This is a genomic window from Streptomyces sp. NPDC030809 (genome assembly GCF_055572195.1).
This window is the reverse complement of record NZ_JBVIDV010000036.1, coordinates 1-55973: the sequence shown is the minus strand read 5'-3', so window position 1 is coordinate 55973 and position 55973 is coordinate 1. Positions and strand designations below refer to the sequence as shown.

48 protein-coding genes, 10 tRNA genes, 1 other RNA gene, 2 pseudogenes and 1 riboswitch are annotated in these 55973 nt (G+C 72.3%); of the genes and pseudogenes, 27 read left to right on the top strand and 34 right to left on the bottom strand.

The window, feature by feature from the left end; genetic code table 11:
* The first annotated feature begins 531 nt into the window (after positions 1–531).
* The 4 genes and pseudogenes from ACZ407_RS32985 to ACZ407_RS32970 form a co-directional block, all read left to right on the top strand.
* Positions 532–2076, top strand: a complete 1545-nt coding sequence (locus ACZ407_RS32985) for a sporulation protein (protein WP_468134839.1) — start codon at positions 532–534, stop codon at positions 2074–2076.
* 118 nt (positions 2077–2194) lie between these two features.
* The gene (gene lhgO, locus ACZ407_RS32980) at positions 2195–3382 is read left to right on the top strand and encodes an L-2-hydroxyglutarate oxidase (RefSeq protein WP_468134837.1); all 1188 of its coding nucleotides are present in this window, start codon (positions 2195–2197) and stop codon (positions 3380–3382) included.
* A gap of 59 nt (positions 3383–3441) precedes the next feature.
* Entirely contained in the window at positions 3442–4227 is a 786-nt protein-coding gene (trmB, locus tag ACZ407_RS32975; RefSeq protein ID WP_468134835.1) for a tRNA (guanosine(46)-N7)-methyltransferase TrmB, read from the top strand.
* A gap of 43 nt (positions 4228–4270) precedes the next feature.
* A pseudogene (locus ACZ407_RS32970) lies at positions 4271–5209 on the top strand (PrsW family intramembrane metalloprotease); the annotation flags it as partial.
* A gap of 22 nt (positions 5210–5231) precedes the next feature.
* On the opposite strand, the gene ACZ407_RS32965 reads toward ACZ407_RS32970, so the two are convergent.
* The 3 genes from ACZ407_RS32965 to ACZ407_RS32955 form a co-directional block, all read right to left on the bottom strand.
* Entirely contained in the window at positions 5232–6272 is a 1041-nt protein-coding gene (locus tag ACZ407_RS32965) for a M23 family metallopeptidase (protein ID WP_468134833.1), read from the bottom strand.
* Between the two features lie 9 nt (positions 6273–6281).
* Positions 6282–6415: riboswitch (cyclic di-AMP (ydaO/yuaA leader) on the bottom strand.
* Positions 6416–6759: 344 nt separating this feature from the next.
* A tRNA-Met gene (locus ACZ407_RS32960) sits at positions 6760–6833 on the bottom strand.
* 61 nt (positions 6834–6894) lie between these two features.
* Complete coding sequence (locus ACZ407_RS32955; protein WP_468134831.1) at positions 6895–7383, bottom strand: FBP domain-containing protein; 489 nt, start codon at positions 7381–7383, stop codon at positions 6895–6897.
* A gap of 74 nt (positions 7384–7457) precedes the next feature.
* Here ACZ407_RS32955 and ACZ407_RS32950 point away from each other — a divergent pair, with 74 nt between their 5' ends.
* Both ACZ407_RS32950 and ACZ407_RS32945 read left to right on the top strand, forming a co-directional pair.
* Positions 7458–8051 (top strand): TetR/AcrR family transcriptional regulator, encoded by a 594-nt coding sequence (locus ACZ407_RS32950; protein WP_468134829.1) that lies wholly within the window; start codon positions 7458–7460, stop codon positions 8049–8051.
* Positions 8048–8410 carry a DUF488 domain-containing protein gene (locus tag ACZ407_RS32945; protein WP_468134827.1) on the top strand — a complete coding sequence of 121 codons (363 nt, stop codon included), beginning with the start codon at positions 8048–8050 and terminating at the stop codon, positions 8408–8410. The genes ACZ407_RS32950 and ACZ407_RS32945 overlap by 4 nt, the downstream gene beginning before the upstream one ends.
* Before the next feature lie 65 nt (positions 8411–8475).
* Here the strand turns inward: ACZ407_RS32945 and ACZ407_RS32940 are convergent.
* From ACZ407_RS32940 to ACZ407_RS32915, 6 genes are all read right to left on the bottom strand, one after another.
* Positions 8476–8548, bottom strand: a tRNA-Lys gene (locus ACZ407_RS32940).
* Between the two features lie 147 nt (positions 8549–8695).
* Positions 8696–10945, bottom strand: a complete 2250-nt coding sequence (locus ACZ407_RS32935) for a DEAD/DEAH box helicase (protein ID WP_468134825.1) — start codon at positions 10943–10945, stop codon at positions 8696–8698.
* A gap of 297 nt (positions 10946–11242) precedes the next feature.
* On the bottom strand, positions 11243–11890 hold the full coding sequence (locus ACZ407_RS32930) for a hypothetical protein (protein WP_468134823.1): 648 nt from the start codon (positions 11888–11890) through the stop codon (positions 11243–11245).
* 205 nt (positions 11891–12095) lie between these two features.
* Positions 12096–12473, bottom strand: a complete 378-nt coding sequence (gene crcB, locus ACZ407_RS32925) for a fluoride efflux transporter CrcB (RefSeq protein WP_468134821.1) — start codon at positions 12471–12473, stop codon at positions 12096–12098.
* Positions 12470–12979 carry a fluoride efflux transporter FluC gene (locus tag ACZ407_RS32920; RefSeq protein ID WP_468134819.1) on the bottom strand — a complete coding sequence of 170 codons (510 nt, stop codon included), beginning with the start codon at positions 12977–12979 and terminating at the stop codon, positions 12470–12472. Before ACZ407_RS32920 ends, crcB begins: the two co-directional genes overlap by 4 nt.
* Complete coding sequence (locus tag ACZ407_RS32915) at positions 12976–13326, bottom strand: metallopeptidase family protein (protein WP_468134817.1); 351 nt, start codon at positions 13324–13326, stop codon at positions 12976–12978. The genes ACZ407_RS32920 and ACZ407_RS32915 overlap by 4 nt, the downstream gene beginning before the upstream one ends.
* Positions 13327–13430: 104 nt before the next feature.
* Here ACZ407_RS32915 and ACZ407_RS32910 point away from each other — a divergent pair.
* The 3 genes from ACZ407_RS32910 (at position 13431) to ACZ407_RS32900 (ending at position 13711) form a co-directional block, all read left to right on the top strand.
* Positions 13431–13503: transfer RNA gene (locus ACZ407_RS32910), tRNA-Glu, on the top strand.
* Positions 13504–13541: 38 nt separating this feature from the next.
* Positions 13542–13615, top strand: a tRNA-Asp gene (locus tag ACZ407_RS32905).
* 22 nt (positions 13616–13637) lie between these two features.
* Positions 13638–13711 (top strand) — tRNA-Phe (locus tag ACZ407_RS32900).
* Positions 13712–13754: 43 nt separating this feature from the next.
* Here the strand turns inward: ACZ407_RS32900 and ACZ407_RS32895 are convergent.
* From ACZ407_RS32895 to ACZ407_RS32885, 3 genes are read right to left on the bottom strand one after another with little or no spacing between them, the layout of a single operon-like run.
* Positions 13755–14585 carry a cytochrome c biogenesis CcdA family protein gene (locus ACZ407_RS32895; protein WP_468134815.1) on the bottom strand — a complete coding sequence of 277 codons (831 nt, stop codon included), beginning with the start codon at positions 14583–14585 and terminating at the stop codon, positions 13755–13757.
* Positions 14585–15349: a DsbA family protein gene (locus ACZ407_RS32890; RefSeq protein WP_468134813.1), complete on the bottom strand. Its 765-nt coding sequence runs from the start codon at positions 15347–15349 to the stop codon at positions 14585–14587. The genes ACZ407_RS32895 and ACZ407_RS32890 overlap by 1 nt, the downstream gene beginning before the upstream one ends.
* Positions 15350–15403: 54 nt before the next feature.
* A complete protein-coding gene (locus tag ACZ407_RS32885; RefSeq protein WP_468134811.1) occupies positions 15404–15889 on the bottom strand; it encodes a hypothetical protein in 486 nt (161 codons plus the stop codon).
* A 123-nt stretch (positions 15890–16012) separates the two neighbouring features.
* On the opposite strand from ACZ407_RS32885, the gene hrpA reads away from it, so the two are divergent.
* Entirely contained in the window at positions 16013–19939 is a 3927-nt protein-coding gene (hrpA, locus tag ACZ407_RS32880) for an ATP-dependent RNA helicase HrpA (RefSeq protein WP_468134809.1), read from the top strand.
* A 72-nt stretch (positions 19940–20011) separates the two neighbouring features.
* A tRNA-Asp gene (locus ACZ407_RS32875) sits at positions 20012–20085 on the top strand.
* A 495-nt stretch (positions 20086–20580) separates the two neighbouring features.
* Here the strand turns inward: ACZ407_RS32875 and bldC are convergent.
* Both bldC and ACZ407_RS32865 read right to left on the bottom strand, forming a co-directional pair.
* Positions 20581–20787 (bottom strand): developmental transcriptional regulator BldC, encoded by a 207-nt coding sequence (bldC, locus tag ACZ407_RS32870; protein ID WP_003949541.1) that lies wholly within the window; start codon positions 20785–20787, stop codon positions 20581–20583.
* A gap of 494 nt (positions 20788–21281) precedes the next feature.
* Positions 21282–22121 carry a DUF8083 family protein gene (locus ACZ407_RS32865; protein ID WP_468134859.1) on the bottom strand — a complete coding sequence of 280 codons (840 nt, stop codon included), beginning with the start codon at positions 22119–22121 and terminating at the stop codon, positions 21282–21284.
* Between the two features lie 141 nt (positions 22122–22262).
* On the opposite strand from ACZ407_RS32865, the gene ACZ407_RS32860 reads away from it, so the two are divergent.
* On the top strand, positions 22263–23369 hold the full coding sequence (locus ACZ407_RS32860; protein WP_468134807.1) for a Leu/Phe/Val dehydrogenase: 1107 nt from the start codon (positions 22263–22265) through the stop codon (positions 23367–23369).
* Between the two features lie 282 nt (positions 23370–23651).
* The gene (locus ACZ407_RS32855) at positions 23652–23909 is read left to right on the top strand and encodes a DUF3073 domain-containing protein (protein WP_468134805.1); all 258 of its coding nucleotides are present in this window, start codon (positions 23652–23654) and stop codon (positions 23907–23909) included.
* Positions 23910–24117: 208 nt separating this feature from the next.
* On the opposite strand, the gene purM is transcribed toward ACZ407_RS32855, so the two are convergent.
* A complete protein-coding gene (purM, locus tag ACZ407_RS32850) occupies positions 24118–25188 on the bottom strand; it encodes a phosphoribosylformylglycinamidine cyclo-ligase (RefSeq protein ID WP_468134803.1) in 1071 nt (356 codons plus the stop codon).
* Between the two features lie 37 nt (positions 25189–25225).
* Positions 25226–26743: an amidophosphoribosyltransferase gene (gene purF / locus ACZ407_RS32845; protein WP_468134801.1), complete on the bottom strand. Its 1518-nt coding sequence runs from the start codon at positions 26741–26743 to the stop codon at positions 25226–25228.
* A gap of 147 nt (positions 26744–26890) precedes the next feature.
* On the opposite strand from purF, the gene ACZ407_RS32840 reads away from it, so the two are divergent.
* Both ACZ407_RS32840 and ACZ407_RS32835 read left to right on the top strand, forming a co-directional pair.
* Positions 26891–26986 (top strand): putative leader peptide, encoded by a 96-nt coding sequence (locus ACZ407_RS32840; protein ID WP_468134799.1) that lies wholly within the window; start codon positions 26891–26893, stop codon positions 26984–26986.
* A gap of 125 nt (positions 26987–27111) precedes the next feature.
* Positions 27112–28545, top strand: coding sequence for a sulfatase-like hydrolase/transferase (locus ACZ407_RS32835; protein ID WP_468134797.1), 1434 nt, complete (start codon positions 27112–27114; stop codon positions 28543–28545).
* A gap of 7 nt (positions 28546–28552) precedes the next feature.
* Here the strand turns inward: ACZ407_RS32835 and ACZ407_RS32830 are convergent, their stop codons facing one another.
* The 5 genes from ACZ407_RS32830 to purS form a co-directional block, all read right to left on the bottom strand.
* Positions 28553–29368, bottom strand: a complete 816-nt coding sequence (locus tag ACZ407_RS32830) for an META domain-containing protein (protein WP_468134795.1) — start codon at positions 29366–29368, stop codon at positions 28553–28555.
* Positions 29369–29451: 83 nt separating this feature from the next.
* The gene (locus ACZ407_RS32825; protein ID WP_468134793.1) at positions 29452–30246 is read right to left on the bottom strand and encodes a maleylpyruvate isomerase family mycothiol-dependent enzyme; all 795 of its coding nucleotides are present in this window, start codon (positions 30244–30246) and stop codon (positions 29452–29454) included.
* A gap of 114 nt (positions 30247–30360) precedes the next feature.
* Entirely contained in the window at positions 30361–32634 is a 2274-nt protein-coding gene (purL, locus tag ACZ407_RS32820; RefSeq protein ID WP_468134791.1) for a phosphoribosylformylglycinamidine synthase subunit PurL, read from the bottom strand.
* Complete coding sequence (gene purQ / locus ACZ407_RS32815) at positions 32631–33311, bottom strand: phosphoribosylformylglycinamidine synthase subunit PurQ (protein ID WP_468134789.1); 681 nt, start codon at positions 33309–33311, stop codon at positions 32631–32633. Before purQ ends, purL begins: the two co-directional genes overlap by 4 nt.
* Positions 33312–33313: 2 nt before the next feature.
* Positions 33314–33565, bottom strand: coding sequence for a phosphoribosylformylglycinamidine synthase subunit PurS (gene purS, locus ACZ407_RS32810; RefSeq protein ID WP_008740952.1), 252 nt, complete (start codon positions 33563–33565; stop codon positions 33314–33316).
* Positions 33566–33891: 326 nt separating this feature from the next.
* Between purS and ACZ407_RS32805 the strand changes: the two genes are divergently transcribed.
* The 4 genes from ACZ407_RS32805 to ACZ407_RS32790 all read left to right on the top strand — a co-directional run bounded on the left by ACZ407_RS32805 (position 33892) and on the right by ACZ407_RS32790 (position 34724).
* On the top strand, positions 33892–34209 hold the full coding sequence (locus ACZ407_RS32805) for a histone-like nucleoid-structuring protein Lsr2 (RefSeq protein ID WP_468134787.1): 318 nt from the start codon (positions 33892–33894) through the stop codon (positions 34207–34209).
* A gap of 88 nt (positions 34210–34297) precedes the next feature.
* Positions 34298–34369: transfer RNA gene (locus tag ACZ407_RS32800), tRNA-Gly, on the top strand.
* A gap of 79 nt (positions 34370–34448) precedes the next feature.
* Positions 34449–34521: transfer RNA gene (locus tag ACZ407_RS32795), tRNA-Gly, on the top strand.
* A gap of 130 nt (positions 34522–34651) precedes the next feature.
* Positions 34652–34724: transfer RNA gene (locus ACZ407_RS32790), tRNA-Gly, on the top strand.
* 46 nt (positions 34725–34770) lie between these two features.
* Here ACZ407_RS32790 and ACZ407_RS32785 read toward each other — a convergent pair.
* The 6 genes from ACZ407_RS32785 to ffs all read right to left on the bottom strand — a co-directional run bounded on the left by ACZ407_RS32785 (position 34771) and on the right by ffs (position 43341).
* Positions 34771–35673, bottom strand: coding sequence for a phosphoribosylaminoimidazolesuccinocarboxamide synthase (locus ACZ407_RS32785; RefSeq protein WP_468134785.1), 903 nt, complete (start codon positions 35671–35673; stop codon positions 34771–34773).
* Between the two features lie 73 nt (positions 35674–35746).
* Complete coding sequence (locus tag ACZ407_RS32780) at positions 35747–37249, bottom strand: N,N-dimethylformamidase beta subunit family domain-containing protein (RefSeq protein WP_468134783.1); 1503 nt, start codon at positions 37247–37249, stop codon at positions 35747–35749.
* 199 nt (positions 37250–37448) lie between these two features.
* The gene (locus tag ACZ407_RS32775) at positions 37449–39113 is read right to left on the bottom strand and encodes a M48 family metalloprotease (protein ID WP_468134781.1); all 1665 of its coding nucleotides are present in this window, start codon (positions 39111–39113) and stop codon (positions 37449–37451) included.
* A gap of 310 nt (positions 39114–39423) precedes the next feature.
* Positions 39424–40677 (bottom strand): phosphoribosylamine--glycine ligase, encoded by a 1254-nt coding sequence (gene purD / locus ACZ407_RS32770; protein WP_468134779.1) that lies wholly within the window; start codon positions 40675–40677, stop codon positions 39424–39426.
* Positions 40678–40738: 61 nt separating this feature from the next.
* Positions 40739–43198 (bottom strand): DNA polymerase III subunit gamma and tau, encoded by a 2460-nt coding sequence (locus tag ACZ407_RS32765; protein ID WP_468134777.1) that lies wholly within the window; start codon positions 43196–43198, stop codon positions 40739–40741.
* Positions 43199–43242: 44 nt separating this feature from the next.
* Positions 43243–43341: signal recognition particle sRNA small type (gene ffs, locus ACZ407_RS32760), an RNA gene on the bottom strand.
* 119 nt (positions 43342–43460) lie between these two features.
* On the opposite strand from ffs, the gene ACZ407_RS32755 reads away from it, so the two are divergent.
* Positions 43461–43545: transfer RNA gene (locus ACZ407_RS32755), tRNA-Ser, on the top strand.
* Between the two features lie 173 nt (positions 43546–43718).
* On the top strand, positions 43719–44357 hold the full coding sequence (locus tag ACZ407_RS32750; protein ID WP_468134775.1) for a hypothetical protein: 639 nt from the start codon (positions 43719–43721) through the stop codon (positions 44355–44357).
* A gap of 74 nt (positions 44358–44431) precedes the next feature.
* Here ACZ407_RS32750 and ACZ407_RS32745 read toward each other — a convergent pair whose 3' ends face one another.
* The 5 genes and pseudogenes from ACZ407_RS32745 to ACZ407_RS32725 form a co-directional block, all read right to left on the bottom strand.
* Positions 44432–44725 carry an HNH endonuclease gene (locus ACZ407_RS32745; protein WP_468134773.1) on the bottom strand — a complete coding sequence of 98 codons (294 nt, stop codon included), beginning with the start codon at positions 44723–44725 and terminating at the stop codon, positions 44432–44434.
* Positions 44726–45714: 989 nt separating this feature from the next.
* Positions 45715–46035 (bottom strand): hypothetical protein, encoded by a 321-nt coding sequence (locus tag ACZ407_RS32740; RefSeq protein ID WP_468134771.1) that lies wholly within the window; start codon positions 46033–46035, stop codon positions 45715–45717.
* A 229-nt stretch (positions 46036–46264) separates the two neighbouring features.
* Positions 46265–47483, bottom strand: a pseudogene (locus ACZ407_RS32735) (tyrosine-type recombinase/integrase); the annotation flags it as partial.
* On the bottom strand, positions 47480–48310 hold the full coding sequence (locus ACZ407_RS32730; protein ID WP_468134857.1) for a phosphotransferase: 831 nt from the start codon (positions 48308–48310) through the stop codon (positions 47480–47482). The gene ACZ407_RS32730 and the pseudogene ACZ407_RS32735, both read right to left, overlap by 4 nt.
* A 96-nt stretch (positions 48311–48406) precedes the next feature.
* Entirely contained in the window at positions 48407–49207 is an 801-nt protein-coding gene (locus ACZ407_RS32725; protein ID WP_468134855.1) for a VOC family protein, read from the bottom strand.
* Positions 49208–49323: 116 nt separating this feature from the next.
* Here ACZ407_RS32725 and ACZ407_RS32720 point away from each other — a divergent pair, with 116 nt between their 5' ends.
* Positions 49324–49977 (top strand): HhH-GPD-type base excision DNA repair protein, encoded by a 654-nt coding sequence (locus ACZ407_RS32720; RefSeq protein WP_468134769.1) that lies wholly within the window; start codon positions 49324–49326, stop codon positions 49975–49977.
* 109 nt (positions 49978–50086) lie between these two features.
* Entirely contained in the window at positions 50087–51031 is a 945-nt protein-coding gene (opcA, locus tag ACZ407_RS32715; protein WP_468134767.1) for a glucose-6-phosphate dehydrogenase assembly protein OpcA, read from the top strand.
* A gap of 156 nt (positions 51032–51187) precedes the next feature.
* On the opposite strand, the gene ACZ407_RS32710 is transcribed toward opcA, so the two are convergent.
* A complete protein-coding gene (locus ACZ407_RS32710; RefSeq protein WP_468134765.1) occupies positions 51188–52831 on the bottom strand; it encodes a helicase HerA-like domain-containing protein in 1644 nt (547 codons plus the stop codon).
* 87 nt (positions 52832–52918) lie between these two features.
* Here ACZ407_RS32710 and ACZ407_RS32705 point away from each other — a divergent pair, with 87 nt between their 5' ends.
* A complete protein-coding gene (locus ACZ407_RS32705) occupies positions 52919–53215 on the top strand; it encodes a type II toxin-antitoxin system VapB family antitoxin (RefSeq protein ID WP_226738062.1) in 297 nt (98 codons plus the stop codon).
* Between the two features lie 124 nt (positions 53216–53339).
* A complete protein-coding gene (locus ACZ407_RS32700) occupies positions 53340–53978 on the top strand; it encodes a LytR C-terminal domain-containing protein (protein ID WP_468134763.1) in 639 nt (212 codons plus the stop codon).
* A 66-nt stretch (positions 53979–54044) separates the two neighbouring features.
* Here ACZ407_RS32700 and upp read toward each other — a convergent pair whose 3' ends face one another.
* Complete coding sequence (upp, locus tag ACZ407_RS32695; protein ID WP_468134761.1) at positions 54045–54680, bottom strand: uracil phosphoribosyltransferase; 636 nt, start codon at positions 54678–54680, stop codon at positions 54045–54047.
* Between the two features lie 141 nt (positions 54681–54821).
* Here upp and ACZ407_RS32690 point away from each other — a divergent pair, with 141 nt between their 5' ends.
* Positions 54822–55037: a hypothetical protein gene (locus ACZ407_RS32690; RefSeq protein ID WP_468134759.1), complete on the top strand. Its 216-nt coding sequence runs from the start codon at positions 54822–54824 to the stop codon at positions 55035–55037.
* A 241-nt stretch (positions 55038–55278) separates the two neighbouring features.
* Positions 55279–55842: a tRNA adenosine deaminase-associated protein gene (locus ACZ407_RS32685; RefSeq protein ID WP_468134853.1), complete on the top strand. Its 564-nt coding sequence runs from the start codon at positions 55279–55281 to the stop codon at positions 55840–55842.
* The last annotated feature ends 131 nt before the right edge of the window (positions 55843–55973 follow it).

Genomic DNA, 55973 nt, shown 5'->3' with positions numbered 1-55973 from the left:
GTGAAGGGGGGCGCACAAGCAAACGAACGCGCCCCTGTGATGCGGTATTTGACGTTCCGTTACCGCATTCCCATAGGTCGGATTCAGCCATTCTTTCCGGCGTCCGACGGCGCGCGCGGGGGCGCGGTCCGGGAGGCGCGGCCCGCCTCCCGGACCGGTCCGCCACCCGCGGGGATTGAGGCGGCGGCATCCCCCGGCCCGCCGGAACCATGCAGCGGGCCGACCCACGCACCACCCATCGAATCGCCGCCCGCGAGCACGCGGCCAGAGCGCACGCGCAGGCGCACGGCCACACGGGCGGAGCACGCGGGCACGGATGCGCCCCGGCCAGGGCCGCGGCCACGGACAACAATCCCGCCATACGGAAGGCTGCCCCTTAACGCTTGGGATGCGGCGAACTACGCTGGGTTTACGAAATGCCGGGTGCCTATGCCCGGCGGCCGTATGTGTACCGCACCGCCGTTCCACCGCCGTACTGCCGTTTCAATCCGTACCGCTGCGTGCTGCGTTCCGCGTGACGAGGGGTGGCGCATGTCCAGGGAGCTCCGCGAGCCGAACGAGAAGCTCGGCACCGTTCTCGCCCTCGCGGGAATCAGCAATGCCGGCCTCGCCCGGCGCGTCAACGACCTCGGCGCCCAGCGCGGACTGACGCTGCGCTACGACAAGACCTCCGTGGCCCGCTGGGTCTCCAAGGGCATGGTCCCCCAGGGTGCGGCACCCCACCTCATCGCCGCGGCGATCGGCGCCAAGCTCGGCCGCCCCGTCCCCCTCCACGAGATCGGACTCGCGGACGCCGACCCGGCCCCCGAGGTCGGCCTCGGCTTCCCGCGGGACGTGGAAGGGGCCGTGCGCTCGGCCACCGACCTCTACCGGCTCGACCTCGCGGGACGGCGGGGCGGCGGCGGGATCTGGCAGTCCCTGGCCGGTTCCTTCTCCGTGGCGGCGTACGCGACCCCCGCCTCGCGGTGGCTGATATCGCCCGCCGACAGCTCGGTGGCACGGGAGGCCGCACCCTTACGGCCGTCCGGCCCCGGCGCTCCCGGCGGCACCGGGGCCGGCGCCCCCGCCTCCGGCGGACCCGCCGCGCCCGCCGGCCCCCCCGGCCCGGCAGGCCCCCCGAGCCCGCTCTCCGAGCAGCTCGCGGACCACCCCGCCGCCCTGCGCGTGGGCCACAGCGACGTGGCCAAGCTGCGCGAGGCCGCCGAGGACGCCCGCCGCTGGGACTCCAAGTACGGGGGCGGGGACTGGCGTTCGTCGATGGTCCCGGAATGCCTGCGCGTGGACGCGGCCCCGCTGCTGCTCGGCTCGTACTCCGACGAGGTGGGCCGGGCCCTGTTCGGCGCCACCGCCGAACTCACCCGGCTCGCCGGGTGGATGGCCTTCGACACCGGCCAGCAGGAGGCCGCCCAGCGGTACTACATCCAGGCCCTGCGGCTGGCCCGCGCCGCCGCGGACGTACCGCTCGGCGGGTACGTGCTCGCCTCCATGTCCCTCCAGGCCACCTACCGGGACTTCCCCGACGAGGGGGTGGACCTCGCCCAGGCCGCCGCCGAGCGCAACCGCGGGCTGGCCACCGCCCGCACCATGAGCTTCTTCCGGCTGGTGGAGGCCCGGGCGCACGCCAAGGCCGGCGACTCCCAGGCCGCCGGGGCCGCGCTGCGCGCCGCCGAAAGCTGGCTGGAGCGCTCCCGGCAGGGCGACAACGACCCCGGCTGGCTCGGCTTCTACTCGTACGACCGCTTCGCGGCGGACGCGGCGGAGTGCTACCGGGACCTCAAACTCCCGCGCCAGGTACGCCGGTTCACCGAGCAGGCGCTCTCCCGGCCGACCGAGGAGTACGTACGCTCCCACGGGCTGCGACTGGTCGTCAGCGCGGTCGCCGAGCTGGAGTCGGGCAACCTCGACGCGGCCTGCGCCCAGGGCACCCGAGCGGTCGAGGTGGCGGGCCGGATCTCCTCGGCGCGCACCACCGAATACGTACGGGACCTCCTGCACCGGCTGGAGCCGTACGGGGACGAGCCGCGCGTGGCCGAGCTGCGCGAACGGGCCCGCCCGCTGCTGGTGACCCCGGCCTAGCGGCCGGACCCGCGGGAGGGCCCCGGCCGGGCTCTTCCGCGGGTCCGGCACGTTCCACAGGACACCCCCGTCACGGGACTGTCAGTGCCGGGGTGCAGACTCGGACCCGGGAGGTGGCATGGACTGCGACGTAGTGGTGATCGGCGGCGGGATCGTGGGCCTTTCGACCGCGTACGCCCTGTCGAGCCTGGCTCCGGGGACGCGCGTGGTCGTGCTGGAGAAGGAGCAGGGCCCGGCCCGGCACCAGACCGGGCGGAACAGCGGAGTGATCCACAGCGGGATCTACTACCGGCCCGGCTCGCTCAAGGCGCGGTTCGCGGTGCAGGGCGCGGCGGAGATGGTCGAGTTCTGCGCCAAGCACGGGGTACCGCACGAGGTGACCGGCAAGCTGATCGTGGCGACCGACCGGGCCGAGCTGCCGCGGCTGCACGCCCTGGTCCAGCGCGGCCGGGAGAACGGCATCCCGGTCCGCGAGCTCGGCCCGGCGCAGATCACCGAGTACGAGCCCGAGGTCACCGGACTCGCGGCGATCCACGTGGGCACGACCGGGATCGCGGACTACGGACAGGTCGCCGCCCGGCTGGCGGAGGCCTCCGGGGCGGAGATCGTCTACGGGGCGGAGGCCGACCTGATCTCGCGGCGCCCGTCGGCGGTGGCCGTGCGCACCGCGTCCGGGCTGGTCGTGAAGGCCCGGGCGCTGGTCAACTGCGCCGGGCTCCAGTGCGACCGGGTGGCCCGGCTGGCCGGGGACGACCCCGGCATAAGGATCATGCCGTTCCGCGGCGAGTACCACGACCTGGCCCGGCCGGAGCTGGTGCGCGGCCTGGTCTACCCGGTGCCGGACCCGGCCTTCCCCTTCCTCGGCGTCCACCTGACCCGCGGCATCGACGGCTCGGTCCACGTGGGCCCGAACGCGGTGCCGGCCCTCGCGCGCGAGGGGTACGACTGGGGCACCGTCCGGCCCCGCGACCTGGCCTCGCAGGCGGCCTGGCCGGGCACCTGGCGGGTGGCCGGACGGCACTGGCGGTACGGGGCGGGGGAGATCCGGCGCTCCCTGTCGAAGCAGGCGTTCACGCAGGCGGTGCAGCGGCTGCTCCCGGCGGTGACCGCGGCGGACCTGCGGCCGGCGGCGGCCGGGGTGCGGGCGCAGGCGGTGCTGCGGGACGGGACGCTGGTGGACGACTTCCTCATCCGGGAGGCGCCGCGGACGGTGCACGTCCTGAACGCGCCCTCGCCTGCGGCGACGGCCTCGCTCCCGATCGGCCGGGAGATCGCCGAGCGCGCCCTGCGCGCGCTCCGCGCCTGACCCTGCGGGGCGCAGCGGACGGGCCGGGGCACGGCCGCGGCCGTAGAATCGGACGCACTGTGTCTGAGTCCCTGAACCCCCAGCCCGACGCCGCCCACACCGCCCCCCGCTGGCGCACGGAGCCGCGTTTCCCCGACGGGCCGTCGCCCGACCCCGCCGGCTCGCACCACGAGCGCCGGATCCGCAGCTTCCAGCCGCGGCGGAGCCGGGTGACCACGAGCCAGGAGGACGCCCTCCGCCGCCTGTGGGGCACCTGGGGCCTCGACATCGACGGGCACGAGGTCCTCGACCTCGGCAAGCTCTTCGACGGCCGCCCGGTGGTGCTGGAGATCGGCTTCGGCATGGGCGAGGCCACCGCCCAGATGGCCGCCGAGGACCCGGACACCGGCATCCTCGCCGCCGACGTGCACACCCCGGGCCAGGGCAACCTGCTCGCGCTCGCCGAGCGCAACGGGCTCACCAACATCCGCGTGGCCAACGGCGACGCGATCATCCTGCTCCGCGAGATGCTGCCGCCCGCCTCCCTCGCGGGCCTGCGCGTGTACTTCCCGGACCCCTGGCCCAAGAAGCGCCACCACAAGCGCCGCCTGATCCAGCCGGAGTTCCTCAGCCTGGCCGCCACCCGCCTCGCGCCCGGCGCCCTGCTGCACTGCGCGACCGACTGGGAGCCGTACGCCGAGCAGATGCTCGAAGTCCTCACCGCACACCCGGACTTCGAGAACACCCAGGCCGACGGCGGGTACGCGCCGCGCCCCGCGTTCCGGCCGCTGACCCGCTTCGAGGGCCAGGGCCTGGACAAGGGGCACGTCGTACACGACCTGCTCTTCCTGCGTACGCAGAACTGAAAAGCCCGGCTCCGCAACACGCCCCGGCCGTTACGGTCGTGGCGTGTTTCGGGCGTTCCCTCGTGATTCGCGCGCTTCGGCCCGGGTCCGCACCCTCGTACCGGTCTGTGTGCTCGCCGCCGCCGGAGTGCTGATCCTCGGGATGGTGCGGGAGCAGACCGGCACCCCGGGCTTCCTCGTGGGGCTCGGGTTGGCGGCCTCGCCGGTCCCGCTGCTGATGGCGGTGTTCCGCTGGCTAGGCCCGCCCGGCCGCACCTGGTCCCAGCTGCTGTTCTGCTGCGCGTGGGGGGCCTGCGCGGCGGCGCTCGTCGCCATAGTGGCCAACAGCTTCGCGACCCGCTGGATAGCCGGGGCCACCGCCGACCCGTACGACGCCGACCAGTTGGGCTCCATCGCGATCGCCCCGGTGGTCGAGGAGTCCGCCAAGGCGGCGGCCCTGCTGCTGGTGCACCTCTTCCGGCGGGGCCGGCCGGGCACCGGGTTCACGGACGGGCTGGCCGTCGCCGGGTTCACCGCGACCGGGTTCGCGTTCACCGAGAACATCCTCTACCTCGGCAGCGCCTTCGGGGAGGACCTGGACAGCGGGCTCGGCTTCCCCGGCGGGGTGCCGGACTCGCTCACGGCGGCGACCTTCTTCGTGCGGATCGTCATGTCCCCGTTCGCGCACCCGCTGTTCACCGCGCTGACCGGCATCGGCTTCGGGCTGGCGGCCGCAGCGCGCAGCGGCCGCGGCCGCTGCGCGTTCCCCCTGCTGGGCCTCGCCTGCGCGATGGCCGCCCACGCCCTGTGGAACAGCTCGTCGGAACTCGGCGAGCACGGCTTCCACCTGGTCTACGGGACCGTGATGGTCCCGGTGTTCGCCCTGCTCACCTGGCTGGCCGTACGGGCCCGCCGGGCGGCCGCCCGTACGGACATCCCCCCGGATGCCGGTACGGAGGCCCCGGCCGGTGCCGGTACGGAGAGCGCCGCGGAGCCCGCTGCGGAAGCCCCGGACCCCGCTCCGGTCAGACGCTCAGCCCCTTGCCCCGGAGCCAGGCCAGCGGGTCCTGGGTCGCCCCGCCGGTGCGCACCTCCAGGTGCAGGTGCGCTCCCGTGACGTTGCCGGTGGCGCCGACCCGGCCGATGGTCTCGCCGGTGCCCACGGCGCCCGAGGTCACGGACATCGAGGAGAGGTGGCAGTACCAGACCTCCGTGCCGTCCTCCAGTTCCAGCACGATCCGGTAGCCGTACGCCCCGGACCAGCCGGCGGAGACGACCTTGCCGGCGCCGACGGCCTTGACCGGGGTGCCGGTCGGGGCGGCGAAGTCGAGGCCGGTGTGGTGTCCGGAGGACCACATGGAGCCGGCGTCGCCGTAGTGCGAGGTGAGGGTGTACGAGGAGGTGGGCAGGGCCCAGCTGCCGGCGGGCTTCGCCGTGCGCGCCTGCTCGGCCCGCTCCGCCTGCCGGGCCTGCTCCGCGGCCTTGGCGGCGGCCGCCGCCTTCGCCTCGGCGGCTGCCTTCGCGGCTTCCTCGGCGGCCTTGCGGGCGTCCTCCCGGGCCTGCGCGGCCTCCTTGGCGGCGGCCTGCTCGGCCGCCCGCGCGGCCTCCTCCTTGGCCCGGGCCGCGGCGGCGTCCGACTGGGACTCGGCCTGCTGGAGGATCCGGTTGCGCAGGGCCTCGCCCGCGGTGGCGCCCGCATCGGCCTGCTGCGCGGTGAGGCCGGCGGTGGTCAGCGGCCCGGCGGTGTCCGCGGCGGGGGCGTGCTCGGGTGCCCCGTCCTGGCCGCGCTGGTCCGCGGACGGACCGCCGACCAGGAGCGAGGGTATGGATATGGAGACCTGCGGGCGGTCCTGGGCGGTGGCGATGCCGGTCGCGCCGACGGCCGCGATGACGCCCACGCCGAGCACCGTGGAGCTGCGGGCGAGGCCGCCGCGCTGCTTGGCCACGCGGTGCCGGCCGCGGGCGGGCCGGACGGAGTCCTCGGTGGGGTTCCACTCGCCCCACGCACCGGCGTTGGCACCGTCGAACGCCCGGGAGGCTTCGGGGGTGGGGCTGTTGGACGCCACGGGGGCGCTCCTTTCCTTCCTTCTCGCCTACCGGGTTAGCTGACGGGTTCGGAGCAGGAAGGTCTCCTACGGGCCCAAAGCGGCCCGATTCACCCCAAGTTGTGGTTCCCCGGTTCCCTCGCGGAATTCGGCGCGCACGCGCACGGTGCCGTCTCTTGCGACGGCTGGGACAGCCGCGCCGCGTTATCGAACGGTAATAGACGGAGGCGAGTGATTCCAAGCTGTCGCGACCGTTCCTTCGCGTGTATCGGCCACGCTCTGACCGGCTCTGGCCTGGACTTTTGGGGACAAGGCATGATCAACCCGGGCGGTTCGCCGGGCGTTTGGGCATGTCTCCGGCCACCCAAGGGAACTGACACCGCGTCAACAGGGCTGCGCAACGCGGCCGTTCGGTTACGGTCCGCAATCGTGGCGGTCCGGGGCCGAGGAGCGGCCGCCGGGAAACGACGAGAGCCCGGATCCAATGGATCCGGGCTCTCGTGCTGAGTAGCGGGGACAGGATTTGAACCTGCGACCTCTGGGTTATGAGCCCAGCGAGCTACCGAGCTGCTCCACCCCGCGTCGGTAGACACAACAATACGCCATCCGGGAGGCTCCCGTCGCCACGCTTTTCCCAGGGGCCTCAGAGCGAGCCGAGGAACCCCTCCAGGTTCCGCCGCATCCGCTCCACCTGCTCCTCCACGGTCAGGGACTCCTCGATCCGCAGACCGCCCTCCGGCTGCTTCCGCCCCCGCACGTACAGCGAGCAGGCCAGGTCGGTGCACACGTACAGGCCCACCGAGTTCCCCTCGCGGCCCTCCCGGCCCCGCTTGCGGGCGGTCATCAGCGACACCCCGCCGCCCGGGTGGGTGGTCAGGCACAGCGAGCACATGCTGCGGTACAGCGCCCCGCGCCGCACCGTCGGGAAGCGCAGGGCGATCCCGGCGGTCCGGCCCCCGTGCTCGGCCACGAGGTAGCTGCGGTCCGGGGCGGACAGGTCCCGCCAGCCGAGGAAGTCGAGGTCCTCCCAGGGGCGCTCCCCCAGGTCGCGCGGCAGCGGCAGCCGCTGCGCCTCGCCCTTGGAGCAGTTCACGAACGAGCCGCGGATGTCCTTCTCGGTCAGTGCCTTCATGCCCCGCACGCTAATGTTCCTAGGACCCCTAGGCAATTGATTAACAGGAATCGGACGACGGAAGGACCCGGAGCATGCCCCGAGCCGGACTGACCCCCGAGCGGGTGGTCGAGGCCGCCGCCGCACTGGCCGACGAGAAGGGGCTGGACCAGGTCAGCGTCTCCGCCCTCGCCCGTGGGTTCGGCGTGAAGGACGCCAGCCTGTACGCGCACGTCCGGAGCCTGGCCGACCTGCGCACCCGCCTGGCCCTGGCCTCGGCCACCGCCTTCGCCGACCGGCTGAACGCGGCCCTGGCCGGCCGCTCCGGCCACGAGGCCCTGGCTGCCTTCGCCCGGGCCTACCGCGAGTTCGCCGTGCACCACCCCGGCCGCTACGCCGCCACCCAGCTCGCCCTGCCCGCGGAGACCCTGGAGGCCTCCCCCGGCCACCGCCGGCTGGTCGAGCTCACGTACGCGCTCTTCCTCGGCTACGAGCTCGCCGAGCCGGACCGCACCGACGCCGTCCGCCTGCTGCGCAGCACCCTGCACGGCTTCTCCGCCATCGAGGCGGCCGGCGGCTTCGGCGCCCCCCGCGAGCTCGACGCCTCCTGGGACCGCATGATCGAGGCCCTGCACTCCCTGCTCACCCGGTGGCCCGCCGCGCCCCCGTCGGCCACCCTGGCCCCATGAGCTCCCGTATCCGCGTGCGCCGCGTCTACGACCCCCCGGAGGCGGCGGACGGCACCCGCGTCCTCGTCGACCGCCTCTGGCCCCGCGGCCTGTCCAAGGAGGCCGCCCGCATCGACTCCTGGCCCAAGGCCCTCACCCCGTCGAACGAACTCCGCCGCTGGTACCACGACGGGCAGGGCACGTACGAGGAGTTCCGCGACCGCTACGAGGCCGAACTCGCCGCCCCCGAAGCCGCCGAGGCCCTCGCCGCCCTCCACGGCCTCACCGCGGCCGGCGGCCCGGTCACCCTGCTCACCGCCGTCAAGGACCCCGCCCGGAGCCACGTACAGGTCCTCCTGCCGCACCTCGCGGACCGCTGAGCGCCCCGCGAACGGCAAAGCGCCCCGGCCCGGTTCTTCAACCGGGCCGGGGCGCTCCGTGCACGTAGGCCATGTCGGACTCGAACCGACAACCAATGGATTAAAAGTCCACTGCTCTGCCAATTGAGCTAATGGCCCTCGGCATGCTCACCCCAGAGCATAGCCCGACCACGCCGGTCAGCCGATCGAGTATCGCCGGACCGGCCCCGCGGGGTGTCGCCGGACAGCACCGAGCCCCCCTCGCACCGGGGTGCGAGGGGGGCTCGGTCGGGCAGTCGGGCCGGGTCAGCCGTTGCGCTTCCAGCGGGGCTTGTCGTCGCGGCGGCCGAAGGAGGAGCCGGAGGACGGGCGGTGGTCGTCACGACGGCCGTACGGGCGGTCGCCGCCACCGGAGCGGAAGCCGCCGGAGGGGCGGTCGTCGCGGCGGTCGCGGTTGAACGGGCGGTCGCCGGCGCCGCGGTGGTCACGGCGCTCGAAGCCGCCGCGGTCGTCCCGGCGGTCGTCGCGGCGGAAGCCGCCACGGTCGCCACCGCGGTCGCGGTCGAAGCCGCCGCCACGGTTGTCACGGTCGCGGTTGAAGCCGCCACCGCGGTTGTCGTCACGGCGGAAGCCGCCGCGGTCGCCGTCCCGGCGGTCGTCCCGGCGGAAGCCGCCGCGGTCGCCACCGCGGTCGCGGTCGAAGCCACCGCCACGGTTGTCACGGTCGCGGTTGAAGCCGCCACCGCGGTTGTCGTCACGGCGGAAGCCGCCACGGTCGCCACCGCGGTCGCGGTCGAAGCCACCGCGGTTGTCGTCGCGGCGGAAGCCACCGCGGTCGCCGTCCCGGCGGTCGTCGCGGCGGAAGCCGCCACGGTCGCCGCCGCGGTCCTCGCGGTCGCGGTTGAAGCCGCCGCGGCGCTCGAAGTTGCCGCGCTCGTCACGGCGCTCGAAGCGCTCGGTGCGCTCCTCGACGGCCGGGGCCGCCGCGAGCTCCGCCGCGACCTCGGCCTCGGCGGCCTCGGTCGCCTCGGCGACGGCGGCCTCCGGGTCCTCACCGCGCTCGCGGGCGGCGCGGGCGACCAGGCGCTCGGCCTCCTCGCGGAGCTCGACGGCACGGCGCTGGACGCGCTCCAGCTGCTTGGTCAGCTCGGCGACCTCGCGCTCGGCCTGCTTGGCGGCGTTGTTCGCGGAGTCGGCCTGGACCTCGGTCAGGGAACGGGCGCCGGTGATCTCGGCGACCTCCGGGTCGAACGCGCCGGCCCCGCCGACGATGTGGCGCGAGGCGTCCACGCCCGCGTCCTCCATCAGGCGGAAGATCTGGCGGCGCTGGTGCGGGAGCGCCAGCGAGACGACCACACCGGAGCGGCCGGCACGGGCGGTACGGCCCGAGCGGTGCAGGTAGTCCTTGTGGTCGCCGGCCGGGTCCACGTTCAGCACCAGGTCGATGCCGTCCACGTGGATGCCGCGGGCCGCGACGTCGGTGGCGACGAGGACGTTGACGTAACCGTCCTTGAAGTCGGCCAGGGTGCGGGTGCGCGCGCCCTGGGTCATGCCGCCGTGCAGCGCGTCCGCCTTCACACCGGAGTCGCGCAGCTGCTCGGCGACGCGGTCGGCGCCCAGCTGGGTGCGGACGAAGATGATGGTGCGGCCCTTGCGGGCGGCGATGGCGGCGGTGACCGGGGCCTTGTCCTTGGGCTTCACGACCAGGACGTGGTGGGTCATGGTGGTGACCGCGCCGGCCGACGGGTCGACCTCGTGCGTGACCGGGTTCACCAGGTAGCGCTTGACCAGCGTGTCGATCTCGTCCTCCAGCGTGGCGGAGAAGAGAAGGCGCTGGCCGCCGCTCGGGACCTGGTCGAGGAGCTCGGTGACCTCGGGCAGGAAGCCCAGGTCGGCCATCTGGTCGGCCTCGTCGAGGACGGCGACCTGGACGGCCTCCAGGGAGCAGGCGCCGCGGTTGATGATGTCGCGCAGACGGCCGGGGGTGGCGACGAGGATGTCGACGCCGCGCTCCAGCGCGTAGATCTGGTTGCCCATGGACGTACCGCCGCAGACGACCTTCATCTTCAGGCCGAGCACGTCGCCGTACGGCTGGAGGGCGTCCGCGACCTGCATCGCGAGCTCACGGGTCGGGGTGAGGATGACACCGCGCGGCTTCTTCTTGTCCGTGTGGCCGCCCGCGAGGGTGGCCAGCAGCGGCAGGCCGAAGGAGAGGGTCTTGCCGGAGCCGGTGCGGCCGCGGCCCAGGATGTCCTTGCCGGCCAGGGCGTCCGGGATGGTCGCGGCCTGGATCGGGAACGGGGTGGTGACGCCGTTCTGCGCGAGCTTGCGCACGACGCCCTCGGGCAGACCGAGGTCGCCGAAGGTGATGGTGGGCTCGGCGTCGGCCTCGTCGGCGTCGGCGTCGAAGTCCTCGGCGGCGTCGAGGACGCTCTGGTCGTCGCTCGTCACGTCGGCCTCGAAGGCCTCGATGGCCTCGTCGACGGCAAGGGTGTCGACGGCGTCGATCGAGTCGTTCTCGGGCATGACGGAACGGTCAGAACTGGAAATGGACATGCGAATGCGAAAACCTTCCGGAGTCTCGGCACGCGCCCAAACTCCGTGAATCGCAAATTCGACCGCCTCAATGCGGTCAGCCACGGCAAGGGAGAGTACGCGCCACACGGCGCTCTTCGGGTTCGGCGCCGGGCAATGGGATCAAACGATCTATAACCATACGCACCTGTCCCCCCTCGTGGCAAGTCGATCGCATGTGACCCGCCCCTCAACGGCCCGGTGCGGCCTCCTCCCGGCCGCCCGCCACCGGGTCTCGGACCCGGTGGCGAAGAGCCCGGAGACCCTTCGGCGACCGCCCTACGCCACCCCGGCCTGCGGAGACGCCGAGGGGGCCGCCGGATCCCCGGCCGCCTGGGGCTGCGGCTCGGCCCCGGTGGAGGGCGCCGGAGGGCTGGGCTCGGGCTGCGGGTCGGGGCTGGCCGGCGGGCTGGCGGGCGGGTCCACCGGGGTGCCGGGCTCGCCGCCGCCCGAGCCCCCGGCGCCGCCCGCCCCGCCCGCACCACCGGCTCCGCCGGCTCCGCCCGCCCCGCCGGCGCCGCCCGCGCCCCCGGAGTCCCCGCCACCCGGCTGCGGGGGCTGCGGCCCCGGCCCCGTACCGCCCGCGCCCCCGGACGGGCCGCTGGGCGAGGGTCCGCCGCCGGGGCCTCCGGCCGCCGCGCCGGGGCTCGGCGAGGCACCGCCCTTGCCGCCCTTCCCGGCCTCGCCGGGCTTGGCGTCCTTGCCCTCCTCGCCGCCGTCCTCCTTGCCGGCCCGGCCGGCGCCGCGGCCGCGCACGCCCTGTCCGGTGCCCGCGCCCCCGTCCGCGTCGGCGGCCTCCTCGCGGTGGCCGGCGGAGGCGGAGGGACCCGGCTTGGCGGCCTCGTCGGTGACGCTCATGCAGCCCGCGGACGCCGCGATCGCGAGCGCGGTGACGGCCAGTCGGACGGAAGCGGGGATCTGGCGCACGGGCGGCACCTCCGGAAGGGCGTGGGTCCGCGATGAGCGGGTCGATGTGACCAACTCCCCCGACCCCGTGGGGGACACGCGCCCGAGGACACAACCTGTCCGCGAGAAACCCGGACGGCCCCGTCCGCGCGCCCCCGCCCGGCGGCCCGGCCGAGCCCGCTCCCCGGACCCGCGGCGCCCGTCCCGCGCCCGTCCCGCCCCCGGCTCAGCCGCCGAGCAGCGCCTCCGCCACCGTCAGCCCCAGGTGTACGGCGCCCAGCCCGGCCAGCACCGAGGCCGCCACGTTCGCCGCCGCCAGGAACCGCCTGCCGCACTCGGCCAGCCGCAGGGTCTCGTACGAGAAGGTCGAGTACGTGGTGAGCGCCCCGCACAGCCCGGTCCCCAGCAGCGCCTGCCAGCCCGCGGAGTCCTCCCCGGCCAGCACCGCCCCGGTCAGCACCCCGAGCACCAGGCACCCGGCCGCGTTCACCGTGAACGTGCCCCACGGGAACACCGAGTCGTGCCGGAGCTGCACCGCACGGTCCGTCAGATACCGCAGGGGCGCCCCGACCGCCGCGCCCACCGCCACCAGCAGCCAGGTCACCGCGGGACCGCCCCTCCCGGCCCCGCGCCCGGCCCCGCCGGGCCCCGCCCCGCCAGCCGCCGCGTCACCGCGGCCGCCAGCCACACCGCACCCAGCGCCCCGGCCACCGTGAGCCCGGCGTACGCCAGCGCAGTCCCGGCCGCGCCCCGGTCCAGCAGCCGCGAGAACTCCACCGCGTACGTGGAGAAGGTCGTGAACCCGCCGAGCACCCCGGTCCCGAGGAAGGGCCGCACCAGCGGATGCGCCGACCGGCCGCCCTCGCCGATCAGCACCATCAGCACCCCGATCAGGGCGCACCCGGCCACGTTGATCCCGAAGGTCGCCCACGGGAAGGCCCCGGGCGCCGCCGGCCACACCTGCCCGATCCCGTACCGCGCCAGCGCCCCGGCCGCCCCGCCGGCCGCCACCGCGGCCAGCACCCGCCCCTGCGGCTCCGTCCGCTGGGCCGGTACGTGCAGGTCCACGTCCGGGTCGATCGCCTCCGCCCCGGGGACCGGCCGGGTCACCCGTACCCCAGGGCGTGCAGCCGCTCGTCGTCGATCCCGAAGTGGTGGGCGATCTCGTGGACGACGGTCACCTCGGTCTCGGCGACCACGTCCTCGCGGGACTCGCACATCCGCAGGGTGGGGTTGCGGTAGATCGTGATGCGGTCCGGGAGGACCCCGGCGTACCACTCGCCGCGGTCGGTGAGCGGAGTCCCCTCGTACAGCCCGAGCAGCTCCGGATCGTGCGCCGGGGGCTCGTCCTCCACGAACACGGCGACGTTGTCCATCAGGCGCGTCAGCTCCGGCGGGATCCGGTCCAGGGCCTCGGCGACGAGCTCTTCGAACTCCTCACGCGTCATCTCCAGCACGCCGCCATTGTCGCCCCGGAGCAAACCGTTTTGGCGATACCCAGCCTCATCCCATATGCTTCTCACGTCCCCGACGCGCTGGAAAGCGCCCAGGTGGGCCCTTAGCCCTCATCGTCTAGTGGCCCAGGACGCCGCCCTTTCAAGGCGGTAGCACGGGTTCGAATCCCGTTGGGGGCACGCATCACCGTGTGCGAGACTCGTCTCGCACATTGCAAGGTCCTGTGGAGCAGTTGGTTAGCTCGCCACCCTGTCAAGGTGGAGGTCGCGGGTTCAAGTCCCGTCAGGATCGCTGGAGACCGCAAGGTCTCCGTGGCTGGGTAGCTCAGTTGGTACGAGCGATCGCCTGAAAAGCGATAGGTCGCCGGTTCGACCCCGGCCCCAGCCACAACCGGAAGGCCCCGTCCATCGGACGGGGCCTTCCTCGTGCTTCACCCCCGCTCGGCCGCGGCGGCCCGGCGGCGCCACTGGACCAGGCCGGTGCCCAGCGCACCGAGGGCCACCAGCCCGAGCAGCGCCCAGTCCGGCACCCCCTCGGCGAACCCGCTCACCCACTGCTCCACCGCGTACGAGTCGTCCACGTCGAGCAGGCCCGGCAGGGCCGAGGCCCCGTCGTACGCCAGGAACAGGGAGCCCAGGGCGATGAAGAACAGCCCGGACAGCAGCGAGGTCGTGTGCAGTTCGAGCCGGCCCGCGCGCAGGGTCCGGCCGCGCAGCCAGCGCCGCTTCCCCAGCTCGAACCGCTCCCACAGCAGGGCCAGCACGAACAGCGGAACCGCCATGCCCAGGGCGTACACGGCGAGCAGCAGACCGCCGTACACCGGGCTGCCGCTGACCGCGGCCACGGTCAGCACGCTGCCCAGGATCGGTCCCGCGCAGAAGCCCGCCAGCCCGTAGACCGCCCCGAGGGCGTACACGGACAGGGCGGTGGTCGGGCGGATCCGGCCGGACAGCTCGGCCATCCGCCGGGAGGCGAAGCCCAGCCCGAGGATCTGGGCCAGGCCCAGGACGATGATCAGCCAGCCCCCGGCCAGGACGAGCTGCTCGCGGTGGCCGTTGAAGAAGCGGCCCGCGAAGGACCCGGCGGCGCCGAGCGGCACCAGGGTGGTGGCCAGCCCGGCGTAGAAGATCCCGGTCCGGGCGAGCAGCCGGGAGGCCGAGTCGATCGAGTACGCGAAGAAGGCGGGCAGGAGCAGGGCGCTGCACGGGGAGAGCAGCGCGAGCAGGCCGCCGAGGAAGGCGGCCAGGTATCCGATCTCCACTACTTCCTCGCCTCCCCGGCGGCCCGGGCGGCGGCCTCGATGGCCTCGGCGAACGCGGACTCCGGCTGCGCTCCGGCGATGGGCCGCCCGTTGACCAGGAAGGACGGGGTGGAGCTGACCCCGATACGGGCGGCCTCGGCGCTGTCCTCGGCGAGGGCGGCCCGGGCCTCGGCGCTGTCCATGTCGCGGGTGAAGCGTGCCAGGTCCGGCACCCCGGCCTCCTCGGCCAGCTCGGCCAGCCGGCCGGCGCCGAAGCCCTTCTCCTTGGCGCCCTCGGCGTAGGCGGCGGCGTGGAACTGCTCGAAGCGGCCCTGCCGGCCGGCGGCCCAGGCGGCCCGGGCGGCGGCCTCGGACTCCTCGCCGAAGATCGGGGTGTTGCGCCATTCGATGCGCAGGGTCCCGTTCTTCACGTACTTCCCGATCAGGGCGGGCTCGGTGTCCCGGGCGTACTTGCCGCAGTAGCCGCAGCGGTAGTCGGCGTACTCGATCAGCACCACGGGGGCGTCGGTACGGCCCACGGCCATCGGGTCGGAGGCCTGCCGGCGGGCGAGCTTCACCAGCTCGGGGTGGGCGGCGGCCTGCGGGTCGGCGGCCGCGGCGGCGGCCGGGCCGGAACCGGCGGGCTCCTCAGCGGGCGCGGTGGCCTGCCAGGAGACGAGCCCGAGGGCGACGGCGGCGAGCGCGACACCGGCGGAGACGAGCAGCGGCTTGCGCACGGAGGAGGGGGAGGAGGAACGGGAGGAGGACTTGGGAGAAGAGGACATGCGAGTGCTCCGGTGGTACGGGGACGAACAGGGGCCGGCAGGCTGACCGGCCTCCTACACCCGCATCACGGCAAGCTCCACGGGATCCGGCGCGGGCCCGCCGGGCCCCCGCACGGCACACGCTACGGGCCCCTGCCCGGCCCGCCACCGGGCCGCACCGGGCAGCACCCGACCCGGGGGCACGGCCGCCTGCTCCCCGCCGCGCACCGGGACCGCGGGCCCGGGACCGGGTACGGGGTCACCGCCGGGGCGGCATCCGGAACCGCCGGGGGCCGCGCCCGCGGCCGGGACCGCGGCCGGGACCTGGGCGCGGTCGCCCCCGTCCGGGGCCACGCCGGAGGAGGTCAGAGCCGGGGAGGTCGCGGCCGGGGAGGCCGCCGCCGGGGTGGCCGCCGCCGGGCCGGCCACTGCCGCCGGGGCCAGGGCCGGTCCCGCCACGAGCACGGCGAGTGCCGCGAGCAGCGCGAGCACCGCGCCCAGCGCGCCCGCCCGGGCCGTCGCCGGCCGGGGGGGCCGGGCGCGGCAGGGGCGGCGGGACATGCGGAGGGCGGCCTCTCGGTCGGGCGGCGGGTCGGTTCGGGGGAGCTCGTCCGGAAATGGTACGGGGTGGCACCACAAATGCGTTCGCCGCCCGCGGCCTGCGGGTGAGAGCATCGAACTTGTATGTCTACTTCTTTCGCCGCCCTGCAGACCCGGCTCGGTGAGATCTCGCTCCGCGACGCTCACCGGCTCGGCCGTCGTCTCGAAGGCGCCCGCCGCATCCGCAAGCCCGAGGCCCGGCAGGCCGTCCTCGACGAGATCGCCGGGGAAGCCGCCAGGGCGGCCGAGCGGGTGGCCGCGCGCGCCGCGCGCCGGCCCGAGGTCACGTATCCCGAGTCGCTGCCGGTCAGCCAGAAGAAGGACGAGATCGCCGAGGCGATACGCGACCACCAGGTCGTGATCGTCGCCGGCGAGACCGGCTCCGGGAAGACCACCCAGATCCCCAAGATCTGCATGGAACTCGGCCGCGGGGTCCGCGGCATGATCGGCCATACGCAGCCCCGCCGGATCGCCGCCCGCACCGTGGCCGAGCGCATCGCCGAGGAGCTCAAGTCCGAGATCGGCGGCACCGTCGGCTGGAAGGTCCGGTTCACCGACCAGGTGGACCCGGAGGCGACCTTCGTCAAGCTCATGACGGACGGCATCCTGCTCGCCGAGATCCAGACCGACCGCGAGCTGCGCGCCTACGACACGATCATCATCGACGAGGCGCACGAGCGGTCCCTCAACATCGACTTCCTGCTCGGCTACCTGGCCCAGCTGCTGCCGAAGCGCCCCGACCTCAAGGTCGTGATCACCTCGGCGACCATCGACCCGGAGCGCTTCTCCCGGCATTTCGGGGACGCCCCGATCGTCGAGGTCAGCGGCCGGACCTACCCGGTCGAGGTGCGCTACCGGCCCCTCCTCGAAGAGGACGGCGAGGAGGGCGACCGCGACCAGATCACCGCGATCTGCGAAGCCGTGGACGAGCTCCAGGCCGAGGGACCGGGCGACATCCTGGTCTTCCTCTCCGGCGAGCGGGAGATCCGCGACACCGCGGACGCCCTGGTCAAGAAGAAGCTCCGGTTCACCGAGGTGCTCCCGCTCTACGCCCGCCTCTCGCACGCCGAGCAGCACCGCGTCTTCCAGCAGCACACCGGCCGCCGGATCGTCCTGGCGACGAACGTGGCCGAGACCTCGCTGACCGTCCCCGGCATCAAGTACGTGATCGACCCGGGCACCGCCCGGATCTCCCGCTACAGCCACCGGACCAAGGTGCAGCGGCTGCCCATCGAGCGGATCTCGCAGGCCAGCGCCAACCAGCGCAAGGGCCGCTGCGGCCGTACCTCGGACGGCATCTGCATCCGCCTGTACTCCGAGGACGACTTCAACGCCCGCCCGGAGTTCACCGACGCGGAGATCCTGCGGACCAACCTCGCCTCCGTCATCCTCCAGATGACCGCGGCCGGCCTCGGCGAGATCGAGAAGTTCCCCTTCATCGACCCGCCGGACCACCGCAACATCCGCGACGGCGTGCAGCTGCTCCAGGAGCTGGGCGCATTGGACCCGGCGGAGAAGGATCCGAAGAAGCGGCTGACGCCCATGGGCCGCCGGCTCTCCCAGCTGCCCGTGGACCCGCGGCTGGCCCGCATGGTCATCGAGGCCGAGAAGAACAACTGCGTGCGCGAGGTCATGGTCATCGCGGCCGCCCTGTCCATCCAGGACCCGCGCGAGCGGCCCTCGGACAAGCAGACCCAGGCCGACCAGCAGCACGCCCGCTTCAAGGACGAGACCAGCGACTTCCTGGCGTACCTGAACCTGTGGCGGTACGTGCGCGAGCAGCAGAAGGAGCGCGGCTCCTCCTCGTTCCGCCGCATGTGCAAGCAGGAGTACCTGAACTTCCTGCGGATCCGCGAGTGGCAGGACATCTACTCCCAGCTGCGTACGGTCGCCAAGACCATGGGCATCCACCCGAACGAGGCCGACGCCCCCGAGCAGCACGTCCACGTCTCCCTGCTGGCCGGCCTGCTCTCGCACATCGGCCTCAAGGACACCGACAAGAACGAGTACCTCGGTGCCCGGTCCGCGAAGTTCGCGATCTTCCCGGGTTCGGCGCTCTTCAAGAAGCAGCCGAAGTTCGTGATGTCGGCGGAGCTGGTGGAGACCTCGCGGCTGTGGGCCCGGGTCAACGCCAAGGTGGAGCCGGAGTGGGTGGAGCCGCTCGCCCAGCACCTGATCAAGCGCACCTACAGCGAGCCGCACTGGGAGAAGGACCAGGCGGCCGTGATGGCGTACGAGAAGGTCACCCTGTACGGGGTGCCGATCGTCGCCCAGCGCAAGGTCAACTACGGGCGGATCGACCCCGAGGTCTCGCGCGAGCTGTTCATCCGCAACGCGCTGGTCGAGGGCGACTGGCGGACCCACCACAAGTTCTTCGCGGACAACCGCAAGCTGCTCACCGAGGTGGAGGAGCTGGAGAACCGGGCCCGCCGCCGGGACATCGTCGTGGACGACGAGACCCTGTTCGACTTCTACGACCAGCGGGTCCCCGAGCACGTGGTCTCGGGTGCGCACTTCGACTCCTGGTGGAAGCACAAGCGCCGGGAGGAGCCCGAACTCCTCGACTTCGAGCGGGAGATGCTCCTCACGGAGAAGGCCGCCGGGGTCACGAAGGACGACTATCCGGACTCCTGGCGGCAGGGTCCGCTGAAGTTCCGGGTGACCTACCAGTTCGAGCCGGGAGCGGACGCGGACGGCGTGACCGTCCACATCCCGCTCCAGGTGCTGAACCAGGTCACCGACGAGGGCTTCGACTGGCAGATCCCCGGCCTGCGCGAGGAGGTGGTGACCGAGCTGATCCGGTCGCTGCCCAAGCCGATCCGCCGGCACTACGTGCCCGCTCCGAACTACGCGGCCCGCTTCCTGGACTCGGCCGTTCCGCTGCAGGAGCCGCTGGTCGCGACCCTGGCCCGGGAGCTGCACCGGATGGTGGGGGTCCCGGTCGCGGCCGAGGACTTCGACCTGGGCCGGGTTCCCGAGCACCTGAAGATCACCTTCCGGATCGTCGACGAACGCCGCCGGAAGCTCGCCGAGGACAAGGACCTGGAGGCCCTGCGCCTGCGGCTGAAGCCCAAGGCCCGGCAGGCCCTGTCCAAGGCCGCGGCGGCGACCGCCGAGCGGGCGGGCGGCGAGTCCGTGGAGCGCACCGGGCTGACCGACTGGACGATCGGCACCCTCAGCCGGGTCTTCGAGACCCGGCGGGCGGGCCAGCCGGTCAAGGCGTACCCCGCGCTGGTGGACGAGGGGCAGAGCGTCTCCGTACGGCTCTTCGACACGGAGGCCGAGCAGCAGCAGGCGATGTGGCGGGGCACCCGCCGGCTGATCCTGCTGAACATCCCGGTGAACCCGGCGAAGTTCGCCTCGGACAAGCTGAGCAACCAGCAGAAGCTCGCGCTGTCCCGGAACCCGCACGGCTCCGTGCAGGCGCTGTTCGACGACTGCGCCACCGCCGCGACGGACAAGCTGATCGCCGACCACGGCGGACCGGCCTGGGACGAGCAGTCCTTCCGGAAGCTCTACGACGCCGTACGGACCGACCTCGTGGACACGACCGTACGCACGGTCGGCCAGGTGCAGCAGATCCTGGCCGCCTGGCAGGCCTGTGAGCGCCGCCTGAAGGCCACGAACAGCCTGGCCCTCCTGAACAACGTCCAGGACGTCAGGACGCAGCTGGCGGCCCTCGTGCCGGCCGGTTTCGTGACCCTGACGGGCCTGCGGCGGCTGCCGGACCTGATGCGCTACCTGGTGGCGGCGGACCGGCGGCTCCAGCAGATGCCGACCGGCGTCCAGCGCGACACCACGCGCATGGAGAAGGTCCACGAGATGCAGGACGAGTACGCCTGGCTGCTGGAGCAGCTGCCGAAGGGCCGGCCGGTGCCGGAGGCGGTCACGGACATCCGCTGGATGATCGAGGAACTGCGGGTCAGCTACTTCGCGCACGCATTGGGCACCGCGTACCCGGTCTCGGACAAGCGGATCGTGAAGGCCATCGACGCCGTGGTCGGCGCCTGACGGGTCGCTGGTTCGACGCACCCCGCGGGCTGTTGTACAGTTCTCGTCGTAGCCGCGTGTCGGCGACAACAAGGTCCTGTGGAGCAGTTGGTTAGCTCGCCACCCTGTCAAGGTGGAGGTCGCGGGTTCAAGTCCCGTCAGGATCGCCCTTCACTCAGGGCCCGCATCTTTCGAGATGCGGGCCCTGAGGCGTTTCCGGGGTGCGGTGGATGTTTGAGGACCCCGCGAGAACGGAATGATTAATTCCGATTAGCTGACTGGTGAAAGTCCCCCGACCGCATGACCGGACTCTCCTGCGGAGTCCCCTTACGGGTGCAATGCCGGATGTACAAGAGTTATCAGATGTGACGGGTGTCACCGTATGAGTTTTTGGAACCACACCGTTTATCGCACCCCTACAGGGCTTCAATTTAATATGTGCAATGGCACCTCCCCCGCGACCCCTCCCCGGCCGGGGTCCGCGCCCCTCTCCGCAGCCCGGAGACGGCACAAAAAAATCGCGCTGGACCCGGCGGAGTCCAGCGCGATCGACGGTTCGGGCCTGTTGGGGCAGGTCCGGCCGCATGAAGCTAGGTGGGGCCATCGGATTGGGGGACCCGATAAACGCCCGGCAAAACGGGGGTGCTGTGGTGCTGCTGTGCTCAGGCCTCGCTGCGCTGCTGCGGAATTCCCGCAAGCAGGGCGCGGACCTCAGCCTCGCGGTAACGGCGGTGCCCACCCAGCGTGCGGATGGACGTGAGCTTGCCGGCCTTGGCCCAGCGGGTAACCGTCTTCGGGTCCACGCGGAACATGGTGGCAACCTCAGCCGGGGTCAGCAGCGGCTCGGCATCAGGGGTGCGAGCGGTCATGAGCGGCCTCCTCGGGAGAACCGAACCATCTCGGTTCTTTCCTCTAAATTCTGCACCTTGGCCCGCGTTGCCCGAAATGGACATACGCGGGCCGAGTCGGTTATAGGACGAACGGCTTGTCCTCGGCACTACAACTACACCATCCGTCCAGCCTCGTCGGCCAAACCGATGGAATTGCCCTCTGAGGTGTTCATCCGCGACGGAAGCCGATGGACCAGCCCATAACGGACAGTCACCCCACAGTGACGATCAGTCACGCAGCGATCGGGAGCCGCAAAGACCCCCCATAGAGTGCAATACCAAGCATTCCGCCCGAACTTGGGCGGAAGGAACCCTCCCCGGACTCCTTGTCCTATTTTGGCACGAGGGTAGGGGAACGGCGCAAGGGTGTAGTTAGTGCGTTCCGTCACGCTTGGGCCATTGGCCCGGATCGGGACGTAGGTCCCGGCACAAAGGCCCGAGGGTTACCGATGGGCGGAATCATTACATCCGCATCAGTTGGCGAACAGTCTTTCGCGCACCGCGCGCCAGCGCGCCGCCAGGATCTCGTACACCTCGCCGGCCCCCTCGGGGTCCCCCGAGCCCAGCGCCTGGAGCCCGGCCAGCAGCTCCGCCGCCGAGCGGTCCGCCTCCAGTCCCGCCGCCGGCAGCGCGTGCACGAGCCCCCCGTAGTCCAGCTCGACCATCGAGCGCGGATGGAACTCCTCCAGCCAGCTGCCCACTTCGACCAGCCCCGCGGCCAGCGCCGGACTCGTCCCGTGCTCCTCCCCCGACCGCCGCAGCACCCGCAGCGCCCGCGCCAGCCGCCGCCGGGCCTGCACCATCGGCGTCCGGTAGCGCAGCAGCTCCCCCGGAACGTACTCCCGCTCCTCGTCCGCGACCAGGACGAACCAGCGCAGCGGCACCTGCCAGACCCCCGTGCGGATCCACGGCCGGGCGTCCGGGTTCCGCTCCCGCCACCGCTCGTAGTCCGCCTGCGCCTGCTTGCGCACCACCGGGGGCAGCGCCAGGTCCAGCACCGGGGCCGGGAACTCCGCCACCAACTCCCGCAGCGCCAGCCAGCCCCGCAGCCGGGTCCGCCACGGACAGACCAGCAGCACCCCGTCCACGGTGGCCGTGAACGCGTCCCCGCTCTCGTGCACCGGCACCCCCACCGGCGGCACCGGCACCAGGTCCGCCAGCGACCGCCGCAGCTCGTCCTGGTAGCCGGGTGCGCAGCCGCGCCGGGCGTAGTCCGCCCAGTGGGTCCGCTCGGGCTCCGGAAAGGCCGCCAGGGGCTCGTACACCCGCAGGTAGGAGGCGTACGGGACGGTGAGGGAATCGGTCACCCCCACCTCCTCCCCCACGGCCCGCCCGGATACGCGTCCTCCCGGGGAGGGTGATCCTCGGCACCCGGCACCTACGGGGGGTCCGCAGGTCTTACGCTGCTCCCACACGCCCTCCCCACCCGCAGGGGGGCCTCCGCCGCATCACTTATGGGAGTCACCACCGTGACCGAAATGACCGACGGCGTCCTGCACACCCTGTTCCGCTCGGAGCAGGGCGGCCATGAGCAAGTCGTGCTGTGCCAGGACCGCGCCACCGGACTGAAGGCCGTCATCGCCCTCCACTCCACCGCCCTGGGCCCCGCCCTCGGCGGCACCCGGTTCCACGCCTACGCCTCCGACGAGGAGGCCGTCCTCGACGCCCTCAACCTGTCGCGCGGCATGTCGTACAAGAACGCGCTGGCCGGCCTCGACCACGGCGGCGGCAAGGCCGTGATCATCGGCGACCCGGACGTGCTCAAGACCGAGGAACTGCTGCTGGCCTACGGCCGGTTCGTGGAGTCCCTCGGCGGCCGCTACGTCACCGCGTGCGACGTCGGCACGTACGTCGCCGACATGGACGTGGTGGCCCGCGCCACCCGCTGGGCGACCGGCCGCTCCCCCGAGAACGGCGGCGCCGGCGACTCCTCCGTCCTCACCGCGTACGGCGTCTTCCAGGGCATGCGCGCCAGCGCCCAGCACCTGTGGGGCGACCCCACGCTGCGCGGCCGCAAGGTCGGCGTGGTGGGCGTGGGCAAGGTCGGCCACTACCTGGTCGAGCACCTCCTGGAGGACGGGGCCGAGGTCGTCATCACGGACGTCCGCCAGGAGTCCGTGGACCGCATCCTCGCCAAGCACCCGCAGGTCACCGCGGTCGCCGACACCGAGACCCTCATCCGCACCGAGGGGCTCGACATCTACGCCCCCTGCGCGCTGGGCGGCGCCCTCAACGACGACTCGGTCCCGGTGCTCACCGCGAAGATCGTCTGCGGCGCGGCGAACAACCAGCTGGCCCACCCCGGCGTCGAGAAGGACCTCGCGGACCGCGGGATCCTCTACGCCCCGGACTACGTGGTGAACGCGGGCGGTGTCATCCAGGTCGCCGACGAGCTGCACGGCTTCGACTTCGACCGCTGCAAGGTCAAGGCGACGAAGATCTTCGACACCACCCTGGAGATCTTTGCCCGTGCGAAGTCGGACGGCATCCCGCCGGCCGCCGCGGCCGACCGGATCGCCGAGCAGCGGATGGCCGACGCCCGCGCTGCCCGCACGGCGTAGGGGTCGCTCCGGACGGCCCGCCGGGCCCGGCGTGGTGAGACTCACTGCGCTTCGGCGGGTCGTCCGTCAATAAGGAGCTAAAATCGCAGCTGACCAGCGAGTACGGGGCGTCTCGCCGGCACTGCGTCGAGGCACGTCATGCGGGCGGCGTACCGTATGGCCGCCGAAGCAGGTACCGTGGAAGCCCTACGGACCGGTCTCTCTACGGAGAGTCCGTTCCGAATCATGAACGCGTGTCAAGACTCTGGGGCCGTCGAGCCCCGTCACCGAGGGGGTCGAGCCATGGGGCGCGGCCGGGCAAAGGCCAAGCAGACGAAGGTCGCCCGCCAGCTGAAGTACAGCAGCGGCGGGACTGACCTGTCGCGTCTGGCCAACGAGCTGGGCGCATCGACTTCGCAGCCGGTTGTAAACCAGCCGCCGAACGGCGAGCCGTTCGAGGACGAAGACGACGACCCGTATGCCCGCTATGCGGACATGTACAACACGGACGAGGACGAGGACGAGGAGTCCGGTCCCTCCCAGCAGCGCCGCGGCGCTTGACTCCGGCTCGACTTCCGGGCTGACAGCTGAAAACGTCTGAACCCGGTCCAGGGGATTCCCCCCGGACCGGGTTCAGTGCTGCTCGGAAGCCGAAGCCGGCGCATCCGGGAGGAGCGCGGCCGGAACGCGGCCGGAACGACGGAGAGGGGGCGGGCCGCAGCCCTCCCCCTCGTACCGTTGTCCTGCCTTGTCCAGCTGTCTGCGCAGGTCAGACCGCGTACGCGCCGGTGAGGGCGGCGCCCTCGGCGTGCTCGCCGCGGTCGAGGATCTCGCCGGCCACCCAGGCGTCGACCCCGCGGTCGGCCAGCGTGGTCAGGGCCACCTCGACGGACTCCTGCGGTACGACGGCCATCATGCCGACGCCCATGTTCAGGGTCTTCTCCAGCTCCAGCTGCTCCACCCGGCCGGCCTTGCCGACCAGGTCGAACACCGCACCCGGGGTCCAGGTGGAGCGGTCCACCGTGGCGTGCAGGTGGTCCGGGACCACGCGGGCCAGGTTGGCCGCGAGCCCGCCGCCGGTGATGTGCGAGAACGCGTGCACCTCGGTGGTCCGGGTGAGCGCCAGGCAGTCCAGCGAGTAGATCTTGGTGGGCTCCAGGAGCTCCTCGCCGAGGGTGCGGCCGAACTCCGGGACCTCCCGGTCCAGGGACAGCCCGGCCCGGTCGAAGAGCACGTGCCGGACGAGCGAGTACCCGTTCGAGTGAAGTCCGGACGAAGCCATGGCGATGACGGCGTCCCCCGTACGGATGCGATCGGCGCCCAGCAGGCGGTCGTACTCCACGACACCGGTGCCGGCACCGGCCACGTCGAAGTCGTCCGGGCCCAGCAGACCGGGGTGCTCGGCGGTCTCGCCGCCGACCAGCGCCGTGCCGGCCAGTACGCAGCCCTCGGCAATGCCCTTGACGATCTGCGCGACGCGCTCGGGGTGGACCTTGCCCACGCAGATGTAGTCGGTCATGAACAGCGGCTCGGCACCGCAGACGACGATGTCGTCCATGACCATCGCGACCAGGTCGTGGCCGATCGTGTCGTACACGCCCATCTGGCGGGCGATGTCGACCTTCGTGCCGACGCCGTCGGTCGCCGAGGCGAGCAGCGGGCGCTCGTAGCGCTTGAGGGCGGAGGCGTCGAAGAGGCCGGCGAAACCGCCGAGGCCGCCGAGGACCTCGGGGCGCTGCGTCTTCTTCACCCACTCCTTCATCAGCTCGACGGCGCGGTCTCCCGCTTCGATGTCGACGCCCGCAGACGCGTAGGAGGCACCGGTGGACTCAGCAGACATGGTGAGAGCTTTCGTGTCGTCCTGCGTTGTGCGGGTGTTACGGGCGGCGGAGCGCGTCGGCGGCGTCGGCGCCGCCCAGCAGCTCGGTCTCCAGCAGCTGCTTGCCCAGGAGCTCCGGGTCGGGCAGCTCCATCGGGTACTCGCCGTCGAAGCAGGCCCGGCAGAGGTTGGGCTTGTCGATCGTCGTCGCCTCGATCATGGAATCGAGGGAGATGTACGCGAGGGAGTCCGCGCCCAGCGACTTGCCGATCTCGTCCACGGACATGCCGTTGGCGATCAGCTCGGCGCGGGTCGCGAAGTCGATGCCGAAGAAGCACGGCCACTTGACGGGCGGGGAGGAGATCCGGATGTGGACCTCGGCGGCGCCCGCCTCGCGGAGCATCCGGACCAGGGCGCGCTGGGTGTTGCCGCGGACGATCGAGTCGTCGACGACCACCAGGCGCTTGCCGCGGATGACTTCCTTGAGCGGGTTGAGCTTCAGGCGGATGCCGAGCTGGCGGATCGTCTGCGAGGGCTGGATGAAGGTCCGGCCCACGTAGGCGTTCTTGACCAGGCCGGAGCCGTACGGGATGCCGCTCGCCTCGGCGTAGCCGACGGCCGCGGGGGTCCCGGATTCCGGGGTCGCTATGACCAGATCGGCGTCCACCGGGGCTTCCTTGGCCAGCCTGCGGCCCATCTCGACGCGCGAGAGGTACACGTTGCGGCCGGCGATGTCGGTGTCCGGGCGCGCCAGGTAGACGTACTCGAAAACACAGCCCTTGGGCTTTGCTTCGGCGAATCGCGAGGTGCGCAGGCCGTTCTCGTCGATCGCGATGAGCTCGCCGGGCTCGACCTCGCGGACGAAGCTGGCGCCCACGATGTCGAGGGCGGCGGTCTCGCTCGCGACCACCCAGCCGCGCTCCAGGCGGCCGAGGACCAGCGGGCGGATGCCCTGCGGATCACGGGCGGTGTAGAGCGTCCCCTCGTCCATGAAGACGAGCGAGAAGGCGCCCTTGACCTTCGGGAGGACCGCGCGGGCCGACTCCTCGATCGTCAGCGGCTTGCCGTCCTCATCGGTCTGGCCGGCCAGCAGGGCCGTGACCAGATCGGTGTCGTTGGTGGCCGCCACCTGGGTGGCACGGCCGTCCTGCCGGGGCAGGTCGGCGACCATCTCGGCGAGTTCGGCGGTGTTCACCAGGTTGCCGTTGTGACCCAGGGCGAGGGAGCCGTGGGCCGTGGCACGGAAGGTGGGCTGCGCGTTCTCCCACACCGAGGCGCCGGTGGTCGAGTAACGGGCGTGACCGACCGCAATGTGGCCCTGGAGGGAGCCGAGGGAGGTTTCGTCGAAGACCTGGGACACAAGTCCCATGTCCTTGAAAACGAGGATCTGGGAACCGTTGCTCACAGCGATACCCGCGGACTCTTGTCCACGGTGCTGCAGCGCATACAGTCCGAAGTAGGTGAGCTTGGCGACCTCTTCACCCGGAGCCCAGACACCGAAGACGCCGCAAGCGTCCTGGGGGCCCTTCTCGCCGGGGAGCAGGTCGTGGTTGAGTCGTCCATCACCACGAGGCACGTCTTGAAGTGTAGGCGAGTTCGACCGCTGGTCCGAATTGGGGAACCCCGGGAAATGTCACAGCACAGAGGGTGACCGGACGGCTCCGTCTCGGTATGCGATCTGTTTGTTGACACCTACAAGGGGAGTCGGACAGGCTCTCGCCTCATGCAGCCACTCGGTGACATCCGCGTCACCCTCGTCGAGCGCCGCCACGTAGACCTGGTCCGTGTCGCGAGCGCCATCTGTCGACGTTCCGCGTAGTTCCGCGCCGCACAACTCTTTCCCTTTTCCGCTTTCTTGATCGGCTCTGTCCTGCCCTGCCGCGCCGCGCGCCGTCCCGCGCCGCCCCGCCGGGCCGGGCCGCTCCGCCCTGCCCTGGAGTCCTTGTGTCTTCGTCCAAGAGCCCGCTGTCCCGCCGTGCCTTCGCCGGGGCCGTCGGAGCCACCGCCGCGACCGCCGCAGCGGGCCTTCCGGCACCCTCCGCAACCGCCGCCGAGGCCCTCCGGGGGCCCTCCGCAGCCCCCTTTGAGCGACCGTTTCAGGCCACCCCGGGACGCCCCTCGAAGCGGCCCAACATCCTGTTCGTCCTCGGCGACGACCTCGGCTGGGCGGACCTCTCCTCGTACGGCTCCCCCCACATCCGCACCCCCCACCTGGACCGGCTGGCCCGCCAGGGAGTGCGCTTCACCGACGCCTACTCCGGCTCCGCCACCTGCTCGCCGACCCGCTTCAGCCTCTACACCGGGCGCTACCCCGGCCGTACGAAGGGCGGCCTGGCCGAGCCCATCGCCGACAAGTCCGTGGGCCTGGAGCCCACCCATCCCACCCTCGCCTCGCTGCTGCGGGACGCCGGCTACGCCACCGCGCTGATCGGCAAGTGGCACTGCGGCCACCTGCCCGACTACAGCCCCACCAAGTCCGGCTGGGACGAGTTCTTCGGCAACTTCGGCGGGGCCCTGGAGTACTACTCCAAGCTGGGCCTGGGCGGTGAGTACGACCTCTACGAGGGCGACGCCGAGTACAAGGACCTGCGCTACTACACCCGGATCCTCACCGAGCGGGCCGTGGACCACGTCTCCCGCGAGCACCACGGCAGGCCCTGGCTGCTGAACCTCAACTTCACCACCCCGCACTGGCCGTGGATCGCCGACGGGGACACCGAGCAGAGCGCCGAGATCGTCCGGCGGATCAAGGCGGGCGACCGGCGGGCCCTGTGGCACGAGGACGGCGGCTCGATCGCCAAGTACAAGGAGATGGTCGAGGACCTCGACCGCTCGGTCGGCGAGGTCCTGGAGGCCCTGCGGCGCTCCGGGCAGGAGCGCGACACCCTGGTCTTCTTCGGCAGCGACAACGGCGGCGAGCGCTTCTCGTACAACTGGCCGCTGAGCGGCAACAAGGGCTCCCTCCAGGAGGGCGGCATCCGGGTGCCCACGATCGTCCGCTGGCCGGCCCGGCTCGGCGGCGGCCAGGTCAGCGAGGTGCCCGTGTACACCCCCGACTGGACGGCCACCCTGCTGGAGATCGCCGGGGCCCGCCCCGACCGGGCCCACCCGCTGGACGGCACCAGCCTCGCCGGATACCTGCTGCGCGGCGAGGAACTCCCGGAGCGGGACCTGTTCTGGCGGGTCCGCGGCGAGCGCGCGCTGCGCCGCGGGGAGTGGAAGTACTACCGCGGCAAGAGCGGCCGCGACCAGCTGTTCCACCTGGCCGCGGACGTCCGCGAGCAGGCCGACCGGGCCGCCGCGGAACCGCGGCGGCTGGCCGAGCTGCGGGCGTCGTGGGAGCGGACCGACGCGGGACTGCTGCCGTACCCGTCCTGAGGGCCGGCTACTGCTGGGCGGCCTTGGCACCCAGGGTCTTGCCGCCGTCCGCGGTCAGGAGCAGCGCACTGCCGTCGATCGTGTACTTCAGCGGGCCGGAGCCGAGCAGCTCGGTCATGGCCTTCTCGGCCTCGCCCTCGGCGCCCTTGCAGGCCTTCCGCGAGGCGGCGATCGGACCGAAGGTGACCGTGTCACCGGCGATCTTCGCCGTGCTGCGGAAGTTGTTGCAGCCCAGGTTGCCGGTGACCGCACCGTCCGCGGCCACGGTGAAGTACGACTTCCCCTCCGGCACCGAGGAGACCGTGTCCAGCGGGGAGCTGCCCGCGGCGAGGGCGTTCACGGTCCACTTGGTGCCGGTGAAGGAGGCGGCCTTCGGCGGGGCCACGGCCTTGGAGGTGAAGGTGATGACGTCCCCCTTGGCATTGGTCAGGGTGAGGCGCTCGCCCTCGGTCCTGACCTTGAGCTCGCCCTTGAGGGTGTCGGCGTACACGGTCTCGAAGGCCATGGCGTCGCAGGCCATGGCGGTGGTCGCACCGGGCTTGACGGTCAGCGTGTCGCCGGACAGCGTCACGTCGGCGGTGAAGGAGTTGCAGCCGTAGTTGCCGCTGGCCTCCTTGCCCTCGACGAGCAGGTCGGCGCCGGCGGGCGCGGCGGTCTTCTTCCCGCCGGCCGTCACGCTCTCGACGTTCCATTTGACTCCGGTCAGGGCCTCCTTGGGGGCCGTGCCGGCACCGGCGCCGGCGTCCGAACCAGTGCTGCTTCCGCAGCCGGTGAGGGCGAGGGCGGCGACGAGGGCCGCGGGGGCAAGTCGGAGGATTCGCATGCCGCTGTGACGTGCCGGACCCGCAGCCGGTTCCGTACCGGAGGGGGCGGATTCCGCAACGGGTCCGGCGGGGCGCCCCCGGCTCAGCTCATCACCGGCAGTACGGCCGACAGATCGGCCCGCTCCCCGCTCGCGGAGACCCTCGCCGCCCCGACCTCCGCCGCCCAGCCCGACCGGCCGGTGGCCAGCCGTACCCAGGTCAGCGGGTCGGTCTCCACCACGTTCGGCGGGGTGCCGCGGGTGTGCCGGGGCCCCGCCACGCACTGGACCACCGCGAAGGGCGGGATGCGGACCTCCACCGAGCCGCCCGGGGCCTTGACCGACAGGGCGTCGGCGAGCAGGCGGGTGCAGGCGGCCAGTGCCTGCCGGTCGAAGGGGACCTCCAGGCCCGCGGCCCGGTTCAGGTCGTCGGTGTGGACGACCAGCTCCACGGTGCGCGTGACCATGAACTCGTCCAGGGTCATCGCCCCGATCCGCAGGCCCAGCGGCCGGCTGCCGGGCTGCTCCGCCAGGGTGGCGGCCAGCCGCGCGGCGGACCGCTCGTACTGCACCTCCAGCGGGGCGTCGGTGGAGAACTCCCGGGCCGCCGCGGAGATCCCGCGGGCCAGGGCGGCGGTCGCGAAGGGCCACTGCACCGCCGTGACCTCGGCCTTCGCGGGCGCCGGCCGCTCGGCGGCGTCCGCGAGCGAGTCGATCACCCAGGCGATGTGCGCGGCCAGGTCCCGTACGGTCCACTCGCCGAGGTGGGTGGGGAGCGCGAGCTGCTCGGCGGTCAGCCCGCGGACGGCCGCGGCGACGTGCCCGAACTGGGCGGACACCGCCGCCCGGATCTTCGCGGGGTCGTAGCTGCGGGTCTTGGGCTTCCTGGCGGTCGGCATGCCGCCGAGCGTAGTCCGCGCCCGGCCGCAGCCGGCGGCAGGCCCGCCAACGACGGTGCCCCGCCCTCCCGTTGGGGAGGACGGGGCACCGTGGGACCCGCGGTCGGGAAACCGCTACGCGAGCAGCCCCGGGATGGTGGCCTCGTGCACCTCGCGGAGCTCGGCCAGCGGGAGGGTGAACTCGCCCTGGACCTCGATCGCGTCGCCGTCCACCACGCCGATGCGGGTGGCCGGGAGACCCCGGGCGCCGCACATGTCGGTGAAGCGGAGCTCCTCGCTGCGCGGCACGGACACGATGGCCCGGCCCGCCGACTCGGAGAACAGGAAGGTGAAGGCGTCCAGGCCCTCGGGCACGATCACCCGCGCGCCGTTCCCGCCCTTGAGGCAGGACTCGGCGAGCGCCTGGACCACGCCGCCGTCCGAGACGTCGTGCGCGGCGTCGACCATGCCGTCGCGGGAGGCCGAGATCAGGATCTCGGCGAGCAGCTTCTCGCGGCCCAGGTCCACCTTCGGGGGCAGGCCGCCGAGGTGGTCGTGGACGACCTGGGACCAGGCCGAGCCGCCGAACTCCTCGCGGGTGTCGCCCAGCAGGTAGAGCAGCTGGCCCTCCTCCGCGAACGCCATCGGCGTGCGGCGGTTGACGTCGTCGATCACACCGAGGACCGCCACGACCGGGGTCGGGTGGATCGCGGTGTCGCCCGTCTGGTTGTAGAGGGAGACGTTGCCGCCGGTGACCGGGGTGCCCAGCTCCAGGCAGCCGTCCGCCAGACCGCGGCAGGCCTCGGCGAACTGCCACATGACGGCCGGGTCCTCGGGCGAGCCGAAGTTCAGGCAGTCCGAGATGGCCAGCGGCTTGGCACCGGTCGCGGCGACGTTGCGGTACGCCTCGGCCAGCGCGAGCTGCGCGCCGGTGTACGGGTCGAGCTTGGCGTACCGGCCGTTGCCGTCGGTCGCCATGGCCACGCCGAGGTTGGTCTCCTCGTCGATGCGGACCATGCCCGCGTCCTCGGGCTGCGCGAGGACGGTGTTGCCCTGCACGAAGCGGTCGTACTGGTCGGTGACCCACGACTTCGAGGCCTGGTTCGGGGAGCCGACCAGCGCGAGGACCTGCTTGCGGAGCTCCTCGGAGCTCTGCGGGCGGGGCAGCTTGTTCGCATCGTCCGCCTGCAGGGCGTCCTGCCAGGAGGGGCGCTCGAACGGCCGGTTGTAGACCGGGCCCTCGTGGGCGACGGTGCCCGGCGGGACGTCCACGATCTGCTCGCCGTGCCAGAAGATCTCCAGGCGCTCGCCCTCGGTCACCTCACCGATGACGGTGGCGATGACGTCCCACTTCTCGCAGATCTCCAGGAAGCGCTCTACGTGCTGCGGCTCGACGATCGCGCACATGCGCTCCTGCGACTCGCTCATGAGGATTTCCTCGGGCGAGAGGGTCGCGTCGCGCAGCGGGACGCTGTCGAGGTCCACGCGCATGCCGCCGGATCCGGCGGAGGCCAGCTCGGAGGTGGCGCAGGAGAGCCCGGCGCCGCCGAGGTCCTGGATGCCCGCGACCAGCTTCTCCTTGAAGATCTCCAGGGTGCACTCGATGAGGAGCTTCTCCTGGAACGGGTCGCCGACCTGGACGGCGGGGCGCTTCTTGGGCTTGCCCGTGCCGTCGGCACTGTCGGACGCAGCGTCGAAGGTCTCGGACGCGAGGACCGAGACGCCGCCGATGCCGTCGCCGCCGGTGCGGGCGCCGTAGAGGATGACCTTGTTGCCGGGGCCGGAGGCCTTGGCCAGGTGGATGTCCTCGTGCTTCATCACGCCGATGCAGCCGGCGTTGACCAGCGGGTTGCCCTGGTAGCACGCGTCGAAGACGACCTCGCCGCCGATGTTCGGCAGGCCGAGGCAGTTGCCGTAGCCGCCGATGCCGGCGACGACGCCGGGCAGGACGCGCTTGGTGTCGGGGTGGTCGGCCGCACCGAAGCGCAGCGGGTCCACCACGGCCACCGGGCGGGCGCCCATGGCGAGGATGTCGCGGACGATGCCGCCGACGCCGGTCGCCGCGCCCTGGTAGGGCTCGATGTACGACGGGTGGTTGTGGGACTCCACCTTGAAGGTGACCGCGTAGCCCTGGCCGACGTCGACGACGCCGGCGTTCTCGCCGATGCCGACGAGCATGGCGTCGTTCTGCGGGGCCTTCTCGCCGAACTGCCTCAGGTGGACCTTGCTGCTCTTGTACGAGCAGTGCTCGGACCACATGACGGAGTACATGGCGAGCTCGGCACCGGTGGGGCGGCGGCCGAGGATCTCGCGGATCCGGTCGTACTCGTCCTCCTTGAGGCCGAGTTCCTTCCAGGGCTGGGAGGCGTCCGGGGTCTCCGCTGCGTGCTTGACGGTGTCGAGGGTCATGCGCTTACCAGCTTCTTCAGGACCGAGGTGAAGAACGGCAGGCCGTCGGTGCGGCCCGTCCCGATCAGCGGCTCGACCGCGTGCTCGGGGTGCGGCATGAGACCGACGACGTTGCCCGCCTCGTTCGTGATGCCGGCGATGTCGCGGAGCGAACCGTTCGGGTTGAAGTCCATGTACCGGAACGCGACCCGGCCCTCGGCCTCCAGCTCGTCGAGCGTGCGCTCGTCGGCGACGTAGCGGCCGTCCATGTTCTTGAGCGGGACCGAGATCTCCTGGCCCTGCTCGTAGTCGCCGGTCCAGGCGGTGCCCGCGTTCTCGACGCGGAGCTTCTGGTCCCGGCAGATGAAGTGCAGGTGGTTGTTGCGCAGCATCGCGCCCGGCAGCAGGTGGGCCTCGGTGAGGACCTGGAAGCCGTTGCAGATGCCCAGGACGGGCATGCCCGCCTTCGCCTGCTCGATGATCGACTCCATGACGGGCGAGAAGCGCGAGATGGCGCCCGCGCGCAGGTAGTCGCCGTAGGAGAAGCCGCCCGCGAGGACGACCGCGTCGACCTGGTGCAGGTCCTTGTCGCGGTGCCACAGCGAGACCGGCTCGGCGCCCGCGAGGCGGACGGCACGGAGCGAGTCGCGGTCGTCGAGCGTTCCGGGGAACGTGACGACTCCGATGCGAGTGGTCACCGTCAGGCCTCGACCTTCACGGTGAAGTCTTCGATGACGGTGTTGGCGAGGAACGTCTCGGCCATCTTGTGGATGCGGTCGAGGGCGGCCTGGTCGACCGGCCCTTCGACTTCGAGCTCGAAACGCTTGCCCTGACGGACGTCCGCGATCCCCTCGAAGCCCAGGCGCGGCAGTGCACGCTGCACCGCCTGGCCCTGGGGGTCGAGGATTTCGGGCTTGAGCATGACGTCGACTACGACGCGTGCCACTGGCACTCCCGGTGTGGTGGTTGGTGCGAAGGCGGTTCCCTCAGCGTACCCGCCCGAAATTTCTACGCGGGTAGACGATCTGTACGTTCACACAAGGCCCCACATTCGCCTTCACCAACACTCCGCAAAATCAACAGGAAAGCGGCACGGCCGGGATTGCGGTGGGACACGCTGACGGGATTAATTGGGCTTCACAATGCCTCGGTATTCGAGGTACAAAGGAATCCGCAAGGATTACGACACAAAGACGCATTGTTCCGAAACAGCCATACAGTCGACATCGCCGCACGTCAGAAGCGGACGGCAGAGGTCGCACGAAGGGACCGATATCCGTGGCGCAGCGCGTAGTGGTCACAATCTCCGACGACATCGACGGCGGGGAAGCAGCGGAAACGGTGGTCTTCGGGCTCGACGGTAAGTCGTACGAGATCGACCTGAATCTCGCCAACGCAAAGAAGCTCCGCAAGAGCCTGGAGCCTTACGTCACGGCCGGCCGCCGGCAGGCGCGCTCCGGCAAGACCTACAAGCACACCTCCCTCGCACCGGACCCGGCCGTGGTCCGCGCCTGGGCCCGGTCGAACAGCCTCGACGTCCCCCCGCGGGGCCGCATCCCCAAGAAGGTCTACGAGGCCTACAACGAAGCCCACTGAGGGCGGATTTGCCAACCACCCCACCCGATCCGCTAGTGTGTGGATCACGCCGAGGGGCGAGGCCGCAGGTCAGAACCCCGAAGGTCGTGCGGGTGTAGTTCAGTAGCAGAACATCCCCCTTCCAGGGGGAAGGCGCAGTGTGCGATTCCTGTCACCCGCTCTGCATCGCTTTACCGACCACTCCGGTGGATCAGGTAGAGTGGTGCTCGCACCGCCCGGTGAAAGCCGGTCGGCAGCATGCGGACGTGGCTCAGTTGGTAGAGCATCACCTTGCCAAGGTGAGGGTCGCGAGTTCGAATCTCGTCGTCCGCTCAGAGAGAAGGCCCCAGTCGGAAGACTGGGGCCTTCTGCGTGTGTGAGCGCACCCACACGCCATCCCGCCGAAAGGTGTGTCACGGACGCCCTCGAGGTTGGGTATAGTAGGCATCGCGCTACGGCGCATGCGGACGTGGCTCAGTTGGTAGAGCATCACCTTGCCAAGGTGAGGGTCGCGAGTTCGAATCTCGTCGTCCGCTCCGATGAAGAAGGCCCCGGTCACCTGACCGGGGCCTTCTTCGTGTCTCAGTGGTTCCAGGCGAGACCGGTGAGGCGCTCGTACGCCTCGATGTACTTGGCGCGGGTCTGCTCCACGATCTCGGCGGGCAGCGCCGGCGGGGGCTGCTCGCTCTTGCGGTCCCAGCCGGAGGCCGGCGAGGTCAGCCAGTTCCGCACGAACTGCTTGTCGTACGAGGCCTGCGCGCGGCCCGGCTGCCACTCGTCGGCGGGCCAGAAACGCGAGGAGTCGGGCGTGAGCACCTCGTCGGCGGCCACGAGCGTGTCCCCGTCGAAGCCGAACTCGAACTTGGTGTCCGCGAGGATGATGCCGCGCTCGCGCGCCAGGTCCCGGGCCCGCCCGTAGACGGCCAGGGTGGTCTGGCGGAGCAGGGCGGCGGTCTCGGCGCCGGTGGTCCGGGCCACTTCCTCGTAGGTGACGTTCTCGTCGTGCTCGCCCACGGCGGCCTTGGCGGCAGGGGTGAAGATCGGCGCGGGCAGCTCGGAGCCGTCCACCAGGCCCTCGGGCAGGGCGAGTCCGCAGACCGTACGGGACTGCTCGTACTCGAGGAGGCCGGAGCCCGTGAGGTAGCCGCGGGCCACGCACTCGACGGGCACCATGTCGAGGTTCTTGCAGATCAGGGTGCGGCCGGCCCAGTCGGCGGGGGCGCCGGCGGGCAGTTCGGTGCTGATCACGTGGTTCGGGACGATGTCGGCGAGCTGCTCGAACCACCAGAGGGAGAGCTGGGTGAGGACCCGGCCCTTGTCCGGGATCTCCGTGGGGAGCACCCAGTCGTAGGCGGACATGCGGTCGCTCGCGACCATCACGAGCTCGCCCGCCTCGTTCCGGTAGAGCTCGCGCACCTTGCCGGTGTGGAGGTGGACGAGACCCGGAACCTGAACCGGCTCGGGCTTTTCGACGAATCCGGACACGGTGTCTCCCTGTGGTTCTGTATGAAGCACACCGATTCTCCCGCACCCGGCGGCGATCACGGCATCGGGGCCGTCAGTCCCGCTTGCAGATCCGGTCGAGGAGGTTGGCCGTCGCGCGCTGGATCCGCTCGTCCACGTGGCCGGGCCGATCGAGGGCCGGGGACCAGGCGAAGGTGCCGGAGGCGAAGACGAGGGCCCCGCTGGGGGCCCGGTAGAGGCTGGTCTCCTGGTGCCGGCGGGCGCCCTCGCCGTCCCGGTACGGGGAGTGGGCCAGCAGGATCCGGCTCTGGTGCTCGGGGAGCTGGGTGCGCGGGTAGTAGCGGTCCGCCTCGCCGGCGACCAGCCCGTCGAGTTCGTCCCCCTCGGCGGCGCCGGTGGACTCCCACAGCCAGTGCCCGGCGTTGCGGACGACCAGCGGGGCGGGCTCCGGGACCCGGCCGGCGTACTGGATGCCCAGGAGCTGCTGTTCGGCCCGGTCCACCTCGCGCCAGAGGGCGGGGCGGCCGGGGCCGCGGCGTTTTCGGCAGGTCAGCAGCCGGTCCGGCACCCCCGACGGGGAGGGGGACAGGTCCACCTGCCAGTACATGGTGTTGGCGGAGAGGAACACCAGCGAGGTGCCGCCGTCGCGGGCGGCCTCGGCGGCCCGGCGCATGGGGGCCGACCAGTACTCGTCGTGGCCGGGGAAGACCAGGCCGCGGTAGCGGGAGGGGTCGATGCGGCCGGCGTGCAGGTCGCGGGTGTCGGCGTAGCCGAGGTCGTAGCCGTAGCGCTCGGCCCAGCGGATGAAGTCGTAGGCGTGGCCCACGTGGAGGGGCAGGCCGGCGCCCGCGTAGGGGCGGTCGAAGGAGACGGTGGTGGCCGCGTCCTCCTCGCCCAGGAGCCGTCCCTGCTCGTCCCAGGCGTGGTAGAGGCTCGCCCCGGTCCGGCCGTCCTCCGGGTAGAGGTTGTACGCCTGCCAGGTGATGTCGGGCAGCAGGAGCAGCAGATCGGCGGGCCGGTCGTCCCGGACGGTGAAGGGGATGTGCGAGCGGAACCCGTCGACGGTGGTCAGCACGGCCACGTAGGCCCCGGGGTTCCAGTACGAGGGGACCTGGAGCCGCCAGGACAGCCACCAGTGGTGGCAGGAGACGGTGCGGTCGGCGGCCAGGGGGGCGGGCTGGACGATGCCGGACAGCATCGGGCTGGAGTGGATCTTCGCGGCGCCGTCGCCCCCGTAGTGGCCGATCCGGTAGATGTCCACGGAGAACTGCTGCGGCGGGTCCACCGTGATGTGGAAGTCGATGGCCTCGCCGGGGGCCACGCCGCCCGTGGAGCTGAAGCCCTTGATCTGGCGGTGCACGTCGTCGGCGGTGCGGGGGCCGCCCGCCGGGCTGCGGGGGGCCGGGATCCGGTCGCTGCCGCTGCCGCCGCTGCCCGCCGCCGCGGCCGGGTCCACGTACCAGGGCACGACCTGGCCGGTGTCGCCGAAGTACAGCTCGCTGCCGCGGAACCAGGGGAGCGGGCCCTGGCCGAACGGGTCCGTCACCGCATGTGCGAGAGCGCCCGACTCCCAGCGCCGGATCTGGTCCGCACCCATTCCGCTCCCCTCCCTCGCTCCCCCGAACGACTGCCGCTGTGGTGCGCGGATGTCCGCGACCGGTCCCAGCACATCACATAACGCGCTCGGTTCGTCACCGTTCGTCGCGAATTGACGTGAACGGAAGCCCTGGGTCCGCATGTCTGCACGTGTGCTCCGGCTTCCGGACAGGACCCTGGGGCCCGGCCCGGAAGGAGGCTCACACCAGCCTGACCGGCTTCTCCGGCCGTACGCCGGTCTCCGCGAGCCAGGCCCGCAGCGGTTCCGGATCGCCGTCCTCGACCAGCGAGAGCACGTGGGTCGCCAGGTCCGCCCGGCGCTCGCCCGCGACGAGCAGGACCGGCCCGTCGAGCCAGTCCAGGCCCGGAGCGGCGCCCGCGGAGTCCACGGCGGCGCAGCAGACCATCGCCGAGACGTGGTCGGCCAGGAGGTCCCGTCCGCTGCGCGGCGGCTGGAGCGGGAACAGCGGTACGGCGTCCGCCCCGCGGGCCTGTCCCGCCCCGGGCGCTGCGGCCTCGGCCCGCGCCACGTCCCCGCTGAGCCGCCCGGCCAGCACCTCGCCGGCGGCGCCGTCGGCCCCGGCCAGGTGCTCGATCACCCGCTCCAGGGTGGGTCCGGGCAGGCGGTCGGGCCCGTCGGCCCGCAGCGGGCCGGAGGCCGGCGGACCGGCGGGGGGTCCGGCCGGGCGGGCGGCCGCGCCCGGCGCGGCGGTGAGCGAGTCCAGGGCGCGGTGCAGGCGGGCCGCCTCGGTGCGCCACTTCCGGTCCACGACCTCTTCCGGATACGACTGCCAGTCCACCGGCGCCCAGTCGGGTCCCGGTTCGGCCGGACCGCCGTGGAAGAGGCGGGCCGCGAGGAGGGAGGCGGCCTCGTCCACCGCACCCGGCTCCTCCAGCAGGTCGCACGCGGGCCGCTCGCCCAGCCGGCTCGTGAACCCGTCCGCGAGCCGGTCCCGGCGCGAGAGCTCGGTCAGGGCCGAGACCACGCCCGCGTCCAGCCGGGAGGGCCAGCGACCCATCCGCCAGGCGGGCAGCGCCACGCGGGTCAGCAGCCGGTCCCAGCCCGCATAGGCGAGACCGACCTGCTCCTGCGCGACGATCCGCAGTCCGTAGTCCACAGCCTGTGCACGCTCGGAGGCGGCGGTGGCCACCCCGCGCTCCATCTCGGCCGCGTCCGGGCCGCACCGGCCCAGCAGGGCCCGGCCGAGCCGGGCCACCCAGCCGAGGCCGGGCCGCTCGCCCACCGCGACCGCGGCGTCGAGCCCGCGGATGAAACGGCGGGCCGCGGCTATGTCGGGCTGGGCGGAGGGGCCGGTGCCGGCGACCACGGGGGCCAGCACGGCGCGCAGCTCCGCCACCCGCATCCACCACAGGAACGGGGTGCCGATCACGAGGACCGGAGCCCCGTCCGGGGCCGGCGCCGGGTCCTCGGCCCGGGCTGCGCGGTGGCTGCGGTGGGTCCGGTCCTCCAGCCAGCTGTCGCAGTCCGGGGTGAGGGCTATCGCGGAGGGTGCGGGCACGTCCATGCGGTCCGCGAGGTCGCGGACCAGCCGGTACAGGTCGGGAGCCGCCGTCTCGGGGAGCGGCACGGTGGGACTCACCGCGGGGCTGGCGTGCCGTACGACCGCGGCGAACGCCCCGGCGACCGCCAGCACGACGGCCGCGATCACGCACACGGCCACGGTGGCGGCCTGCCACGGCCCGCCCGCGAGCCGGCCGGTGGCCCGTGCGGCGACCATGACGACCGCCACGGCCGCGGGCAGCACGGCCAGGGCCGTCGCCCGGCTGCGCAGGCGCAGCACGGCGAGTGCTCTGGCACGCGCGCTCAACGCGCCCACCTCGATGCCCAACCCGGTTCCGGACACGGCCGGACGTCACCCCCTCGGTGCCCTGCGGCGGCTTTGGTCACTCCCCCACTGTGGCACCCGCCACCGACATCGCAATGCCGGTGGGCCAAGTGCCGGAATCCTTGCGCGGCACCATAGTTGGGAGTTCGGCACCCGTCAGCCGGACGGCTCAGCCTCACCCGATGGAATGGCTTTGGGCAAAGCTGGCTGCGGTTTCGCGCGGCCGGATGCAGACGTACGTACGGGCCCGGGCGCGGTGTTCGCGCTCCGGGCCCGTACGTGTGTGCGTGCGGCCGACCGCCGCTGTTCAGCGGGGTACCACCGGGGATCAGCGGCCTTCGGCGGCCTTTTCCGCAATGTCCGTGCGGTGCTGCGAGCCGGCCAGGCGGATGCGGCCGACCGCCTTATACGCGCGCTCGCGCGCCTGCGCCAGATCGGATCCGGTCGCGGTGACCGAGAGCACCCGGCCGCCCGCGCTGACCACGGCGCCGCCTTCGAGACGGGTCCCGGCGTGCAGGACGTACGCCTCCGGCCCGTCCTCGGCGGCCACCTCGTCCAGGCCCTCGATCGGGTCGCCGGTGCGGGGGGTGCCGGGGTAGTTGTGCGCGGCGATGACCACGGTCACGGCCGCTTCCTCGCGCCAGGCGAGCGGGGGCAGCGCGTCGAGGGTGCCGTTGGCGGAGCCGAGCAGCACCCGGGCGAGCGGGGTCCGCAGGCGGGCCAGGACCACCTGGGTCTCGGGGTCGCCGAAGCGCGCGTTGAACTCGATGACCCGGACCCCGCGGCTGGTGATCGCCAGGCCCGCGTACAGGAGTCCGGAGAAGGGGGTGCCGCGGCGGCGCAGCTCGTCCACGGTCGGCTGGAGCACGGTGGCCATGACCTCGTCGACCAGCTTGGGGTCGGCCCAGGGCAGCGGGGAGTAGGCGCCCATGCCGCCGGTGTTCGGGCCGAGGTCCCCGTCGAGGGCCCGCTTGAAGTCCTGGGCGGGCTGGAGCGGCAGCACGGTGGTGCCGTCCGTGATGGCGAAGAGGGAGACCTCGGGGCCGTCCAGGTACTCCTCGATGACCACGCGGTCGCAGGCGAGGGCGTGCGCCCGGGCCTCGGCGAGGTCGGAGGTGACCACGACCCCCTTGCCCGCGGCCAGGCCGTCGTCCTTGACCACGTACGGGGCGCCGAAGGCGTCGAGCGCCTCGTCGATCTCCTCGGGGGTGGTGCAGACGTAGGAGCGGGCGGTCGGCACGCCGGCGCCGGCCATCACGTCCTTGGCGAAGGCCTTGGAGCCCTCCAGCTGCGCCGCCTCGCGCGAGGGGCCGAAGCAGGGGATGCCGGCGGCGCGGACCGCGTCGGCGACTCCGGCGACCAGCGGGGCCTCCGGGCCGACGACGACCAGCTCGGCGGCGAGCTCCGCGGCCAGGGCGGCCACGGCCGCGCCGTCGAGGGCGTCGACCGGGTGCAGCTGCGCCACCTCGGCGATGCCTGCGTTGCCGGGTGCGCAGTGCAGACCGGTGACGTCGGGGTCGAGGGACAGAGAGCGGCACAGGGCGTGTTCGCGGGCGCCGCCGCCGATGACGAGGACCTTCACGGTGAGCAGCCTAGCCCGCGCGGCGGGGTGCCCCTTGTGCGGGCACCCCAAACCCGGGCGGCTACTCGTTCGTATATTCCTCCACCACAGTGGCGCCGAGCTCCCGCACGATCAGGTCGTGGCCGGTGAGCGCGCTGTCCACCAGATCCGGGTCGTCGTCCTCCGGAACGTCGTCCTCCGGGGCCACCGGCGGCGGCTGGTGCGCCGCGGGCGGGGCCGCCTGCGGGGGCGCGGGCGGCGGGGACTGCGGCTGTGCGGGGGCCGGGGCAGGGGCCGCCGCCGCGGGGGCGGCGGGCTGCGGGCTGTAGGCGGGCGGGCTGTACGCCGGGGCGGGCGGGGCCGCGTACGAGGAGGCCGCGGGGGCCGGGGAGCCGCCGCCGACCACGGCGTCGATCTTCCAGTTCACCTGGTACTGCTCCGCGAGCACGGCCTTGAGCACGTCCTCGCTGCCGCTGCTCGCGAAGTTGTCGCGGGCTCCGGCGTTGGGGAAGCCGAGCTGGAGCGTGGTCCCGTCGAAGCCGGTGACCTGGGCGTTCTGGCTCAGCAGGATCCAGGTGAACCGGCGCCGGTTCTTGACGGCCTCCAGGATCCCCGGCCACATCGCCTGCACCTGGCCGGCGCCCTGCGCCATGCCGGGGGAGGGCGCGGCGGGGGCCGGAGCCGCGGCGGGCTGCGGGGCGGGGGCGGGGGCGGGGGCACCGGATGCGGGCTGGGCGGCACCGGGCCAGGCACCGGGGGCACCCGCACCGGAACCGGGGGCACCCGCACCAGAACCGGGGGCGGCAGCGCCCGGCCAGGCACCGGGAGCCGGAGCCGGAGCGGCGGCGGGAGCCGGGGCTTCGGGTGCGGGCGCGGCCTGGGCTGCGGCGGCGGCCGATCCGGGCCAGGCACCAGGGGCGCCCGCACCGGAACCGGGGGCGCCCGCACCGGAACCGGGGGCGGCAGCGCCCGGCCAGGCGCCGGGAGCGGGAGCCGGAGCGGCGGCGGGGGCCGGGGCTTCGGGTGCGGGCGCGGCCTGGGCTGCGGCGGCGGCCGATCCGGGCGCGGCGGCGCCGGGCCAGGCACCCGCGGGGGCCGGAGCCTGGGCGGCCGCCGGGGCCGCGGGAGCCGGGGCGGGGGCAGGGGCCGCCTGGGCCGCGGCGGGCTGCTGGGCCGGGGCCGGCTGCGCGGCCGGCCCGGCGGCCGGAGCGCCCGCGCCGGGTCCCCGTACGGCGGCCCGGGCGGCGGCCGCGCCCCCGCCGGGTGCCACGGAGGCGGCCGGAGCCATGGCGTGCGCCTCGGGCCCGGGCACGTACCCGAGCGCCGGGCCGGCGCCCGGACCCGCCACGAAGGCACCGGCGCCGACCCCAGCGGCGGCGGCACCCGCGCCGCGCTCCAGCCGGTCCAGCCGGGCCTGCACGGACCGCTCGTCGTCGAAGGCGGCGGGCAGCAGCACCCGCGCGCAGATCAGCTCCAGCTGGAGGCGCGGCGAGGTGGCCCCGCGCATCTCGGTCAGGCCGGTGTTGACCAGGTCGGCGGCGCGGGAGAGCTCGGCCGCGCCGAACACCGAGGCCTGGGCCTGCATCCGTTCGACCACGTCCACCGGGGCGTCGATGAGCCCCTTCTCCCCCGCGTCCGGCACGGCCGCGAGGATCACCAGGTCGCGCAGCCGCTCCAGCAGGTCGGCCACGAACCGGCGGGGGTCGTTGCCACCCTCGATCACCCGGTCCACGACCTCGAACGCGGCGGCGCCGTCCCCGGCCGCGAAGGCGTCCACGACGGAGTCCAGGAGCGAGCCGTCCGTGTATCCGAGGAGGGAGGTCGCCATGGCGTACGTCACACCCTCGGCGCCCGCCCCGGCCAGCAGCTGGTCCATGACCGACATGGAGTCGCGCACCGAACCGGCACCCGCGCGCACGACCAGCGGCAGCACCCCGTCCTCGACCGCCATCTGCTCGCGCCCGCAGACCTCGGCGAGGTACTCGCGCAGGGTGCCGGGCGGCACCAGCCGGAAGGGGTAGTGGTGGGTCCGGGAGCGGATGGTCCCGATCACCTTCTCCGGCTCGGTGGTGGCGAAGATGAACTTGAGGTGCTCCGGCGGCTCCTCGACCACCTTCAGCAGGGCGTTGAAGCCCGCCGAGGTGACCATGTGGGCCTCGTCGATGATGTAGATCTTGTACCGGCTGGAGGCGGGGCCGAAGAAGGCCTTCTCGCGCAGGTCGCGGGCGTCGTCCACACCGCCGTGCGAGGCCGCGTCGATCTCGATCACGTCGATGGACCCCGGCCCGTTGCGCGCGAGGTCGCGGCACGACTGGCACTCGCCGCAGGGCGTGGGAGTGGGACCTTGCTCACAGTTCAGGCAGCGGGCGAGGATGCGCGCGCTGGTGGTCTTGCCACAGCCGCGCGGGCCACTGAACAGGTACGCGTGATTGACCCGGTTGTTCCGCAGGGCCTGCATCAGCGGGGCAGTGACATGCTCCTGACCGATGACCTCGGCGAACGACTCGGGGCGGTAGCGGCGGTACAGCGCAAGGGACGACACGCTTACGAGCGTATCCGGGCCCGCCGACAACACACGTCCGCCGAACGCAAAGCGCCCCCCACGCACCCGCCAGAGCCCACTTACCCTTGCTGCCTTCCGGCCCTGGGGGAGTTGGGTGAGATAGCGCCACGTGAGGGGCTGGCCCCAGCGTAGCGGATGAAAGCCCCCGCGATCGAGCCCGCCCCCGCACGGGAACCCCCGGACGCACCCCGGAACGGATCACGTTCGCGAGCACCCCTCAACGTCTTGTATTGTTTGCGGCGGAGGATTCGCCTAGAGGCCTAGGGCGCACGCTTGGAAAGCGTGTTGGGGGCAACCCCTCACGAGTTCGAATCTCGTATCCTCCGCAGCCGCCCACCTGGGCAAACGAAGGACCCGACCGCATCGCGGCCGGGTCCTTCGTCGTTCCGTGGTTGCAGTTTTGGTTGCAGTTCCAGCGGGAGCACTCAGCGCCACCTGCCGTTCAAGGCACTCGTTACACAGGCTGCCAAGTCCACCTTCTGAGCTCAGCAGGGCTGTGTTGACCATGGAGACCTTGCGCGTGATCGCCATCACAACATGGAGCGGCGTGCTGGCGTTCCTCCGGTGGCTCCCAGTGCCACTGGTCGCGGCCGCCGTCGCACTGTTCGGCACCCACTTCCTTGCCAAGGCACGTGAGCGCACCAACCGGGAGGATGTCCTCGCCCGGGAGCTCCTGGTGCTGGTGCAGCAGGCGGCGGAGCTCTACTTTCCCGACCGGAGCAGGACCTCGGCCGAACGCCGTCGAGCGGCGTGCGACGAGCTGTCGGAGAAACTGCACGAGATGACTGGGCGAGCCGCCCGGCTGGAGGATCGCGACCTAGGAGCGCGGGTCATCCGAGTTGCCATTGGCATGGACTCGACGTACGAGCGGTCCTGGGTTCCCGATGAGGGCGCCTGGAAAGCCGCGATGATGGGGGCCGTGCAGCAGTTGATGCGGCTGCTTGCCTCGTACGAGGTCAAGCGCCGGCACACATCAGCTACTGACTGTCCGGCCTTCGACCACGTCCAGGAGGCCGTGCGGGAGGCTGTAGCCAGTGGCGAGATCGCGAGCTGGTGGCTTGGGGCGACCCTCCCGGAGGCGCCGCTGGAGCTTGCGCACGCCCTGTGGCAGCAGGAGGTGGATGCACTCACTGCGTGACGATGCAAATCACGCCCGGCCACCGGGTGTCCACCTGGCCAAGTGAATCTTCTGGTCACCCGTACTGATCACCGTCAGCCCCCTGCGGACTGCTGTTCCTCCGCCTCGGCGACCTGACGTACGTACTCGGCCCGGACTTTCTCCGACATGCGGCAGGCATGCTGCACGCGGTCTGGCCGCCAGCGCGTCAGCAGAGAGTTGTTCTTGCTGCGATTGCAGTGGATGCAGGCAAGCACCAGGTTCGCGGCCTCGTGCAGGCCGCCGCGGCTCAGGGGGCGAATGTGATCGACGTCGCCGGCCGTCGTAGTCCGGTCGCAATAGACGCACACACCCTGGGCGCGAATCTCTGCGTAATCTCCCTCGGTCACAGGGTCCTCGGCGCCGGATCCAAGGATGCGAGCGCGGCGAGCGTTGTAGTACGCCCGGGATCGGTTGGTGCGAATGTCGGCAGGAACCCGTTGCCACTTACACGGCCCGCAACGGCGATCGCGGCCCCAGAACGTGTTGTGGCAGTCAACGCAGACTCTGTCTGAAGCCTCACAACCAGGGCAGAGAGATCGAGTGCCCCAGAAGATCCTGTTGCACTCCGGGCACTCTCGGTCCTTGGACCGGCAGGCAGAACAGAGCCGGTTCCCGGCACTTCGGAACTCGCGCCCGCATCCCGCGCACTCCCGATCTTCGTTCTGACAGCGGCTGCACCGGCTCCGCGCGCCTACGAAGGTGGCCCCGCAGTCGCGACACTCACGTTCCGAGGCGCGGCAGGAGTCGCAGTAGTTCGTCGCGCCGATGAAGGTCTCGCCACACCCCCAACAATCCCGCTCAACCTTGCGGCACTGCCAGCACTTCAGATCCTTGCCGACGAAGATCGTGCTGCACTGGGTGCATCGCCGTTCGACTGCCTGGCAGCTGCTGCACCTGAGCATGTCACTGACGATCTCCCGACCACAGTCCGCGCAGCTCCGCCTCACCTTGCGACACGGCTTGCACTTCCTGTTCGTGCCCTTGAAGGCCGCACCGCAGTCGTCACATGTCCGATCTTTCCTGCTGCACGACCCGCAGACGCGCCCGTGTCCATGGAACCGCTCGTCGCAGTGCTTGCATGTACGCCAATCAGCGCGGCATGGCGAGCATTTGAAGTTGGTCCCTCGAAAACGTCGCCCACAGGCGCATATGCGCTCTTCCACAGGCACCGTCGCGTGTTCCCCTCTGGTCGCTCTCTACAGGGGTCGGGATCTTGGAGGGGAGGCTATACGGCGCCTCTGACACTGAGGGCCTGACGAATGGCGAAGACCAGCAGGGCGAGCCGAAATCGCAGGGCTGGATACCGGGCCTTGCTGCACCGGATCCAGCTCCGCGTCTACCACTCGTCGGTGTCGCCGTGCTTCCCAGGGTTCTGGGCGCGGTCCACAGCCTGTGCACACGCCTGGGCGAAGGCGGCCTCCACGGCCGCCTTGTCCGTGCCCCGCACCTGGGCCTCGACCTCCCGGCCGACGCCGGGGCGCCGGGCCGTGCGCCAGGCGGACGCGCGATCAGTGTAAGTGTCGGTCTCGAACTCCCAGGCCGGCGTAGACCACTGCTCGGGAAGTCCGCTGGTCATGGGTTCCCCGCCGGAGAGGAAGAGAGCGCGGGCGTGGAAGACCACGGTGCGTTCCGGCATCCGGTGTCGGATGGCGCTCACTCCACCAGGGCCCCTGGTGTTCCCAGCGCCAGCGGTCCCACTCTTCGACCTCGGCAGGGTGGTCGGGCTAGTCCTCACCCCACCGCGCAACGACCTCATCGGCGTGCTCACGGTGGCGAAATGGCACCCTCCGCTCGCCAAGGCGGGCGACATGCACCACCAGTTCGGCTGGGACGGGACTCCGACCCTCGTCTGTCACAGAGACTTCCGACGCTTGGCCGGTGCCCCGCAGGAGGCCGCCGACCTTGTCCGCGGTGTCCTTGAGGACGCGGCTGGTCAGGTGCTGGTAGCGGCGGCGCATCCGGGCGGACTTGCCGGGCTCCCAGCCCATGATGTGCGTCGACGACCGCGTCTGGAACGCCGAGGATGAGCAGGACCGTCGCCGCGGTATGACGGGCGTCGTGTAGGCGAGCGTCGCCGACGCCCGCGGCCTTCAGCAGCTCCTTCCACTTGTGGTAATCGGTGTTCGGGTTCAGGGGCTCGCCGGTGGGCGAGGTGAAGACGTACCCCTTCTCGGTCCACAGGTCGCGGGCAAGGGCACGCTCGCGGGCCTGTTCCTCCTTGTGCTGGCGCAACAGCTGGGGCAGCTCGTCGGGGGCGCCGATGGGCCGCTGGCCGGCGCGGGACTTCGCATTCTTGGTCTCGCGCCGGGTGTTGATCTTCTGGGGGCAGTAGCCGGGCTTGCGCCCGAAGCGGTCTCCGCAGCCGTGCTTGTAGCGGGGCCGCAGCCGGCCACGGCGTACGCGGATAACGCCGAGGTCGAAGTCGACGTCGTCCCACTGCATGCCGAGGACCTCACCCTGTCGCAGGCCGAGGGCCAGGGCGATGACCCAGCGGGCGGTGTTGCGGTGCTTGGCTGCCTCGGCGAGCAGGCGCTGGACCTCCTCGACCGTGTAGGGCTCGACCTCCTCCTCTTCCAGACGCGGGGCCTTGGCGATCGTGGCCGGGTTGACGGTGAGGTGGGCGCGGCGGACCGCCTCGTTGAGAGCGGTTCGGACGGTGCGGTGGACCTGGTGGGCGGTGCCGGCGGCGCTGCCGGAGTCCTGCATCTTCTTGTAGAAGCGCTCCAGGTGTTCGGGCTCGAGCTTCTCCAGGCGGTGGGCGCCGAGGCCGGGTATGAGGTGGTGGTTCACCGCGACGCGGTAGCCGTCGATGGTGTTCTCCGAGACGTGCGCGGCGGCGATGTTCTCCACCCAGTGCGTCAGCCACGTCTCCAGCGTCCAGCTCATGCCGACCTTGCGGACGGCACCCTTGTCGCGCTGCCGTTCCAGCTCGCGCACGAGCTTGGTGACCTCATGGCGGGTCTTGCGGCTGACGTGGCGCCGGTCGGGGCTGCCGTTGTCCTTGGTGCCGACGGTGACGTAGCCATGCCATCGGCCGTCCTTGCCCTGGAAGATCGACGAGGCCCCGTTGGGCTGGAGGGTCTTCGGTGCGGAGGCTCGCGTCACGCGGCGGCCCCGAAGTCGCTCGCCGACAGACGGCGGCTGAGGAAGTCGTTCACCGCGTCGGCGAGGTCCCCCTCGGACAGATCGATCACGGACCGGTAGCCGGCGCAGAAGGCGGCGATGCGGTCGAGGTCGAAGACGCTCCCGACCCCGAACTGCACCTGCGCGGTCCGCGCGACCTCCTCCCCGTACGGGCGGACACCGAGCCGGTCCCAGTCCAGGACTGCCACGACCTGGCCGTCCTGCCGCAGCAGATTGCGGTACTGGAAGTCGCCGTGCGTCCATCCGTAGGGCCCGGCTGGCACCTCGCCGTCAGGCCGGGCATCGGCGTACCGCGCGAGGAGGCCACGCCGGTCGTGCAGGGCCTCGGTGGCGGCCTTGTCGAAGTCGGTCACCGAGTCGGCCGGGAGACGACCCAGGAGAGCGACGGCTGCCCGGTCCGCCTCGGCCACGCCCCGGACCTTCGCGGCTGGCGCCTGCTCCGGGACCGGGCCGGGGCCGTACCGGCGCAAGCCCTCGTGAAGGCGAGCCAGGAGAGCGCCGAGATCGCGAGCCTGGTCGAGCGGGAGGTCTGTCCCCTGAACGTGCTCGCCGTCCACCCCGGGCAGGACGCAGTAGCCGTGACCGCCGGCCTCGACCACGAGATCCCCGCCATCGGCGGGCAGCGGTGCGGGGACCGGGATGCTCTCGCGAGCCAGGTCCACCAGGACCGCGAGGTTCCTGCGGACCTTCGGCAGAGGGACGTCGGTGACCTCCTTCAGGGCGTACGTCCCGGCAGCCGTCTCCAGTCGCCAGTTCCGGTTCATCAGGCCATAGGCAAGGAACCTGATCTTTGTCCACAGTGCGTCGCAACCTGCCCCGTCCGCCGGGTCGCCACCTGGCGCAGGGCCTGGGCGGGACCGGGGTCCGGGGCGGCCCCCGGTCGGCTACACGTCCGCCATCTGCGGCATGTCGCCTACCGTCGTCGTCAGGTCGATGACGGAGAAGTTGGCCCCCTGCGGGTCCGTCAGGGCGGCGAAGCGGCCGAACGGGCTGTCCATCGGGCCGAACTGGAGCACCGCGCCGCGGTCCGTGGCCCGCTTCACCGCGCCGTCGCAGTCGTCCACCGCGAAGTACACCGAGATGTACGGCGGGATCTCCGGCGGGAAGTCCCGGTCCATCACCATCCGGCCCAGGACCATGTTGTCCTTGGAGCCGACGTGGAAGACCTTGTAGTCCATCGACGCGTCGTCCATCTTCTGCGCGCCGTACGGGAAGACGGCGGTCAGGAACGCGTCCGCCGTCCGGGGGTCGCGCGTGAACAGCTCGGCCCAGGCGAAGGAGCCCGGTTCCGCCACCTTCTCGAAGCCCTTGTGGTCGCCGGGCTGCCACACGCCGAACACCGCTCCGCTCGGCTCCTTGCCCAGCATCATCGAACCGAAGGTGCCGACGGCCATCGGCTCCATCAGCACCTCGCCGCCCGCCTGCTTCACCTTCTCCGCCGTCGCGGCCGCGTCCGGCGAGGCGAAGTACAGGCACCAGGCCGACTGGCCCTCGGCCCCAGGCATCGGGGGCACCACGGCGGCGACGGCCTTGCCGTCCGAGTAGGCCTGCGTGTAGTTGCCGTACTCGCTGGAGCTCTCGCCGAACGTCCAGCCCAGTACGTCGCCGTAGAAGGCCTTGGCCCCCTCCAGGTCGGCGAACATCGCGTCCGCCCAGCACGGTGCGCCTTCCGGGAACTCCGAGATGTCCATGGTCTTCCTCGCTCCTTTTGTCCGGGCTTGCCCCGGCTTCCGGGATTCACACGCTAGCCACCCGGTGCGCCGCCCGCGCGGGGAGAGCGGAACCTCCCGAACATGGACACATGGACGCAGAGATCCACCTGGCCCAGCAGCCCGAGGCCGACGCGCTGCTCGGCCGCAGCCCCCTCGCCGCCCTGACCGGCATGCTCCTCGACCAGCAGGTGCCGATGGAGTGGGCCTTCTCGGGCCCGTACACCATCGCCACCCGGATGGGTGCCGAGGACCTGGACGCGCACGAGATCGCCGCGTACGACCCGGAGGCCTTCGCCGCCCTGCTCTCGGAGAAGCCGGCCGTGCACCGCTACCCGGGCTCGATGGCCAAACGGATCCAGCAGCTGTGCCAGTACCTCGTCGAGCACTACGACGGGGACGCGGGCGCCGTGTGGACCGGGGCGGGTAGCGGGGCCGAGCTGCTGGCCCGGCTGCGGGAGCTGCCCGGCTTCGGGCAGCAGAAGGCGCAGATCTTCCTGGCCCTGCTCGGGAAGCGGTTCGGGGTTCGGCCGCGCGGGTGGCGGACGGCCGCCGGGCCGTACGGCGAGGACGGCTGCTACCGCTCGGCCGCCGACATCACCGGCCCCGAGTCCCTCGCGAAGGTACGGGCGTACAAGCAGGAGGCGAAGCGGGCCGCGAAGGAGGCCAAGGAGACCAAGGAGACCAAGGAGGACCGGCCGGCCAAGGGGGCCAGGGCGGCCAGGGGGACGAAGACCGGCGGATGACCGTCCCGGCCGTGCGGGCTGGCCCGGGCCCGCGCCCCCGGCCGGCCCGCACGGCCGCCCCCGCCTCCGGTGCGCGCCCCGCCCCCCGCCTTTGGGAGACTCGACCAATATGAAGACCGAACTCACGGACACGACGTCCAGCAAGGTCAACGCGGCCCTGCTCAAGGCCCGCCGCGCCATCGGCAGCCCGACCATGGGCATGGTCCTCACCCTGGTCGTGGTGACCGACGAGGAGAACGCCTACGACGCCGTCAAGGCCGCCTCCGAGGCCTCGCGTGAGCACCCGTGCCGGATCATCGCCGTCATCAAGCGGCAGGGCCGCGCCCACCGCCGCCTCACCCAGACCCGCCTCGACGCCGAGCTGCGGGTGGGCACGGACGCCGGCACCGGTGAGATCGTCCTGCTGCGCCTGCACGGGGAGCTGACCGCGCACGCCGGTCCCGTGGTGCTGCCCCTGCTGCTGCCCGACGCGCCGGTGGTGGCCTGGTGGCCCGCCGACGCGCCCGCCGACCTGGGCCGCGACGAGCTCGGCCGGCTGGCCCAGCGCCGCATCACCGACGCGTACGCCGCCCTCGACCCGCTGGCCGAGCTGGACTCCCGGGCCGCGGGCTACGCGCCGGGCGACACCGACCTGGCCTGGACCCGGCTGACCCCGTGGCGCTCGCTGCTCGCGGCGGCCCTGGACCAGAAGCCGGTGACGGTCACCGGCGCGGCGGTGGAGAGCGAGGCGGAGAACCCGAGCGCCGACCTGCTCGCCGGCTGGCTGGAGGAGCGGCTCGGGGTGGCCGTGGACCGGGTGGTCACCGGCGGCCCGGTCATCACCCGGGTGCGGCTGCGGACCGGGCAGGGCGAGATAACGGTGGACCGCCCCTCGGGTGCGCTGGCCACCCTCGGCGTGCCGGGTCAGCCGGACCGCCGGGTGGCCCTCAAGATCCGCTCCACGGCGGAGCTGATCGCGGAGGAGCTGCGCCGGCTCACCGCCGACGAGACCTACGCCTCGGCCCTGCGGCGCGCGCGCAGCGAGGCCGCGGGGGCGGCCCGGGCGCAGAGGTAGCCGCTGCGGTACGGGTGGGCGCGGGGTGGTTCCGGCCCCCGCCACCCGACCCGCACCCCGCCACCCGGCCCGCCCCTGCCACCCTGCCCGTACGCCGTCCTGCGCGGCCGGGCTGAACCCGTACGCCCCGCCCGCCCCCGCCGTGTCGGACACCCGTCAGCGCCGCCGGCGGGCCGTGCCGAAGATGGAGCGGGAGATCTCGCGGCCCAGCTGGGTGCCCAGGGAGCGGGCCAGCGAGCGGAAGATCCCGCTGCCCACCACCTGCTCCACCAGCGACTCGTCCTTGGCCGGCGCCCCCTTCGGGGCCCGGCCCGCCTCCCGCGCCGGCTCCCGCGCCGCCTGCGCCCGCTTCTCGGCCTCGGCCGCCGCGGCCGCCGCCTCCGCGGCCTGCTCCGCCGCCGCCTGCTCGGCGCTGATCTTCTCGTACGCCGATTCCCTGTCCACGGCCTGTGCATAGCGCGGGTACAGCGGCGAGGACCTCACCGCGCGGTCCAGCTCCTCCGCGGGCACCGGCCCCATCAGCGACTGCGGTGCCCGCAGCCGGGTCGCTGCGACGGGCGTGGGCGCACCCTTCTCGCTCAGCACCGTGACCACGGCCTCGCCGGTGCCCAGCTGCGTGAGCAGCTCCTCCAGGTCGTAGTCGGAGTGCGGGAAGGTCCGCACGGTGGCCTTCAGGGCCTTCGCGTCGTCGGGGGTGAAGGCGCGCAGCGCGTGCTGCACCCGGTTGCCGAGCTGCGCGAGCACGTCACCGGGCACGTCCTTGGGGGTCTGGGTGACGAAGAAGACCCCGACGCCCTTCGAGCGGATCAGGCGGACGGTCTGCGTGATGGATTCCAGGAAGGCCTTCGAGGCGTCGGAGAAGAGCAGGTGGGCCTCGTCGAAGAAGAAGACGAGTTTCGGCTTGTCCAGGTCCCCGACCTCCGGCAGGCCGTTGAACAGGTCCGCCAGCAGCCACATCAGGAACGTCGAGAAGAGCTGCGGCTTGTCCTGCACCGCCGGGAGTTCCAGCAGGGACACCACCCCGCGCCCGTCGGGGGCGGTCCGCAGGAACTCGGCCGTGTCGAATTCCGGCTCGCCGAAGAATTCCGTGGCCCCCTGCTGCTCGAATGCGGTGAGGGCCCGCAGGATCACCCCGGCCGTGACGGTGGAGAGCCCGCCGATCCCCTTCAGCTCGGCCTTTCCGCGGTCGGACACGAGGAAGGCGACCACGGCCCGCAGGTCCTTGAGGTCGACGAGTTCCAGGCCCTTGGAGTCGGCGTAGTGGAAGATCAGCCCGAGCGACTGCTCCTGGGTCTGGTTGAGCCGGAGCACCTTGGACAGCAGCACCGGCCCGAAGCCGGTCACGGTGGCCCGCAGCGGGATCCCCGGCCCGATCCCGCCCAGGGAGTAGAACTCGCTCGGGAAGCCCGCCGGGGCCCACTCCTGGGCCACGTCCCGGGCCCGCTCCGCGACCCGGTCGCCGGGCGCCCCGGGTGCCGAGATCCCCGACACGTCGCCCTTCACGTCCGCGAGGAACACCGGCACGCCGTGGGCGGAGAGCTGCTCCGCGATCAGCTGGAGGGTCTTGGTCTTGCCGGTGCCGGTGGCGCCCGCGACCAGTCCGTGCCGGTTCAGCACCGGCAGCGGGATGCGCACCTGCCGGTCCGGCAGGCAGGCCCCGTCCCAGAGCAGGGCGCCCAGGTCGAGCGCGGGCCCCTCGAAGGCGTAGCCCGCGGCGATCTTGTCGGCGGCGGCGCGGTCGGCGGGCTGCCCGGGGGCCGGTTCGCCGGCCCGGTCGGCCGACGGGGTGGATCCACTCATAGTCACTCCCGGATTGGCGCTCTTTGTCACCTTTGCACCCGTGCAGCGAGGCTGCGCCCGCAGCCACCGGCCCGGTAGGCTTTCCGTGTGATCTTCAAGCGCATCGGAAACGGGCGGCCCTATCCCGACCACGGACGGGAAAGCGTCCGGCAGTGGGCGGACGTCGCTCCGCGCCCGGTCCGGCTCGACCAGCTCGTGACCACCAAGGGACAGCTGGACCTCGAAACGCTGCTCGCGGAGGACTCGACCTTCTACGGCGACCTCTTCGCGCACGTCGTGAAGTGGCAGGGCGACCTCTACCTGGAGGACGGCCTGCACCGCGCCGTGCGCGCCGCGCTCCAGCAGCGCCAGGTCCTGCACGCCCGCGTCCTCGAACTGGGCTGAATCCCGGGGCCGGCTTCCGCCGCTCCGCCACCGAAATCGGGCTGATTGCGCCTTTCGGGTCGGCCCTGGGCTATTCATAGATCATTTAGTAGGCATCGTCACCGGGCCGCACTACGCTGCGCCCATGAGCATGCTCACTCCCCCCGGCATGGGCGGAAAGTACCGCGTCACGGGAACCGCCTATCCCCGCATGCGCCGCCCCCGCCGCCGCCGGATCGTGCTCGCCGTTCTCGGCTCGGTCCTCGCGCTCGGTCTCCTCGGTTACGGGACCCTGCAGCTCATCGACGTGTTCCGGGGCGACACCGGCAAGAAGACGGCCGCCGCGCACAAGGCGGACTGCGGACGGGCCGCCAAGGCCGCACCCGCCACCGCGCAGGCCGCCGCGAAGGCCCTCCCCAGACCGGGCCAGATCACGGTCAACATCTACAACGCCACCCCGCGCAGCGGCCTCGCCAAATCCGTCGGCGACGAACTCAAAAAGCGCGGGTTCCTCATCGGCAAGGTCGGAAACGCCCCCGCCGATTTCGACAAGAAGGTCGCCGGCACCGGAATACTGCTGGGCTCCCCGCGGACCGACAAGGCCCTCTTCGCGGTGCTCGGCACCCAGCTGCCCGGCGCCGCCCGGCAGACCGACGCGCGCGAGGGCGCGGACGTGGACCTGATCCTCGGCACCGCCTTCAAGGAGCTCAGCAAGAAGGAGGACGCGGACCGGGCCCTGGCCGCACTGGCCAAGCCCGCACCCGCGCCCTCCCCGAAGTGCTGAGCGCTTCCCGGACGCAGCCGCCCGGGACCTGAGCCCCGTGCCCGCACGCCCGCGTACGGAGATCCGCTACTCGGCGGTCCCGTACATCCGGTCCCCGGCGTCGCCGAGGCCCGGAACGATGTAGCCGTGCTCGTTGAGGCGCTCGTCCACCGACGCGGTCACGACGGTCACCGGCTGGCCGGCCAGGTCGCGCTCCATGACCTCGATGCCCTCGGGCGCCGCCAGCAGCACGACCGCCGTGACGTCGTCGGCGCCGCGCTTGATCAGCTCCTGGATGGCCGCGACCAGCGTGCCGCCGGTGGCGAGCATCGGGTCGACGACGTACACCTGGCGGCCGGACAGGTCCTCGGGCATCCGGGTCGCGTACGTGGAGGCCTCCAGGGTCTCCTCGTTGCGGACCATGCCCATGAACCCGACCTCGGCGGTCGGCAGCAGCCGGACCATGCCGTCGAGCATGCCCAGGCCGGCCCGGAGGATCGGCACGATCAGCGGCCGGGGGGCGGAGAGCTTCACGCCCGTGGTCGGGGCGACCGGGGTCTCGATGTCGGCCTGCTCGGTGCGCACGTCCCGGGTGGCCTCGTACGCGAGCAGGGTCACCAGCTCGTCGGCGAGGCGCCGGAAGGTCGGGGAATCGGTGCGCTTGTCGCGCAGGGTGGTCAGTTTGTGCGCCACCAGCGGGTGGTCGACGACGTGGATCCGCATGGACCCAACAGTAACCGGGGAAGCCGTGCCCGATGGCCCCCGGCACTGGCATCAACGGGCCTGTCCGGGGGAAGGTGGGTGCGGGGGTCTCCCTCGCGAAGCGGAGGAGGACGACGGAACCAGCCTGGGGTGGTGACGCCGATGCCCGACGGGAACAGAGCGAACGGACAGGACACGGATTCCGCAGCGGGATCCGCACCGGAGGAGCCGGAGACCGCTGCACAGCGCAGACAGCGGCGCGCCCAGTTCCTGCGCGACCTCAACGAGGCGCGGGAGCTGCGCGAGCGCGTCCAGCCGCGCCGGGCGCGCGCCGCCCGGATGCGCCAGCAGATGCGGATGCGGACCTTCCGCTGGTGAGCGGCCCGGATCCGCCGGTGCCCGCGCCCGGCCGGAAACGGGCTCCCGCCACCTGCCGGAAGCGGCCCGACGTGCACGGCGCGGCGCGACGCAAGCGCGGAAGACCTCTCGCAAAGCCCTTGTTTCTGCCACGATGCCGATGGGGCGGGTCACGGACGGGCGATCAGGCCGTTCCACCTCCCCCAACCTCCGGCCGGGGGGACCCCCAACCGGCACGCCTATGACCAGTGGGAGAGTCACGGTGTACTTCGCCGCACTGCTCGCGCGCACCGAAGACGGGTGGGAAGCGAGCGACACGGATCTCGACAACGTCGAGACGCTGTCCGATCTGACTGAACTGGCCCGTGAGTCCTCGGCCGACGACGAGGAAACGGTCCTCGTCTTCATCGAGCAGGAGGACTCCTGGTTCGCCATCGTCCGCGTCGACGGCGAGGACGACCCCCGGATCTTCGTGTCGGACGCCGCCGCGGCCGCCCGCAGCTCGTACGGGGAGATCCTCCTCACCGACGAGCTGCTCGGCCGGGAACCGGGTTCCGTCGACGACGAACTGGAGGAACTCGTCGATCTCGACGGGACGGAGGACGGCGAACCCGAGCCGCCCGCCGCCGAGGAGGGCTACGAGGACGAACTCGACGAGGACGCGGGCACGGCGGCCGAGGCCGTGCCCTCCGGGCCGATCGGGGATCTGCAGATCCTCGCCGACCTGGGCCTGTCCCAGCGCGAGCTCCTGGGCATGAGCACCGACGCGCTCGGCGAGATCGCCGAGGCACTGGGCGCCTCCGAGGTCCTGGAGACCGTCCGCTAGTGAACACCCCGCAGCAGCCCGGGGGGGGGGGGGGGGGGGGGGGGGGGGAGGGGCGGGGGGGGGGGGGGGGGGAGCAGCCGGCTTTCACCCGCTACCCACCCCTCCTTATTGCCCCCCACTACTACCACCGC

Bases quoted from the DNA above. Each gene is read 5' to 3' on its own strand.
- ACZ407_RS32985 (WP_468134839.1), top strand. From the start codon at position 532: ATGTCCAGGGAGCTCCGCGAGCCGAACGAGAAGCTCGGCACCGTTCTC.
- lhgO (WP_468134837.1), top strand. From the start codon at position 2,195: ATGGACTGCGACGTAGTGGTGATCGGCGGCGGGATCGTGGGCCTTTCG.
- ACZ407_RS32955 (WP_468134831.1), bottom strand. From the start codon at position 7,383: ATGAAGGCACTGACCGAGAAGGACATCCGCGGCTCGTTCGTGAACTGC.
- ACZ407_RS32950 (WP_468134829.1), top strand. From the start codon at position 7,458: ATGCCCCGAGCCGGACTGACCCCCGAGCGGGTGGTCGAGGCCGCCGCC.
- ACZ407_RS32945 (WP_468134827.1), top strand. From the start codon at position 8,048: ATGAGCTCCCGTATCCGCGTGCGCCGCGTCTACGACCCCCCGGAGGCG.
- ACZ407_RS32935 (WP_468134825.1), bottom strand. From the start codon at position 10,945: ATGTCCATTTCCAGTTCTGACCGTTCCGTCATGCCCGAGAACGACTCG.
- ACZ407_RS32890 (WP_468134813.1), bottom strand. From the start codon at position 15,349: ATGTCCTCTTCTCCCAAGTCCTCCTCCCGTTCCTCCTCCCCCTCCTCC.
- ACZ407_RS32885 (WP_468134811.1), bottom strand. From the start codon at position 15,889: ATGTCCCGCCGCCCCTGCCGCGCCCGGCCCCCCCGGCCGGCGACGGCC.
- hrpA (WP_468134809.1), top strand. From the start codon at position 16,013: ATGTCTACTTCTTTCGCCGCCCTGCAGACCCGGCTCGGTGAGATCTCG.
- bldC (WP_003949541.1), bottom strand. From the start codon at position 20,787: ATGACCGCTCGCACCCCTGATGCCGAGCCGCTGCTGACCCCGGCTGAG.
- ACZ407_RS32860 (WP_468134807.1), top strand. From the start codon at position 22,263: ATGGGAGTCACCACCGTGACCGAAATGACCGACGGCGTCCTGCACACC.
- ACZ407_RS32855 (WP_468134805.1), top strand. From the start codon at position 23,652: ATGGGGCGCGGCCGGGCAAAGGCCAAGCAGACGAAGGTCGCCCGCCAG.
- purM (WP_468134803.1), bottom strand. From the start codon at position 25,188: ATGTCTGCTGAGTCCACCGGTGCCTCCTACGCGTCTGCGGGCGTCGAC.
- ACZ407_RS32840 (WP_468134799.1), top strand. From the start codon at position 26,891: ATGCAGCCACTCGGTGACATCCGCGTCACCCTCGTCGAGCGCCGCCAC.
- ACZ407_RS32830 (WP_468134795.1), bottom strand. From the start codon at position 29,368: ATGCGAATCCTCCGACTTGCCCCCGCGGCCCTCGTCGCCGCCCTCGCC.
- ACZ407_RS32825 (WP_468134793.1), bottom strand. From the start codon at position 30,246: ATGCCGACCGCCAGGAAGCCCAAGACCCGCAGCTACGACCCCGCGAAG.
- purL (WP_468134791.1), bottom strand. From the start codon at position 32,634: ATGACCCTCGACACCGTCAAGCACGCAGCGGAGACCCCGGACGCCTCC.
- ACZ407_RS32780 (WP_468134783.1), bottom strand. From the start codon at position 37,249: ATGGGTGCGGACCAGATCCGGCGCTGGGAGTCGGGCGCTCTCGCACAT.
- ACZ407_RS32720 (WP_468134769.1), top strand. From the start codon at position 49,324: ATGGACGCAGAGATCCACCTGGCCCAGCAGCCCGAGGCCGACGCGCTG.
- opcA (WP_468134767.1), top strand. From the start codon at position 50,087: ATGAAGACCGAACTCACGGACACGACGTCCAGCAAGGTCAACGCGGCC.
- ACZ407_RS32710 (WP_468134765.1), bottom strand. From the start codon at position 52,831: ATGAGTGGATCCACCCCGTCGGCCGACCGGGCCGGCGAACCGGCCCCC.
- ACZ407_RS32700 (WP_468134763.1), top strand. From the start codon at position 53,340: ATGAGCATGCTCACTCCCCCCGGCATGGGCGGAAAGTACCGCGTCACG.
- upp (WP_468134761.1), bottom strand. From the start codon at position 54,680: ATGCGGATCCACGTCGTCGACCACCCGCTGGTGGCGCACAAACTGACC.
- ACZ407_RS32690 (WP_468134759.1), top strand. From the start codon at position 54,822: ATGCCCGACGGGAACAGAGCGAACGGACAGGACACGGATTCCGCAGCG.